Source organism: Clostridium tetanomorphum (assembly GCF_017873215.1).
Lineage (GTDB): Bacteria > Bacillota > Clostridia > Clostridiales > Clostridiaceae > Clostridium_AO > Clostridium_AO tetanomorphum.
Map to the genome: position 1 here is coordinate 115,343 of NZ_JAGGKA010000007.1, position 57,671 is coordinate 173,013.

At 27.7% G+C, this 57,671-nt stretch carries 50 protein-coding genes, 1 pseudogene and 1 riboswitch (2 of these 52 running past the window's edge); of the genes and pseudogenes, 42 read left to right on the plus strand and 9 right to left on the minus strand.

Annotated features, from left to right (window positions below):
• From J2Z24_RS08845 to J2Z24_RS08870, 6 genes are all read left to right on the plus strand, one after another.
• Positions 1–425, plus strand: partial view of a complex I subunit 5 family protein gene (locus J2Z24_RS08845; RefSeq protein ID WP_035146725.1) — the 3' portion only. The gene continues 1,045 nt to the left of window position 1, outside the view; 425 of the gene's 1,470 nt are visible here — the last part of the coding sequence; its start codon lies beyond the left edge, outside the window; its stop codon occupies positions 423–425.
• A gap of 12 nt (positions 426–437) precedes the next feature.
• A complete protein-coding gene (locus J2Z24_RS08850) occupies positions 438–1,892 on the plus strand; it encodes a complex I subunit 5 family protein (protein WP_085059022.1) in 1,455 nt (484 codons plus the stop codon).
• A 25-nt stretch (positions 1,893–1,917) separates the two neighbouring features.
• Positions 1,918–3,897 carry a complex I subunit 5 family protein gene (locus J2Z24_RS08855; RefSeq protein ID WP_051593200.1) on the plus strand — a complete coding sequence of 660 codons (1,980 nt, stop codon included), beginning with the start codon at positions 1,918–1,920 and terminating at the stop codon, positions 3,895–3,897.
• Positions 3,898–4,141: 244 nt separating this feature from the next.
• Positions 4,142–4,918 (plus strand): hypothetical protein, encoded by a 777-nt coding sequence (locus J2Z24_RS08860; RefSeq protein ID WP_035146728.1) that lies wholly within the window; start codon positions 4,142–4,144, stop codon positions 4,916–4,918.
• Positions 4,919–4,930: 12 nt separating this feature from the next.
• Complete coding sequence (locus J2Z24_RS08865) at positions 4,931–6,067, plus strand: AAA family ATPase (RefSeq protein ID WP_035146730.1); 1,137 nt, start codon at positions 4,931–4,933, stop codon at positions 6,065–6,067.
• Between the two features lie 11 nt (positions 6,068–6,078).
• Entirely contained in the window at positions 6,079–7,476 is a 1,398-nt protein-coding gene (locus J2Z24_RS08870) for a vWA domain-containing protein (protein ID WP_035146733.1), read from the plus strand.
• A 50-nt stretch (positions 7,477–7,526) separates the two neighbouring features.
• Here J2Z24_RS08870 and J2Z24_RS08875 read toward each other — a convergent pair whose 3' ends face one another.
• The gene (locus tag J2Z24_RS08875) at positions 7,527–8,126 is read right to left on the minus strand and encodes a DUF4397 domain-containing protein (RefSeq protein ID WP_242990643.1); all 600 of its coding nucleotides are present in this window, start codon (positions 8,124–8,126) and stop codon (positions 7,527–7,529) included.
• 269 nt (positions 8,127–8,395) lie between these two features.
• Here J2Z24_RS08875 and J2Z24_RS08880 point away from each other — a divergent pair, with 269 nt between their 5' ends.
• The 4 genes from J2Z24_RS08880 (at position 8,396) to J2Z24_RS08895 (ending at position 14,653) form a co-directional block, all read left to right on the plus strand.
• Positions 8,396–9,262 carry a YitT family protein gene (locus J2Z24_RS08880; RefSeq protein ID WP_035146736.1) on the plus strand — a complete coding sequence of 289 codons (867 nt, stop codon included), beginning with the start codon at positions 8,396–8,398 and terminating at the stop codon, positions 9,260–9,262.
• Between the two features lie 39 nt (positions 9,263–9,301).
• A complete protein-coding gene (gene tkt, locus J2Z24_RS08885; protein WP_035146738.1) occupies positions 9,302–11,287 on the plus strand; it encodes a transketolase in 1,986 nt (661 codons plus the stop codon).
• A 130-nt stretch (positions 11,288–11,417) separates the two neighbouring features.
• On the plus strand, positions 11,418–12,974 hold the full coding sequence (locus J2Z24_RS08890; RefSeq protein ID WP_035146740.1) for an ABC-F family ATP-binding cassette domain-containing protein: 1,557 nt from the start codon (positions 11,418–11,420) through the stop codon (positions 12,972–12,974).
• Positions 12,975–13,282: 308 nt separating this feature from the next.
• Positions 13,283–14,653: an MATE family efflux transporter gene (locus J2Z24_RS08895; RefSeq protein ID WP_035146742.1), complete on the plus strand. Its 1,371-nt coding sequence runs from the start codon at positions 13,283–13,285 to the stop codon at positions 14,651–14,653.
• 74 nt (positions 14,654–14,727) lie between these two features.
• On the opposite strand, the gene J2Z24_RS08900 is transcribed toward J2Z24_RS08895, so the two are convergent.
• Together J2Z24_RS08900 and J2Z24_RS08905 are read right to left on the minus strand one after the other, a co-directional pair.
• Positions 14,728–15,471, minus strand: coding sequence for a polysaccharide deacetylase family protein (locus J2Z24_RS08900; RefSeq protein WP_035146745.1), 744 nt, complete (start codon positions 15,469–15,471; stop codon positions 14,728–14,730).
• Positions 15,472–15,569: 98 nt separating this feature from the next.
• A complete protein-coding gene (locus tag J2Z24_RS08905) occupies positions 15,570–16,751 on the minus strand; it encodes an amidase domain-containing protein (protein WP_035146746.1) in 1,182 nt (393 codons plus the stop codon).
• Between the two features lie 189 nt (positions 16,752–16,940).
• Between J2Z24_RS08905 and J2Z24_RS08910 the strand changes: the two genes are divergently transcribed.
• The 10 genes from J2Z24_RS08910 to J2Z24_RS08955 all read left to right on the plus strand — a co-directional run bounded on the left by J2Z24_RS08910 (position 16,941) and on the right by J2Z24_RS08955 (position 26,672).
• Positions 16,941–18,281: an MATE family efflux transporter gene (locus J2Z24_RS08910; RefSeq protein ID WP_035146747.1), complete on the plus strand. Its 1,341-nt coding sequence runs from the start codon at positions 16,941–16,943 to the stop codon at positions 18,279–18,281.
• Between the two features lie 74 nt (positions 18,282–18,355).
• The gene (locus J2Z24_RS08915; protein ID WP_035146749.1) at positions 18,356–18,775 is read left to right on the plus strand and encodes a HutP family protein; all 420 of its coding nucleotides are present in this window, start codon (positions 18,356–18,358) and stop codon (positions 18,773–18,775) included.
• 259 nt (positions 18,776–19,034) lie between these two features.
• Positions 19,035–20,045: an ABC transporter substrate-binding protein gene (locus J2Z24_RS08920; protein WP_035146752.1), complete on the plus strand. Its 1,011-nt coding sequence runs from the start codon at positions 19,035–19,037 to the stop codon at positions 20,043–20,045.
• Positions 20,045–20,947, plus strand: a complete 903-nt coding sequence (locus tag J2Z24_RS08925) for an ABC transporter permease (RefSeq protein WP_035146755.1) — start codon at positions 20,045–20,047, stop codon at positions 20,945–20,947. Before J2Z24_RS08920 ends, J2Z24_RS08925 begins: the two co-directional genes overlap by 1 nt.
• Positions 20,913–21,707 (plus strand): ABC transporter ATP-binding protein, encoded by a 795-nt coding sequence (locus J2Z24_RS08930; RefSeq protein ID WP_035146757.1) that lies wholly within the window; start codon positions 20,913–20,915, stop codon positions 21,705–21,707. The genes J2Z24_RS08925 and J2Z24_RS08930 overlap by 35 nt, the downstream gene beginning before the upstream one ends.
• 380 nt (positions 21,708–22,087) lie before the next feature.
• Positions 22,088–22,333, plus strand: coding sequence for a TM1266 family iron-only hydrogenase system putative regulator (locus J2Z24_RS08935; protein WP_035146758.1), 246 nt, complete (start codon positions 22,088–22,090; stop codon positions 22,331–22,333).
• 100 nt (positions 22,334–22,433) lie between these two features.
• Complete coding sequence (gene hydE / locus J2Z24_RS08940; RefSeq protein WP_035146760.1) at positions 22,434–23,474, plus strand: [FeFe] hydrogenase H-cluster radical SAM maturase HydE; 1,041 nt, start codon at positions 22,434–22,436, stop codon at positions 23,472–23,474.
• Between the two features lie 17 nt (positions 23,475–23,491).
• Positions 23,492–24,910 carry a [FeFe] hydrogenase H-cluster radical SAM maturase HydG gene (gene hydG, locus J2Z24_RS08945; protein ID WP_035146857.1) on the plus strand — a complete coding sequence of 473 codons (1,419 nt, stop codon included), beginning with the start codon at positions 23,492–23,494 and terminating at the stop codon, positions 24,908–24,910.
• Between the two features lie 16 nt (positions 24,911–24,926).
• Positions 24,927–26,117 (plus strand): [FeFe] hydrogenase H-cluster maturation GTPase HydF, encoded by a 1,191-nt coding sequence (gene hydF / locus J2Z24_RS08950; RefSeq protein WP_035146762.1) that lies wholly within the window; start codon positions 24,927–24,929, stop codon positions 26,115–26,117.
• Positions 26,118–26,144: 27 nt separating this feature from the next.
• The gene (locus J2Z24_RS08955) at positions 26,145–26,672 is read left to right on the plus strand and encodes an ECF transporter S component (protein WP_085059023.1); all 528 of its coding nucleotides are present in this window, start codon (positions 26,145–26,147) and stop codon (positions 26,670–26,672) included.
• Between the two features lie 611 nt (positions 26,673–27,283).
• Here J2Z24_RS08955 and J2Z24_RS08960 read toward each other — a convergent pair.
• Positions 27,284–28,561, minus strand: a complete 1,278-nt coding sequence (locus tag J2Z24_RS08960; RefSeq protein WP_241392964.1) for an IS4 family transposase — start codon at positions 28,559–28,561, stop codon at positions 27,284–27,286.
• 134 nt (positions 28,562–28,695) lie between these two features.
• On the opposite strand from J2Z24_RS08960, the pseudogene J2Z24_RS21355 reads away from it, so the two are divergent.
• Positions 28,696–28,968: pseudogene (locus tag J2Z24_RS21355) on the plus strand (group II intron maturase-specific domain-containing protein); the annotation flags it as partial.
• A gap of 308 nt (positions 28,969–29,276) precedes the next feature.
• The gene (locus J2Z24_RS08965; RefSeq protein ID WP_111947508.1) at positions 29,277–30,839 is read left to right on the plus strand and encodes an AbgT family transporter; all 1,563 of its coding nucleotides are present in this window, start codon (positions 29,277–29,279) and stop codon (positions 30,837–30,839) included.
• Between the two features lie 43 nt (positions 30,840–30,882).
• Here J2Z24_RS08965 and yyaC read toward each other — a convergent pair whose 3' ends face one another.
• Both yyaC and J2Z24_RS08975 read right to left on the minus strand, forming a co-directional pair.
• A complete protein-coding gene (yyaC, locus tag J2Z24_RS08970; protein WP_051593201.1) occupies positions 30,883–31,473 on the minus strand; it encodes a spore protease YyaC in 591 nt (196 codons plus the stop codon).
• A 203-nt stretch (positions 31,474–31,676) separates the two neighbouring features.
• A complete protein-coding gene (locus J2Z24_RS08975; protein ID WP_156950204.1) occupies positions 31,677–31,847 on the minus strand; it encodes a hypothetical protein in 171 nt (56 codons plus the stop codon).
• 282 nt (positions 31,848–32,129) lie between these two features.
• Between J2Z24_RS08975 and J2Z24_RS08980 the strand changes: the two genes are divergently transcribed.
• From J2Z24_RS08980 to J2Z24_RS09040, 13 genes are all read left to right on the plus strand, one after another.
• Positions 32,130–32,699 carry a nitroreductase family protein gene (locus J2Z24_RS08980; RefSeq protein WP_051593202.1) on the plus strand — a complete coding sequence of 190 codons (570 nt, stop codon included), beginning with the start codon at positions 32,130–32,132 and terminating at the stop codon, positions 32,697–32,699.
• Positions 32,700–32,932: 233 nt separating this feature from the next.
• On the plus strand, positions 32,933–34,333 hold the full coding sequence (locus J2Z24_RS08985; protein WP_035146774.1) for a glycosyltransferase family 2 protein: 1,401 nt from the start codon (positions 32,933–32,935) through the stop codon (positions 34,331–34,333).
• A gap of 88 nt (positions 34,334–34,421) precedes the next feature.
• Positions 34,422–34,521: riboswitch (purine riboswitch) on the plus strand.
• Positions 34,522–34,618: 97 nt separating this feature from the next.
• Positions 34,619–36,043: an NCS2 family permease gene (locus J2Z24_RS08990; RefSeq protein ID WP_035146777.1), complete on the plus strand. Its 1,425-nt coding sequence runs from the start codon at positions 34,619–34,621 to the stop codon at positions 36,041–36,043.
• A gap of 236 nt (positions 36,044–36,279) precedes the next feature.
• Entirely contained in the window at positions 36,280–37,044 is a 765-nt protein-coding gene (locus J2Z24_RS08995) for a ZIP family metal transporter (protein ID WP_035146780.1), read from the plus strand.
• Positions 37,045–37,087: 43 nt separating this feature from the next.
• Entirely contained in the window at positions 37,088–37,798 is a 711-nt protein-coding gene (locus J2Z24_RS09000) for a pseudouridine synthase (RefSeq protein WP_035146784.1), read from the plus strand.
• Positions 37,799–37,924: 126 nt separating this feature from the next.
• Positions 37,925–38,089: a DUF4264 family protein gene (locus tag J2Z24_RS09005; protein WP_085059024.1), complete on the plus strand. Its 165-nt coding sequence runs from the start codon at positions 37,925–37,927 to the stop codon at positions 38,087–38,089.
• A 98-nt stretch (positions 38,090–38,187) separates the two neighbouring features.
• Positions 38,188–39,066 carry a MurR/RpiR family transcriptional regulator gene (locus J2Z24_RS09010; protein ID WP_035146787.1) on the plus strand — a complete coding sequence of 293 codons (879 nt, stop codon included), beginning with the start codon at positions 38,188–38,190 and terminating at the stop codon, positions 39,064–39,066.
• Positions 39,067–39,123: 57 nt separating this feature from the next.
• Complete coding sequence (locus tag J2Z24_RS09015; RefSeq protein WP_035146790.1) at positions 39,124–40,350, plus strand: BaiN/RdsA family NAD(P)/FAD-dependent oxidoreductase; 1,227 nt, start codon at positions 39,124–39,126, stop codon at positions 40,348–40,350.
• 80 nt (positions 40,351–40,430) lie between these two features.
• Positions 40,431–41,084, plus strand: coding sequence for a (d)CMP kinase (cmk, locus tag J2Z24_RS09020; RefSeq protein WP_035146791.1), 654 nt, complete (start codon positions 40,431–40,433; stop codon positions 41,082–41,084).
• An 18-nt stretch (positions 41,085–41,102) separates the two neighbouring features.
• The gene (locus J2Z24_RS09025) at positions 41,103–43,022 is read left to right on the plus strand and encodes a bifunctional 4-hydroxy-3-methylbut-2-enyl diphosphate reductase/30S ribosomal protein S1 (protein WP_035146793.1); all 1,920 of its coding nucleotides are present in this window, start codon (positions 41,103–41,105) and stop codon (positions 43,020–43,022) included.
• A gap of 228 nt (positions 43,023–43,250) precedes the next feature.
• On the plus strand, positions 43,251–43,631 hold the full coding sequence (gene speD, locus J2Z24_RS09030; RefSeq protein WP_035146795.1) for an adenosylmethionine decarboxylase: 381 nt from the start codon (positions 43,251–43,253) through the stop codon (positions 43,629–43,631).
• Positions 43,632–43,726: 95 nt separating this feature from the next.
• The gene (locus tag J2Z24_RS09035) at positions 43,727–44,785 is read left to right on the plus strand and encodes a CotS family spore coat protein (RefSeq protein WP_035146798.1); all 1,059 of its coding nucleotides are present in this window, start codon (positions 43,727–43,729) and stop codon (positions 44,783–44,785) included.
• Positions 44,786–44,851: 66 nt separating this feature from the next.
• Positions 44,852–45,718, plus strand: coding sequence for a GNAT family N-acetyltransferase (locus J2Z24_RS09040; protein ID WP_035146801.1), 867 nt, complete (start codon positions 44,852–44,854; stop codon positions 45,716–45,718).
• Between the two features lie 55 nt (positions 45,719–45,773).
• Here J2Z24_RS09040 and J2Z24_RS09045 read toward each other — a convergent pair whose 3' ends face one another.
• A complete protein-coding gene (locus J2Z24_RS09045) occupies positions 45,774–46,970 on the minus strand; it encodes a pyridoxal phosphate-dependent aminotransferase (RefSeq protein ID WP_035146804.1) in 1,197 nt (398 codons plus the stop codon).
• Positions 46,971–47,270: 300 nt separating this feature from the next.
• Here J2Z24_RS09045 and miaB point away from each other — a divergent pair, with 300 nt between their 5' ends.
• The 6 genes from miaB to J2Z24_RS09075 all read left to right on the plus strand — a co-directional run bounded on the left by miaB (position 47,271) and on the right by J2Z24_RS09075 (position 55,941).
• On the plus strand, positions 47,271–48,599 hold the full coding sequence (miaB, locus tag J2Z24_RS09050) for a tRNA (N6-isopentenyl adenosine(37)-C2)-methylthiotransferase MiaB (protein WP_111947507.1): 1,329 nt from the start codon (positions 47,271–47,273) through the stop codon (positions 48,597–48,599).
• 94 nt (positions 48,600–48,693) lie between these two features.
• Complete coding sequence (gene mutS, locus J2Z24_RS09055; protein WP_035146807.1) at positions 48,694–51,381, plus strand: DNA mismatch repair protein MutS; 2,688 nt, start codon at positions 48,694–48,696, stop codon at positions 51,379–51,381.
• Positions 51,350–53,278 carry a DNA mismatch repair endonuclease MutL gene (gene mutL, locus J2Z24_RS09060; protein ID WP_173680261.1) on the plus strand — a complete coding sequence of 643 codons (1,929 nt, stop codon included), beginning with the start codon at positions 51,350–51,352 and terminating at the stop codon, positions 53,276–53,278. Before mutS ends, mutL begins: the two co-directional genes overlap by 32 nt.
• 18 nt (positions 53,279–53,296) lie before the next feature.
• Positions 53,297–54,250 carry a tRNA (adenosine(37)-N6)-dimethylallyltransferase MiaA gene (gene miaA / locus J2Z24_RS09065; RefSeq protein ID WP_035146811.1) on the plus strand — a complete coding sequence of 318 codons (954 nt, stop codon included), beginning with the start codon at positions 53,297–53,299 and terminating at the stop codon, positions 54,248–54,250.
• Positions 54,251–54,328: 78 nt separating this feature from the next.
• Positions 54,329–54,574 (plus strand): RNA chaperone Hfq, encoded by a 246-nt coding sequence (gene hfq / locus J2Z24_RS09070; RefSeq protein WP_035146814.1) that lies wholly within the window; start codon positions 54,329–54,331, stop codon positions 54,572–54,574.
• An 83-nt stretch (positions 54,575–54,657) separates the two neighbouring features.
• The gene (locus tag J2Z24_RS09075; RefSeq protein ID WP_035146819.1) at positions 54,658–55,941 is read left to right on the plus strand and encodes a methionine gamma-lyase family protein; all 1,284 of its coding nucleotides are present in this window, start codon (positions 54,658–54,660) and stop codon (positions 55,939–55,941) included.
• Between the two features lie 37 nt (positions 55,942–55,978).
• On the opposite strand, the gene lexA is transcribed toward J2Z24_RS09075, so the two are convergent.
• Complete coding sequence (gene lexA / locus J2Z24_RS09080; protein WP_035146823.1) at positions 55,979–56,581, minus strand: transcriptional repressor LexA; 603 nt, start codon at positions 56,579–56,581, stop codon at positions 55,979–55,981.
• A 162-nt stretch (positions 56,582–56,743) separates the two neighbouring features.
• On the opposite strand from lexA, the gene J2Z24_RS09085 reads away from it, so the two are divergent.
• Positions 56,744–57,130 carry a hypothetical protein gene (locus J2Z24_RS09085; protein ID WP_035146826.1) on the plus strand — a complete coding sequence of 129 codons (387 nt, stop codon included), beginning with the start codon at positions 56,744–56,746 and terminating at the stop codon, positions 57,128–57,130.
• A gap of 44 nt (positions 57,131–57,174) precedes the next feature.
• Here J2Z24_RS09085 and J2Z24_RS09090 read toward each other — a convergent pair whose 3' ends face one another.
• Positions 57,175–57,671, minus strand: the final stretch of a protein-coding gene (locus tag J2Z24_RS09090; protein ID WP_111947506.1) for a tyrosine recombinase XerC. Its footprint extends 508 nt past the window's final position; only the last 497 of its 1,005 coding nucleotides appear in the window; the start codon falls outside the window, past its right edge; its stop codon occupies positions 57,175–57,177.

Genomic DNA, 57,671 nt, shown 5'->3' on the forward strand with positions numbered 1-57,671 from the left:
TATTTTTATGTGCAGGAACTATTATTCAGCGTACAGGACATAAATATTTAAAGGATTTAAGAGGAGTAGGAAAGGAAATGCCTTATACTTTGGCTTTGTTTTTTATAGCTTCTCTATCTATGGTAGGTATACCGCTATTGCCAGGATTTGTTAGTAAATGGTATTTAGCCTTAGGTACAATACAGGCTAACAAGATTATATTAATAGGTGTGATTCTTGCAAGTAGTTTACTAAATGCAATCTACTATTTTCCAATTTCAATATATGGATTTTTTGGAGAAGAGAATTTACAAGGAAAGATTTATAAAAGTAAAAGTATAAATATAAAACAATTGTTGCCTATAGTTGTATTAGTTATTGCCATGTTTTATGTAGGAATTGCATCTAAGGAAATAATAAGTTTAATTAAGACAGGATTAGCATAGGAGGATTTGATTTTGAACAATGTACTAATTTTACTACCAATAGTTTTTCCTTTTTTAGCAGCTGCTATTATTGGAATGGCGAGATTTAATGAGAAAAAAAGAAATATATTTACAGGAGCAACAGTAAGCTTAAATTTATTATTTGTAGTTATAGTATTTTATTTCTTGCCAGAAGGAAAATATCATATCTTCAAAATAAATGAGTTTTTAGATGTATATTTTAAAATAGATAAATTAAGTATATTCTTTTCAAGTCTTGTATCCATTTTATGGATGTTTACTACATTATATTCAATGGAATACATGAAACATGAGGGGAAAGAGGACAGATTTTTTGCTTATTTTTTAGCTACATTAGGAATTACTTTAGGGATTGGGTTTTCAGGAAACTTAATAACACTATATTTTTTCTATGAATTTTTAACTTTGGCTACTTTTCCTTTAGTAATTCATTCAGGAACTAAAGCAGCGTTAGATAGTGGTAAAAAATATTTAATTTATTCCTTTGGTGGAGCTACTTTAGTTTTATTTGGTATGATAGTACTATTTAGTTTGACTAATAAGTTAACTTTTATACCTGGTGGACTGTTAAGAAATATGGATAACAATAATATGATGTTAATTTCAATAAGTTATTTAACAATGTTTGTTGGATTTGGAGTCAAAGCAGCATTGGTTCCTTTTCATTCTTGGTTACCTCAAGCTATGGTGGCTCCAACACCTGTTAGTTCGCTTTTACATGCGGTAGCAGTAGTTAAATCTGGAGTTTTTGCTTTAACTAGAACTACGTACTATATATTTGGAGCAGAAATGGTAAGAAGAACTAATACTACTAAATATTTAACTGTATTTATAGTTATATCTATACTTATGGGGTCATTTTTAGCAATACACCAAGAGAATTTAAAGAAAAGATTAGCTTATTCAACTATAAGTCAGTTAGGATATATTTTGTTAGGTATAATTCTTTTAAATAAGAACTCTTTTGTAGGAGGTATGCTTCATCTAATAAATCATGCTGTAATAAAAATCACACTTTTCTTTTGTGCAGGAGCTATAATGTACACTACAGGAAAAACAGAAATAGGACAAATTAAGGGTATAGGACGAGAAATGCCTATTACTATGTGGTGTTTTACTATATCATCTATATCATTAATAGGAATACCTCCTACTAATGGATTTGTTAGTAAATGGTATTTAGCTTTAGGTGGACTTTCAGCAGGCAAAATTGCTTTTCCAGCAATACTTTTATTGAGTGCTTTACTTACTGCTATATATCTGTTGCCAGTGGTTACTGCAGCATTTTTTAAAAAAGGAGATAATGTTATACTTTTAAGAAAAGAAGCACCTAAAAAAATGTTAATTCCTATTGTTATAATAACAGTTATAACCGTATTATTAGGATTATTTCCTAATCCAGTTTTAGTTTTTGTAAAAGAAATAGCTGATGAATTGATAATGTAGTATTTAAAGAAGGGAGGGAATTTTTATGAATGCAAAATTTATTTTAATGTTAATAATAGTAATTCCTTTATTAGGATCTTTTATTGGATTCGTTATTGGAAAAGTAAGTGAAAAAGTTAGAGATATATTTAATATAATAATGACAGGAACAGTGTTTATTCTTACTACATTAATGTTTCCTTCTGTAGAAATGGGAAGAATAGATTTGGAGATACCTAATATTATGGGTATTGGTCTTCAGTTAAAAATGGATATGTTTAGATATATATTTGTATGGTTAACAACTTTTATATGGTTTTTAGTTACTATATATTCTACTCAATATTTAATTAGCTATAAAAATAGGAATAGATACTATTTGTTTTTTATGCTTACTTATTGGAGCACTATAGGAATATTTATTTCAGAGAATTTTTTAAATTTATTTACTTTCTTTGAAATTATGTCCTTAGCTTCCTATCCTCTTATAATTCATGATGAAGATAAATATTGTCATGAAGCAGGAGAAACTTATATTATTATGGCAGTTACAGGAGGACTTGTTCTCCTTATGGGATTATTTCTTTTATATGATTATGCTCAAACATTGGAAATTACTCAGCTTAAAATAGCTGTTAAAAATATTGGACAAATTAAATATTTAATAACCGCTTTAATTGTATTTGGATTTGGAGTAAAGGCAGGAATGGTACCTCTTCATATTTGGTTACCTAAGGCTCATCCAGCAGCACCTGCACCAGCAAGTGCTATACTTTCAGGAATACTTTTAAAGACAGGAATATTTGGAATAATGGTAACATCGCAAATAATGGTTCCTGGGGACCATAAAGTTTCAAATACTATTTTAGTTTTAGGTTTTATAACTATGTTTGTAGGCGGTTTCTTGGCCATGTTCCAGAGAAATATAAAAAGAATACTTGCTTATAGTAGCATGAGTCAGATGGGATATATTTTAGTTGGAATTGGACTTACAGGTATACTAGGGAATTATAAAGCTGTAGCTTTATATGGAACACTATATCATATAATAAATCATGTTATATTTAAAGTATTGTTATTTATGGCAGCTGGAGTAATATATATGGCATTACACGAATTAAGTATAAATTCCATTGGAGGTTTTGGTATAAATAAAAAGCTGTTAAAAGTATTATTCTTTATAGGACTTTGCGGAATAATAGGTATGCCTGGATTCAATGGATTTATAAGTAAAAATTTACTTCATCATGCTTTAGCTGAAGCTACACATATATATGGTGGAGTGTGGTTTACTATTGGGGAAATAATTTTTGTAATAAGTAGTGGATTTACTACAGCCTATCTTCTAAAAATATTTATAGCAGTTTTTGTAGAAAAAAGTGATCATCAAGTAAATAAAGAAAAAACTAAAATTAATTATAAGGCTCTATTTCCAATGACAGTATTAGCTACTTTAACAATCTATATAGGAATAAATCCTAAGTTTATAGTAGGAATTTTAGATAAAGCAGTGAGTCCTTTTAATGTATATAGTAGCATTGAGGCACATTTTTATACATTTGAAAATTTAAAATCCTCATTTATTTCAATAGGATTAGGAGCATTTTTCTATATAGTCTTCATAAGAAAAGTTTTAAAGAAGGGATCAGGAGAAAATTGGTGGTATGAGAATATAGCATTAAATTGGTTTAGCATTGAAAAAAATATTTATAAACCTACACTCTCTTTTATATTTAAAAGCAGTAGTTTTATACTGAAAGTTTTTGATGAAGGATTAATAAGATCCATTAACTATATAAATGATTTTTTCCAAGCACTAGGTAAAAAGCAAATTGTTTTAAATAAAAATGTTAAAATTAACATAAATATTAAAGATAGGATAGTTCCAATTAATAAAAAAATAGCTGTAGGAAAAAGTTTGAATGAAGAAATAAGTAAAGCAGGATACAGAATGAATAGTATTACTTATTCTATATATATTTTTGGAGTAGTACTACTTGTTTTACTTATAGCTTTAGTTTATTAGGGAAAAAGCATGCATTAAAATTGCATGCTTTTTATCTATGTCGTATTTTAAATTTTTATAAATACATATATACACAGATAAAAAGTGAAAATTCTAAAAATATGTTTTTAGTTCATTTTGTGATAAAATTAAGTAATAAAGGTAAATATAAACACAAAACGAGTAAAAATAAATAATATTATTTAATAATAGTTGTTCAATAAAATGTTTCTTTGTGATAATATTATAATAGGTGGTGGATAATGTGAATGAAAAAGATATATTAGAGTATGTTAGAAAAGACCCTTATTATATAAAGTCATTACCTAATATTACAGAGGAAGTGGCTTTAATAGCTGTAGAAGAAAATGGTTCTTTATTAAAGTATATAAAAAATCCTTCTGATAAAGTTATATGGAAAGCATTGAAATCAAGTCCATGGGCTGTGGAATATGTAAAAGATCCTTCTGAAGAAATGTGTTTATTTTGTGTTAAAGACAGTTGGAATACTTTAAAACTTATAAAAAATCCTTCTTATGAAGTTATAAAAGAGGCAGTAAAAGCTAAAGGATGGGCTATACAATATGTAAATAATCCAGATTTCCAAATACAAAAGATTGCTATAGAAAAAGATTTTGATTCTATAAAATTCATAGAAAGTCCTATAAATGAAATTCAACTATTAGCAGTAAAAAAAGATTGGAGTGCTATTAAATATATAGATATGCCTTGCATAGAAGCAGAAATTGAGGCTGTAAAGAAAAATGAGGAAGCTATGAGATATATGAATAATTTAAGCAAAGAAAAAATTATAGAATTTGTAAAGGTAAACGTTAAAATAGTGAAATATTTGGATAAGAATGCTGTAGAGTTATTAGAAGATATTATAAAACAACAAATAGGCAAAGCAGATGTAGAAGATCAATATATTTTAGATTTTATTCAATGTGAGGTGTTTTCATTTGATAAGGTACGCTTTATTTATAAGAATGGCAGTATGAAAGCAAAAAGAATTTTATTAGATTATAAATTGAGTATATAAGGAGTGTTATAAATGAATTTTAATGATGCACTATTAACAGTAAGTTTAGTAATAAAAAGTGGAGCGGTTCCCTTACTTATAGGAGAAAGTGGTATAGGAAAGACTTCTTTGGTAAGAGAGTTAGGGAAAAGACAAGGATATTATGTAGTAAATATTGATGGTAACTTATTAAAAGAAGGAGAAATAGGTGGACTTCCTACTGTAGAAGATTATACTACTAATATAGATGGAATATTTAAAAATAGAAAAAAAACTGTATATGCAGTACATACAAAGCTTTTAGAGATAGACAAAGCTTTGGAAGAAAGCATAAACAGCAAAGTATTACTATTTATTGATGAAATAAATAGATGTGAACATAGTGTTCAGCAAGAATTGATGAATTTAATACTTAATAGAGAAATAAATGGATATAAACTCTCAGATAATGTCCATGTAATAGCTGCCATGAATCCATCTAATAAATATGATGAATTTCAGCAAAGTGACTATCAAGTAGTGGATATGGATCCAGCTCAAGAAGATAGATTTGTGTGGATTGAATTAGATGTAGATGTAAAAACATGGATACAATGGGCAATGAATGATAAAGTTAATATACATGAACATATATTAGAATTTATAGGAACTTTTCCAGAATATCTTCATACTCCATATTCACAAGAGTCCATTAAAGCTACTCCGAGAAGCTGGGAAAGAGTATCTAATAGCTATAAAGTTTATTTAAAAGAAAAAGACAGATTTCCTTCAAGAATTTTTTATAATGTGGTAAAAGGTAATGTGGGAGGAAGCATAGCACAAGACTTTTTTAACTTTTTAGAAGAAAATAAAAATCCTTTAATATCACCAAAAGATATATTTAATAATGATGAAATAGAAGAAAATTTAATTAGAAGAGTAAAAGAAGAAAGTCATTCTAGGCTATATTTAGCCTCTAAAAATGCTCTTGCTTATCTAAAGGATAAAGAAGAAAGGAAAAGAGAAATAGATTTATTCTCTAGGTACTTGCAATTATATCCATCAGATTTAAAAATGGGAATAATGCAGGAGATTAAATTAAATTATGAAGATAGTCTTTATAAGGAGTTTATGATGAATGAAAATTTTGTAGAAGGATATTTTGCAATGTATGATCAAATTCAAGATTAGAGGGGATGAATATGGCATTTAATAATAAGTTTGAAACTCTAAGAAAAAATCTTTTAAAAGAAGTTTATCAATGGGGAGATGAAGGGAATTTAACAGATAAATTTATTGAGAATTTTAATAAATTATTAGAAATATGTACTTTTTCTTTAATGAAAAGTAAAGAAAATTTCTTTGCTCTTTTTACAATACAAATGAAAAGAAAAATAGATGTAAAAATGGCTAGTGCAGTAGGTACAACAGTATCTTTATCTTATTTTGTTCTTCATTTTAACCCCGTGATTTTTTTAGAATGTAGTTTAGAGGAAATGAAGACACTTATTAAACATGAAATATATCATATTATGTTTGGGCATATAATAAGAGGAGAAGAACTCAGAAAGAAGTATAGTGACTTTATAGTTAATACTGCTTTGGATATATCTATAAATCAATATTTAGAAAACCTACCCCCTTGGTCCTCTACAATTGAGAACGTTGAACTATCTTTTAATGTAAAGTTAGATTATGAAAAAAATGCTGAATATTACGCTGAAGAATTAAATAAAGCTATGAAAAAGCTAAAAGGAGATAAAGGGCTTGAACTTTTAGAGCAATCTAATGATGATTCTTCCTGTAAATATGAAAAGAAATATGAAATATGGAAAACTCATGATATATGGAGACAATGCAAGAAAGACTATAATTTTGAAGAATTAAAACAGCTTACAAAAAAGGTAGCTAATAACTCTAATAGAGGAAAAATTCCTACATCTTTAGAAAAAGCCATAAAGAATTTAAATGAAAAGCCTGAAATATCTTGGAGTGAATATCTAAAAAAAATTGTAGGAACTCTTCCTATGGGATATAAAAAAACTATAACAAGAAAAGATAGAAGACAGCCTGATAGATTAGAATTAAGGGGAAAACTTCCAAATCATGTTGCTGAAATATTAGTAGCTATAGATATAAGTGGAAGTATAATAGATAAAGAAATAGAAAAAATTATGATAGAGATATTTTCCATAGTTAAAAATCATTCTTGTAAAATTACTATAGTTGAATGTGATGATGAAATTAGAAGGGTTTACACAGCAAAAAGTATAAAAGATATTAAACCCAAAACACATAGAAAGGGTGGAACAGCTTTTTCTCCAGTATTTCAATATATATATGATAAAAAATTAAGAAATCATCTATTAGTTTATTTTACTGATGGCATGGGAGAAGAGGAACTTACAATAAAGCCTATAAATTATAAAACATTGTGGGTTTTAACAGGTAATGATGCAGAACTTTCCTTAAAAGTACCTTATGGAGAAGTTAAAAAGCTTTCTAATAAGAAGATAGAAAAAAATGATGTAAGAATAGCCATTGAAGATATGGGGGAAATAATAAAAGATTGGGCATGTGCTGCAAATCAGTATATATAAATATTATAAAAAAACCTGATTAGTTAAACTAAACAGGTTTTTTCAGGTTTTTAAAACTTTATATATGAGTTTCCATCCAAAGGAAGTAAAATTTGTAAAGGAGGATTGTCGCCAGCTAATCCAATAGCATATATACTATAGATTTTATTTGGACCTAATCTCATATTGGGAGCTGTTAAAACTACATTTCCTGTGCCAGAAACCCTCAATTCAACTGTATATGTCCCTGGAGGTATTTCTTTATAGTTTGTAACTTGACCAAAAGATACATTATTAAACGATAAACTGCTATTAGGTAAAGATACATTTACGCTAGGAGCATTTGGAGATAAATGTATAAATCTAATCATTGTTTTACCAGCAGGTAAATCCATAGGAGTATCTTCGATTAGTTTTAAATACATGTTTTCTACAGTACCTATAGCTGCTGCTGTAATAATTTTATTATTTTCAAGAGAGAAATTAGTGTTTATAACAGGAGTAGAAGTATTACCAGCAGGATATATTTTTACATTATAGTATCCAGGTATTAATGGTAAATATTCAGTGAACTGTTTATAAGCTAAATCTGGAGCAATTAATTTATCATTTAAATAAACATCAACATTAGGAGCTTTAGGTACAGCATGAAGAATTCTTACATACGACACAGGAGGGTTAACTCTATATAAGTTTGGTACAAAATATGGACAAAAAAACATATAGCCGCCTTTCTTATAAAAATATTTAGTGCTTACAATATTATTATATGTAAAGTTCCAACTAATGCTACGAAAATTAGCTTTAATTTTACTAAAATATGAAAAGTTTTAAATTATATTTTACTTACCAATTAAAATATAATATGATTAATATATATTTATCTACTTTTGGATAAATATATGCAATTTTGAAATTATTATAAAGGGGGAAGAAATAATTGCAACTTAATGATTATATCAATAAGAGAAGTAGTAAAAATATAATTTTTATAATACTAGGTTCTTTAATATCATCTTTAGGTATTAATATGTTTATTGTAAATGCAAAGCTATTAAGTGGAGGAGTATCAGGTATCTCATTAATATTACAATACTTATTTAAAATATCTGCGGGGTATACGGTGTTCGCAATAAATATTCCTCTTCTATTTCTTAGCTATAAAAAAATGGATAAAAGATTCACTATATATACAATAATAGGAAGTATATCTTTTTCTTTAATGCTAATACTAACTAGATCGCTTAGGCAATTTATTTCCATTGATGACCCATTATTATTGTGTTTATATGGTGGTATACTAAATGGTGCTGGTGTAGGAATGGGATTTAGTAATCATGGTTCTACAGGGGGATTAGACATAGTAGCTTCTGTTATAAAGAAAAAACATGAAAACTTAGATATAGGTAAAATATCTTTTGGAGTAAATTGTATAATAGTAACTATAGGTGCTTTTGTTTTTGATATAAAAAGTGCATTGTATACATTAGTTTCAATGTATATAACTTCTTTTGTTATAGATAAGGTTGTTAAAGGATTTAATAGAGATAAATTGATTTTAATTATAACAGATAAAGAAGAAGAAGTAAGTAGAAGTATTATGGAAGATTTAAAAAGAGGAGTAACCTTTTTATATGGAGAGGGAGCTTATACTAATAAAAGCAGAAAAGTACTTTATTGTGTAGTACCTTTAGCACAATTACCAGCATTAAAACTATTAGTTAAAGAAATAGACGAAAATTCATTTATTTCAATACTGGATGTATCAGAAGTTGAGGGAAGGGGATATAGAAAAACTTTAGCGTAGATTAAATATAAATTATATATAAGAAAAGGAGATAAACATATGAAAAACATTTCTGATTTAACTGTAAATACTTTAAGATTATTATCAGTAGAAGCTATTCAAAAAGCTAATTCAGGACATCCAGGACTTCCCATGGGTGCAGCTCCTATGGCCTATGCATTATGGGCAAATAATATGAAGCACAGTCCTAATAATCCTAAATGGATTAATAGAGACAGATTTATTCTTTCAGCAGGTCATGGTTCTATGTTATTATATTCTTTATTGCACTTATTTGGTTATGGATTAGAATTAAATGATTTAAAAGAATTTAGACAATGGGGAAGCAAAACACCGGGACATCCTGAATATGGTCATACTGTTGGAGTTGAGATTACAACAGGTCCTTTAGGACAGGGAGTTGCTAATGCAGTAGGTATAGCTATAGCAGAAAGCTATTTAGAAGAAAAATTTAATAGACCAGAATTTAATATTATAGATCATTATACTTATGCTTTAGTTGGAGATGGTTGTTTAATGGAAGGTATATCTTCAGAAGCAGCGTCTTTAGCTGGAACTCTGGGACTTGGAAAATTAATATTATTATATGATTCTAATAATATTTCTATAGAAGGAAATACAGATATAGCATTTAGAGAAAATGTAGGGGAAAGATTCAAGGCTTATAATTGGCAGGTAATTGAAGTAGAAGAGGGAAATAATATTAGTATCATAGATGATGCTATAAAAGAAGCTAAATCTGAAACAGAAAAACCAAGTATAATAATTATTAAAACTCAAATAGGATATGGCTGTCCTGAAAAGCAAGGAAAGGCATCTGCTCATGGAGAGCCTTTAGGAGAAGAAAACATCAAAAAAACTAAAGAATTTTTATCATGGAATTTTAATGAAGAATTCTATGTTCCTGATGAAGTAAAATCTCACATAAATGAAATTAAAAAAAGGCTTTCTTTAGAAGAAGAAAATTGGAATAAGTTAAAACAGGAATACAAAGCTAAGTATCCAGAATTAGAAAAGGAATTTAAATTATGGTTTAGTGGAGAAATTGAAGCTAATTTACTAGAAAACAAAGACTTTTGGAACTTCGACAAAAAAATGGCTACAAGAGCTTCTTCAGGAGAAATAATTAATAGATTAACTAAGTTAATTCCAAATATTATAGGTGGTTCAGCGGACTTAGCTCCTTCAAATAAAACTTATATGAAAGAAAAAGGAGATTTTTCTAAAGAATATAGATTAGGTGCAAATTTACATTTTGGAGTAAGGGAGCATGCTATGGCTGCTATTGCTAATGGAATTTATGTTCATGGAGGCTTAAAGGTGTTTGTAGCAACTTTCTTTGTATTTTCTGACTATATGAAAGCATCTATGAGATTGTCATCTTTGATGAAGATACCAGTAGTTTATGTTTTAACTCATGATAGCATTGGAGTAGGAGAAGATGGACCTACTCATGAGCCAATAGAACAGTTAGCTTCTTTAAGAAGTATACCTAATATGACAGTATTTAGACCAGCAGATTCAAAAGAAACTGCTGCAGCTTGGTATTATGCTATTACTAAAAAAGATGGGCCTACTTCAATTGTATTGTCTAGACAAAGTCTTCCATTATATGATGAAACCGGAAAAGATACTTTAAAAGGAGCATATATATTAATGGATTCAGAAAAAGAAACACCAGATATTATACTTATGGCTACGGGATCTGAGGTAGAATTAATTTATGAAGGAGCAAAAGTATTAAGAGAAAAAGGAATAGATGCAAGAGTAATTAGTATGCCTTCCTTAGAAATATTTGAAGCACAGGATCAAGCTTATAAGGAAAAGATTCTACCAAAGAATGTTCGAAAGAGATTAGCAGTAGAAGCAGCAGCATCTTTTGGTTGGCATAAATATGTTGGGTTAGATGGAGACATTATATCTATAGATCATTTTGGAGCTTCTGCACCAGGCGAAGTACTATTTAAAGAATTTGGATTTACTATTGATAATGTAGTAAAAAGAGCAGAGGAATTATTAAAATAAAAATTAATGTATAAATAAAAAAGACGATTAGTCGTCTTTTTTTATTTTCTATCTTTACAGTGTATAAATATTTCTATAAAATGAGAAAGTGTAATTTTATTTTATTATATAGTTTAAGGGGAGATAAATATTGAGTATTTTGACAGTTAAAAATATTAGTCACGGCTTTGGCGATAGAGCTATATTTGAAGAAGTGTCTTTTAGATTATTAAAAGGAGAACATGTAGGACTTATAGGAGCAAATGGAGAAGGTAAATCTACCTTTATGAATATTATCACAGGGAAGTTGATGCCTGATGAAGGTAAAATAGAATGGTCTAATAATGTAAGAGTAGGCTATATGGATCAACATACAGAACTTGAAAAAGGTAAGTCTATAAGGGATGTGTTAAGAGAAGCTTTTCAATATCTTTTTAAGTTAGAAGAAGAAATGTTAGTTATTACTGAAAAAATGGGTGAAGCTTCTCCAGAAGAATTAGAAAAATTATTAGAAGATATGGGTAATATTCAAGATATGCTTGATAATAATGGATTTTATATTATAGATGCAAAAATAGAAGAGGTGGCAACAGGTCTTGGACTTAAGGATATTGGATTGGATAAGGATGTAGCAGATTTGAGTGGTGGGCAAAGAACAAAAGTTTTATTAACTAAGCTATTATTAGAGAATCCAGATATTCTATTATTGGATGAGCCTACAAACTATTTAGATGAACAACATATAGAATGGTTAAAAAGATTCCTTCAAAATTATGAAAATGCTTTCATATTAATTTCACATGATATACCATTCTTAAATAGTGTAATTAATTTAATATATCATGTAGAAAATAGAAAACTTACCAGATACGTAGGTGATTATGATAACTTTCAAAGATTATATGAAGCAAATAAAAAACAGTTAGAAGCAGCTTATGAGAGACAGCAACAAGAAATAGAACAGCTTGAAGACTTTATTGCTAGAAATAAAGCTAGAATTTCTACAACTGGAAGAGCAAAATCTAGACAAAAAAAGTTAGATAAAATGGAAAGAATAGAACTTCCAAAAGAAAAGGTAAAACCTGAATTTTGTTTTAAAACAGCAAGAACTTCTGGAAAAGTTATTTTTGAAACCTCTGATTTAGTAATAGGCTATGATGAGCCTTTAACTAAATCATTGAATTTAAGAATGGAAAGAGGAGATAAAATTGCTTTAGTAGGAGCAAATGGACTTGGTAAAACAACTTTGCTTAAAAGTTTAATTGGTGATTTGAAACCTTTATCAGGAAAAGTAGAATTAGGGGATTATCAGTATATAGGATATTTTCAACAAGAAATAAAAGAAGCTAATTATAATACTTGTATAGAAGAATTATGGCAGGACTTCCCTTCATATACTCAGTATGAAATAAGAGTTGCTCTTGCAAAATGTGGATTAACTACTAAACATATAGAAAGCAAGATATTAGTATTAAGTGGTGGAGAACAGGCAAAGGTGCGACTATGCAAAATTATAAATAAAGAAACAAATATACTTATTTTAGACGAGCCTACTAACCATTTAGATGTAGATGCTAAGGAAGAGTTAAAAAGAGCATTAAAAGAATATAAAGGAAGTATTTTGTTGGTATGCCATGAACCAGAATTTTATAAAGATGTAGCTAATAAAATATGGAATTGCGAAGATTGGACACTAAAAATAATATAGTAGTTTCAAAATATACGGAAGTAGTTTAAATTTAATACATCCAAGGTTGCCCAGATGATAAAGAAATAGGCTTATATCACATAAGCTTGCACAATATCTTGACTAATTTTTAGTTTATTTGTATAATTATATTGTTCATCGGAGGGTATATTAATTTTTAGAATTATATGCTGGATAAGATGGTAAGCAATGGCTTACTAGCTTATCCAGCTTTTGTTTTTTAGCAGAAATTAAAATTGTTACTTCAATTAAAATTATTAATCAAATGAACATATGGTATAAGCAATTTTATAGGAGGATTGTGTATTATGAGTAATTTGACGAAAGGGAAAATTAGTACAACATTATTAAAATTTGCTTTTCCGTTTTTATGTACAAGTTTTTTGCAAGCATTTTATGGTGCAGCTGATTTATTTGTTGTAGGTCAATTTACAGATTCTGCTGCCGTTTCAGCAGTTGCAATTGGAAGTCAGGTCATGCAGACTATAACAGGCATTATTTTAGGTATATCAATGGGTGGTACAGTATTGATTGGCAGACGTATAGGAGAAAAGAATGATGAAGGTATAGCAAATGCTATTGGTTCATTAAGCATCTTGTTTGCTATAGTTGCTATTATATTAACTCCATTAATGATTTTAGAAGCTGATTTAGCTATTTCATTAATGCATACACCAGCAGAAGCTGTAGGGTATACAAAGCAATATATTTTAATTTGTGCATTAGGAATACCTTTTATCATTGGATATAATGCAATAAGTGGTATATTTAGAGGTATGGGAAATTCAAAGACACCAGTATATTTTGTACTAATTGCATGTATAATAAACGTTGTTGTTGACATAGTATTAGTTGGTGTATTTAAGCTTGGAGCAGCAGGAGCAGCTATTGCCACAATTTCATCACAATCGATAAGCTTTATTATAGCTTTATTTTATATAATATATAAAGGATTAAAATTTAAAATAAACAAGAATTATTTTAAACTTCATAAAGAATCTGCTAAATATATTTTAATGGTTGGCTTACCACTAGCATTACAGGATGCCTTAGTCAATGTATCATTCTTAATTATTACAGCCGTTATAAATAAAATGGGTGTAACCGCATCAGCTGCTGTTGGAGTAGTTGAAAAGATTATTGTATTTGCAATGTTACCACCTTCAGCTTTTGGTTCAGCTGTTTCTGCAATGACAGCACAAAATATTGGTGCTGGAAAACTACAAAGAGCAAACAAGATTCTTAGTTATGGTATAATATATTCATTAGTTTTTGGTATTTTAGCAACAACATACTGTCAAATATGTCCAGAAACTTTAACTATTATTTTCTCAAATGACCCAGAAGTTATTAAAGTGGCAGGACAATATTTAATGGCATTTTCTATTGATTGCATCATGGTAAGTTTTGTATTTTGTATGAATGGATATTTCAGTGGATGTGGTAAGTCAGTAGTATCTCTTGTTCATAGCTTAATTGCTACCTTTGGATTTAGAATACCAATGACTTATTTAATTAGCAAAATGGCTGGAGTAACTCTTTATAAGCTTGGGCTTGCAGCTCCTATTTCTTCATTGGTTTCGATTGTAATATGCTTTGGATACTTATTCTGGCAAAAGAGAAATAACAATAAAAAATTAATATCAGAAACTAGTTATAAAGAAGCGGAAATTTCATAACTATCTTTTATGTGAATGAGACTAAATAATTAAGATTATACAAAAAATAAGCAGGCAGAAAAATTTCTGTCTGCTTATTTTTTAAACCTATAGTAAAATTCTTTTGTATCGTTAGTAATGGCTTTAAATTCATAACCTAAATTTTTATAATATTTAATTATTTCAGGCAAAGCTTTTACTGTATTTTTATTGTTAGAATTGCAATGCATAAGAACTATAAGTCTAGAATAATTATTCTTATATCTTTTAGCGTTATTTACTAATTTGTTAACAGGTAAGTTGGCATTTATTCCATCACATAAATTTACATTCCAATCAAATACTTTTAAATTATTCTTATGAAGTTTTTCTAAAAATCCTTTATTAAGTTGCTTTGCGCTACCACCAGGAAATCTTATTATATTTGATGTATATCCAGTAATAGCTTTTACTTTTTCTTTAGTTTTAATCATTTCATCTATAAATATATCTTGGCTAGAATACACTTTTTTATAATTATGACTATAAGTATGAAGACCTATTCCATGTCCCTCTTTATACATTCTAAGTAAAATATCTTCTGTGCCTTCTATTTCTTTTCCGACTACGAAAAAAGTAGCCTTTACATCATGTTGTTTTAATACATCTAGTAGCTTAGGAGTAATTATTTTAGTAGGACCATCATCAAAGGTTAAATAAACTATTCTTTTATTGTGATTAACATTTAATGTATTTTTAGAGATATTATTAATGTTCTTATAGCATAAAAAGTACATTAGTATTAGAGAAATTATAATAAAAGCTTTAGTTTTTCTTCTAGTAAAAAAATTTCTTTTCAATTTAACTCATCTACTTTCTAAATTTTAATTACACTATTTTACCTCATAAAAGCTGCTAATCTTACGAATAAATTCTATAAGATTAATGAAATTAAAAATTAATTAATATGAATAATATGGAAAAATATATTTTTATCTCCCCACCCTAAATCCCATGGAACATGATATCTATCTGTAGTGTGTGAATTAATCAAAGGATAACCATGAGAATCCCAAGCGGTAACTATTGAAAAATGATCCATATTATTTCCTTTGGCATAACATATTAAATCGCCAAGTTCTAACTTTTCTAATATACTGCAAGGATAATTTTCTTTAGGTTCTGATAATTGTTTAAAAGTTCCTTTTTTTATTACAGTACCTTTACCACTATATATTAAATAATTTTTAAATGCATCTGCATTAACAAAGGCTTTGCTACCTTCTGCAGGAGAAAATTTATGATAAGTGCAATACCAGGTACTATCAAAGTTTAATCCTCCAGCTTCTGTATCTCCTAATACCTGTGATGCAAAATTAGTACAATCACCACCAGCTCCATTGAAATTTTTATATTTTTTATTATAAGTATAATCAGTGCCTTCTTCTAATGAGGCACCAGAATATTTATCAGCGTAATCTGCTGCTTTTAATCTATTGTATTTACTAACGCTATTATAATTAATAGCTTTTGGACAATTTGGAATATTAAATATATCACTTTCTGAAAAATCTATGTTTTTTATTTCACCAGAGTATGCTTTAAGAGCATCTTCAAAACAATCTGTATATTGGTCATTAAATATAATCCAATTATTATCTTTTTTTATTAAATCAACAGAGTGTCTTATTCCAACTCCAAAAGAATTAGTAGTGGGTTCCTTGTCATCATTATATACATAATTAAATTTATAAATTTCTTTTAATGTCAATTTAACTTTCTCATTGTTTGAGGGATGTACTTTATATAGTAATACAGAAGAAGTCACATCGGTAAAATTTATTCTCCGCTGATAGGACCAATGTTTTAGATATTTTACTCTTCTAACTTCGTGTTCTAATGCCCATTTACCATATTTTTGTGAAGTATCAAAGTATTGAGGTAAAGAATTTAAATCACCAGTAATAAATACCTTAGAGCAGTTATTGTATATTCTTTCTATATCATCTTTTAATTCTTCTTTATTAAAAGATGATATAGGAAACCATGTTAGACTAGTTCTAATTTTTATATTTAAAGTATAGGTTAGAATATATAAAAACGCTAATGAAATTGAGGCTAATTTAGTGAGTTTTTTCATAAGTAAATAGGCACCTCCTGAATAGAGTTAAATTTATACTTATATATTCTATAAATATTGTTACCAAAAATAATTATTTTAAAGGAATATTATTATGGTAATTTATATAAATGCAATATTAAAAAAGTTAACTGCTTAATATATTTTAATAATGGAATAAATTGATTTAAAAATGAAAGGTAAATAAAAATGAAAAAAAATAGCATAATAAAAGAAGTTATAGACATATCTTTACCTGTAATTGCAGAGATGGTAGTTTATAACTTCATGAAAATATTTGACATAATGATGCTAGGAAGATATGGAGGTAACAAAGTTGTTAGTGCAGTAACTTTAAGTAATGAAATTATAAATACTTTCTATAATATATTTATATCATCAGGGCTTAGTATAGCAATAACCTCATATATAGCTAGAAGCGTGGGAAGAAATGATATGGAAACTGCAAAAGAGTATTCAATAATAGGAATGAAAATTGGTATTTTATTTTCTATTTTTATATCCTCAATGTTTTTTATTTTTAGTAATGAGTTTTTATATATTTTCAAAGCTTATGATAGAGTAAAAACATATGGAAATTTGTATATGAAAATTATATCAATATCACTTTTGCCAAATATATTTATAAATATTATAAATTCTATATTGAGGGGAGTAGGAAATACAAAAACTCCTTTTATGGTTTCTTTAATTGTTTCTTTAAGTAAAGTTATGTTTGATTTTATTTTAATTTTTGGATTATTTTCAAGAGCTTTAGGAATAGCTGGAGCAGCAATAGCTACATTGGTTTCTCAATTATTGGGAAGCTTATATTTATTTTTATATATGAAAAAAGTTTTTAGAATAAAGATTACATTTAAAAGAAAATGCAGTTTTAAAAGAGTAAAGGATATTATTTCATTAACAATTCCATGTGTTTTTGGAGAAGCAGCCTATAGTCTAAGTAGATTAATATGTACAGGTATGATTATGGTGCTAGGTCCTTCAGCTTTTGCTGCTAATGGAATAGCCAATACTATAGAAGGTATGTCTGTTATGCCAAGTGTTGGTATAGGAATTGCAACTACAACTCTAGTAGGTATAAAGGTAGGAGAAAGGGATTTAAAAGGAGCTAAAAAATATGCCAGTAAATGTAGTATATTTGCATTAGGAATGGTTATGTTTTTTTCTATTATGTTCTTAACTATACCTAATTTCTTATCAAAACTTTTTATAAGTGGTAGAGAAATAGAAGTTATAACTATTACAGCAGCATGCCTACATATAGGGTCTATAGAACAACCTTTTATTGCTATATCAAATATCTTTTCTGGAGGACTTAAAGGCATGGGTGATGCTAAAACTCCTTTTATTATTTCAACTATTACAGGTTGGTGTATAAGATTGCCTTTAATTTTTTATTTTATATATATTTTAAAGAAGCCTGTAACACTTGTATGGTGGATAACAAATTTACAATGGATTATTGAAGGAATTCTTATGTATATTTATTTTAGAAAAAAATTCGTAAATTTTAGAAGTTATTATTAAATACTATAGTTATATGATAAAATATAAATGAAACATAAGGATATTTTTTTATATAAACAAGGAGGAAAATGTTCATGAAAATTGATAGTATAGATGTAGCTAAAGCTTCTATTCAAATGGCTATATCATCCAGAGAAGATGAAAAAAAATTAGAAGAGGTATATAAAAAAAGTGGAATAATAACTGTTGCTGTGGATATAGGTGGAAATATAAATCAATCTATACCTAAAATAGTAGAAAGAGCATTAGTTGCTTCAAAAAGATGTGGACTTATTAAAGATTGTCATGTGCATGATGGAGCTGTAGCTGGAGCTACTAGAGAGGCTATAATACAGGTTTCAAAAAAAGCAAATGGGTTAAATGTAGGAGGGAAAATAGGAATTGCTAGATGTAAGGAGCATCTAAGTGTATGCATATTTATGAGTATAGGACTGCTTCATTTAAATGAAGTAGTTATAGGATTAGGACACCGTTCTATAGCTGACATTTGTTAAATATATTTAAAATTATATTGACAAAACCTCTCAAATGTTATAGAATTTATAAAAAATAAATAGCAATAGTAGTATGGTAGTTTTGAAGTAGGGTAGTATGGTAGTATGGTATTTTTTTATTTTAATCTTAATATGTTTATTAAGGTTTAATTAGTTTACGAACTCTCCCTAGGGAGAGTTTTTTATATTTGTTCTAAATATGAGCAAGCCTATAAAAAACATTTAAATTTATAATTTAATATTTTAGGAGGATGGTAGTATGGTAGCAAAAAGACAAATCAAATTATTACTTGCATTATTTTTAGGCATTTCAATTTTTACAGGATGTTCAAAAAATGGTGAAAAAGTATCTTCTCTCAAGGATAAAAAAATAATAAAAATTGGTATAACACAGATTGTGGAACATCCCGCATTGGATTCCACAAGAAAAGGATTTTTAGAAGGTTTAAAAGCTAAAGGATATGAAGAGGGTAAAAATATAAAAATAGATTACCAAAATGCCCAAGGTGATATGCAAACTAATCAAAGTATAGCTCAAAATTTTGTATCTAATAAAGAAGATATGATATTTGCAATAGGAACACCTTCAGCTCAAGCAGCATTTAATGCTACAAAGAATATACCAATAGTTATTACAGCTGTAACAGATCCAGTAAAATCAGGCCTAGTAAAATCTATGGAAAAGCCAGAAACAAATGTAACAGGAACCTCTGATAGAATACCTATGGAAGAGCAATTTAAACTTTTAAAGAAATTAATACCTAATGCTAAAAGCATAGGTATTATATATAATACTAGTGAAAGTAACTCCGAGATTCAAATAGATGAAGCTAAAGAAATAGGAACTAAATTTGGATTAGAAGTGACTACAGTAGGGATAACAAATGTTAATGAGATTCCTCAAGGATTAAATTCTATTTTAAATAAAATAGATGTGTTATATTTAATAACTGATAATACAGTAGCATCAGCGATTCCATTATTAGTAAATGATTGTTATAGTAAAAATGTTCCTATAATTGGAGCAGAAAAAGCTCATGTAGTTTCAGGAGCGGTAGCTACTATAGGAATAGATTACTATAAACTTGGATTACAAACTGCTGAGGAAGCAATTAAGATAATAAATGGAAATAACATTGAAGAAAATCCTATTAGCACTTTAAAAAATTTACAGCTGGTTATAAATGAAGATGCTGTTAGTAAATTAAAAGTAAAAGTACCAAAGGATATTTTGGATAAAAGTGAAAAAGTAAAAGGGGGAGTTAAATAATGGACATTTTAATAAATGTATTAGAAGGTGGAATGATATTTTCCATCACCTCCTTAGGAGTATATATTTCTTATAAAATATTAGATTTTCCGGATCTTTCTGTAGATGGTACTTTTCCCTTAGGAGCAGCAATTACCGCATTATGTCTAATTAATGGAATGAATCCATTTTTAGCTTGTATACTTTCGTTTATTGCAGGGGCTTTAGCAGGAGGAATAACTGGTTTATTAAATGTAAAATTAAAAATTACAAATCTTTTATCAGGAATTTTAGTTATGTTAGGTCTTTATTCTATAAATTTAAGAATAATGGGAAAGTCTAATATACCATTGTTCCACAAAAGTACTATATTTAATTCTAGTTTTATTCCCTTAGTTACTATAGTTGTATTTGCATTATTATCAAAAATATTACTAGATTTATTTTTAAATACAAAATTAGGTTTTTTATTAAAAGCAGTAGGGGATAATGAAGAACTAGTTACTTCTTTAGCAGTAGATAAGGATTTAATAAAAATTTTAGGATTAATGATTTCCAATGGATTAGTAGGATTATCAGGATCCATTATGGCACAATATCAAGGATTTGCTGATGTAGGTATGGGAACAGGTGTAGTAGTAATGGCTTTAGCAGCAGTAATAATAGGAAATTCTATTTTTAAAAAGATAACTTTATTTAAAGCAACAAGTTTAACTATATTAGGGGCCATAATATATAAAGCTTCTATAGCAATTGCGTTAAAGTTAGGGCTTCCTCCAACAGACTTAAAATTAATAACATCATTTATAGTGGTAATTACACTTTGTATTAACAATAACAAATTGAGTATTAAGATTAAAAAAAGATCTTCTATGGGAGGTAAGGCATATGTTAACAATAGAAAATCTATGGAAAGTCTTTAATAAACATACAGTAAATGAAACAACTATTTTTAAAGGAGTTAATTTAACTATAGAAGATGGAGATTTTATTACCATAATAGGAAGTAATGGAGCTGGAAAATCAACATTACTTAACATAATATCTCAAGCCATTAAAGAGGATTATGGCTCTATAGTATTAGATGGAATAGAAATAAGTAATATACCTCAATATAAGGCTTCAAAGTATATAGGAAGAGTATTTCAAAATCCATCTCTAGGAGTGGCACCTAATATGACTATATTGGAGAATTTATCTATGGCTAATAATAAGGGGAATAAATTTAATCTCACTTGGGGAATTAATAAAAAAGATATAAATTTCTTTTGTCAATTGTTAAAAGAGTTGGATTTAGGATTAGAAGATAAATTAAATACAAAAGTAGGATTATTATCAGGCGGACAAAGGCAGGCTGTATCACTTATAATGGCAGTTATGAAAAAGCCTAAGTTGCTTTTACTTGATGAACATACAGCTGCATTAGATCCTAAAACTTCAGAAAGCATTATAAAAATAACAGAAAGAATAGTAAAAGAAAATAATATGACTACTATAATGATAACTCATAATTTAAATCATGCAGTAAAATTAGGAAATAGATTAATAATGATGCATAGAGGAGAAATTATTTTAGATTTAAAAGGAGAAGAAAAGAAAGCTTTAACTACAGAAAAGCTACTTAATTATTTTGAAACTATGAAGTTTAAAGAAGAATTAAGCGATAGGGTAATGTTTTCATAAACTGGCTATATAGCCAGTTTATTTATTAAAATAAATATTAAATTTTGTTTTAAAATAGTTTATGATTATTAATTTAATACTAAAAACATCTATATATGGTATAATTGTAGTTGACACATTATATATATAAAAATATAATAAAAATGTATCCCTTTTATTGGTGATTTCCGATAGAAGAGATTTTAAAAAAGTTTTACCTAATTGTAAGGAATATCTGAGCAAAAGGGAAGGAACTAAATATATTTTAAAGCTATATTTTCATAAAACTATGTTACATATAAGTTTATGGAGTATACATTTTTAAAGTAGTTTAAATTACCTTCCAGTATTTCTCTGGAAGGTTTTTGTGTTTATATAATTTATTGTTTTGGAGGAGTAATATGGATAAAAGAGTTGGAGTTGTAGGTATAGTTATTGAGGAGTTTGAGAGCTCAAGTAAAGTAAATGATATACTACATCAATTTGCTGACATAATAGTGGGCAGAATGGGGGTTCCTTATAGGGAAAAAGAAATAAGTGTTATATCTATTATTGTAGATGGTACATCAGATGAAATTAGTGCTATGACAGGAAAACTAGGTAAAATATCAGGAGTAAATGTAAAATCAGCTATAACTAAAAAATAAAAATAAATTTAATATTAGAGGTGTAGAAGATTTTATTTTCCCCTTATATAAGATAAAAGTGTTAAATAGCTAGTCATGAGATAGAACAAGGAGTGTGCTTATGAGTGTCAAGGATTTAATAGATAAGGCAGCATTAGAAAATGAACTAACTAAAGAGGAAATGATAAATATTTTAAATGTAAAAGATAAGGATAATTTGGACTATTTATTTATTAAAGCAGAAGATATCACTTCTAGATATTGCGGAGAGGAAATACAAATAAGAGGTATAATAGAATTTTCTAATTATTGTAGATGTAAATGTGCATATTGTGGCCTAAATAGAAGTAATAATCACATTAATAGATACAGAATGGATTTAGATGAAATTATAGAAACTGCTAAAAAGGCTTATGATGCAGGATATAAAACTATAGTTCTTCAATCTGGTGAAGATTTATGGTATACAAAAGATAAAATATGTAATGTTATAAAAAATATAAAAAAAATAGGTGATTTAAGTATAACTTTAAGTATAGGAGAAAGAAAATTTGAAGAGTATAAAGCTTTTAAAGAAGCAGGGGGAGATAGATTTTTAATAAAACATGAAACTGCAGATAAACACATATACAATAAATTGCATCCACATTCTTCTTTTGATAATAGAATAAGATGTTTAAAAGAATTAAAGGAATTAGGATATCAGATAGGGAGTGGTTTTATGGTAGGACTTCCTGGACAAACATATGAAACTTTAGTAAAAGATATAATGTTATTAAAAGAATTAAATGTAGATATGGCTGGAATAGGTCCTTTTATACCACATCCTGAAACGAATCTTAAAAATAGCGAAGAAGGAAGTACTTTTTTAACTTTAAAAGTAGTAGCTTTATCAAGGCTTATTTTAAGAGACACTCATTTGCCTGCAACTACATCTTTAGGAGTTTTAAATGAAAATCATAAGAGTATGGCATTTAGTTGCGGTGCTAATGTTATTATGCAAAAAGTAGAGCCTTATAAATATAGAAGATTGTATGAAATATATCCAACAAAATCTAAAGAAGAAAAGTCTATATTAGAAGAAAGGAAAGTAATAGAAAATTATATATTAAAAAATGGTAAAAAAATTTCCTGTACAAAAGGAGATAGTTTTAAAAAATAGTTTAAAGGGAGATGTTAATTTTGAAGGAATTTAGAGCAGAAGATTTTATTGTTGAATCAGAAATATTAGATTCTATAAAGATGGGGGAAGCTAAGTCAAAAGATTTAAATTATGTAAGAGAACTGCTGAAAAAAGCTAAGGAATGCAAAGGACTCAGTTATAGAGAGGCAGCGGTACTCTTAACTATTGAAGATAATGAATTATTAGGAGAAATGTTTAAGGCAGCTAGGTATATCAAAGAACAAATATATGGTAAAAGGATAGTTTTATTTGCTCCTTTATATGTAAGCAATTATTGTGTAAATAACTGCGTATATTGTGGATATAAGCATACAAATAAGGAGTTTGTAAGAAAAAAACTTAATATGGAAGAATTAGAGGAAGAGGTTAGAATACTAGAGTCTTTAGGACATAAAAGACTTGCATTAGAAGCAGGAGAAGATGATGTAAACTGTTCATTGGAATATATTCTACAGTGCATAGATAAAATATATTCATTAAAATTTGATAATGGAAGTATTAGAAGAATAAATGTAAACATAGCAGCTACAACTATTGAAAATTATAAAAGGTTAAAGGAAGCGCAAATAGGAACCTATATATTATTTCAAGAAACATATCATAAAGAAACCTATGAAAAAATGCATCCACAAGGACCAAAACATAGTTATAATTATCATACTACTGCTATGGATAGAGCAAGAGCAGCTGGCATTGATGATGTAGGCATAGGAGTACTTTATGGACTTTATGATTACAAATATGAAACATTAGCTATGCTTATGCATGCTGAGCATTTAGAAAAAGCTACAGGAGTTGGACCACATACCATATCTGTACCAAGGATTAGAGAAGCGGAAGGAGTGTCTTTAAGCAATTATCCTTATATGGTAACAGATGATCAGTTTAAAAAGATAGTAGCGGTATTAAGATTAGCAGTTCCTTATACTGGAATGATTTTATCTACTAGAGAAGAAACTAAATTTAGAGATGAAGTTTTATCTATTGGTATATCACAATTAAGTGCAGGATCTTGTACGGGAGTTGGAGGATATGCTAAGGAAAATTCAAAAGTCTGTACAGAGGAAAAACCTCAATTTGAAGTTGGAGACCGTAGATCACCTTTAGAGGTAATAAAAAGCTTATGTGAAGGAGGATATATTCCAAGTTACTGCACTGCTTGTTATAGAGAGGGAAGAACAGGAGAAAGGTTTATGGGCCTTGCAAAATCAGGGCAAATACACAATGTATGTCAACCTAATGCTTTACTAACTTTTAAAGAATTTTTACTTGATTATGGAAATGAAGAAGTGAAAAAAATTGGAGAAAAAACTATAAAGGAAGCGTTAAAAGAAATTCCAAATGATAGAGCTAGGGAAGCAACAATGGAAAAACTTAATAGAATAGAAAATGGAGAAAGAGATTTAAGATTTTAATTTAGGAGGAATTTTTATGATAGATACTCCAAAGGGAAATAGATTACACATAGCTATATTTGGTAGAAGAAATGCTGGAAAATCAAGCATAATAAATGCATTAACTAATCAGGAAATATCAATAGTATCAAACACAGCTGGAACTACTACAGATCCAGTTTATAAGGCAATGGAACTATTGCCTATAGGTCCTGTCATGATTATAGATACAGCTGGACTTGATGATTTAGGAGAAGTAGGGGAACTTAGAATAAAAAAAACAAAAGAGGTAATGGATAAAACAGATTTAGCATTATTAATATTTTCAGGCAATAATAAAGATCTTTCTTATGAAAAGCATTGGTATGAGGACTTAAAAAAAAGAAATATACCTGTTATAGGTGTAGTAAATAAAATTGATGAAATTGATGTGAATATTGATGAATATAAAGATAAATTTAGCATTCCTTTTATAAAAGTAAGTGCATTAAAGAAAATAAATATAGAAAAGTTAAAAGATAAAATTATTGAAAATTCTCCAATAGATTTTGAAATGCCAACATTAATTGGAGATATAGTTAATAAAAATCATATAGTTTTACTTGTGGCACCACAAGATATACAAGCTCCAAAAGGAAGGTTAATTCTTCCTCAAGTTCAAACTATAAGAGATCTTTTAGATAATGATACTGTGGTTATTACAGTTAAGTGTTCAGAACTAGAATATATGATAAATAATATTAATATTAAGCCTAATTTAGTAATAACAGATTCACAAGTTTTTAAAAAAGTAAATGATATAATACCTAAGGATATACCACTTACATCCTTTTCTATACTTATGGCTAGATTTAAAGGAGAGTTAAAAACATTTATACAAGGAGCAAAAGCAATAGATGAATTAAAACCTGGAGATAAGGTGCTTATTGCAGAAGCTTGTACTCATCATGCTTTAAAAGGAGATATAGGAAGAGAGAAAATACCTAATTGGTTGAAAGAAAGAGCAGGCGGAGAAATTAATATTACTGTAAATGCAGGAATAGATTTTCCTGAAGATATAAGTAAATATAAGTTAATAATTCACTGTGGAGCTTGTATGTTTAATAGAAAGCAAATGATGAGTAGAATACTTAAAGCTAAAAATTATAATGTACCTATAACAAATTATGGTATAGCTATAGCTCATATCAATGGAATATTAGACAGGGTTACAAATATATTTAATTAGCATATAGGATAAAATGGAGGACAGATAATGAATAGTTCACAAAGATTAGTAAGATCATCTTTACTTTTAGCCATAGCTATAATAGTACAAGGAATTGGAAGAAGTTTCCCTCAAATAAGCCAATTACTTGTAGGTTCTATAGTTAATGCAGTACTTATAATATCTACTTTAACCTGCGGAGTTTTATGGGGAATTTTAGTAGGAGGTTTAACTCCTTTACTTGCATGGATTATAGGACAATTACCAGCTCCTATGGGACCTTTTATACCTTTTATCATGCTTGGCAATATAATTTTTATATTGATGTTTTCATTAGGTCATAAAAGGGAAAATTGGATTCCATATATATTTTTGGTAATAGCCGCAATTTTTAAATTTGGATTTTTATATATGTCAGCTAACAAATTTATTAATTTATTTAATTTAGGTATACCACCAAAAGTTGCATCTAAATTAGTCATTATGATGGGAACACCTCAATTAATTACTGCTCTTATTGGAGGATTTGGAGGTATAATTTTAACAAATATGCTTACAAAAAGAAAGGTTATATAAAAATTGCCAAGGATAATAAATTTATAAATGGATATTATAAATAATGTAAGAGGGTTTAAAGTGGTTAAGCCAAGAATGTATCAACACTGATGATGGTTTTAATATATTCGCTCAAAGGTATTTGTTAGATTCTTAAAAAGAGTTTAATAAGTGCCAAATGGAAGACTATTATATGTGTTTAAAGATTACATATTTATATGGATTCCAAGATATATATAATAGTCGAGCTAAGATTATATAGGTTCATAAATGCTTAAATTTTTAGGTATTTAATGGATGTATATGAGTTTATAGCTACAATCATTTTAAGCTCTCTTTTAAAAGATAGTAGAAATTCACTCTACTATCTTTTTTACTGTGCGCCCAGCATAGGCGCAATCTATAGGGTGAGAGTCCCGAGCGCCGAAGGTGATATAGGCGTTAGCTCAATGTCATCAAGTCAATATTCAATAATATGGAACATATGTTGCGATTTTTATTTTATTGAGTTAATTTATAAAATAAGGCTTGTTTTAGATTTATTTTTTTGCAACACAAATAAATCCTAATATTTGTCACAATTTTCGTGTAAACATAAAATAGGATTCGTGCTACGGTTTATTTGTTTAAAGCTACAGACTGCGTTTTTTATTTTTCTTATACTTTCCTCTGGCAATTCTTTTAATACGAGGATTTTGTCTATTAGGTCTTATAGGAATACTACTTCTTGAAACTTTTTGCATGATTTCTTTATAAATCTTATTTCTTTTTCTTGGACTTTCTTCAAGATACATCATTATAAGCTTATCTTTTAAACTGCCTATTAAGATATTTAAGTTTGTCTTATATTCATACTTTGTTTCTTTATTTTCTCTTTCAACTCTTGCTATTTCATCACTATCTTTACGTGCCAATTCAATCATATTTGACAGATAAATAGAAGCATAGAAATCCTGCTCTATTGCTATTTTAGTTGTGCCTGTAAAGTTTTCTATTTCAAGTCGATTTTTTAATTCATCATACTTTATCTCTATGCCCCATCTTTTGAAATATAATTCTTTGAATTCTTCAATTTTCATAGATTCATCAAATAAATTAGTTACTAAAACTTCCTCAGTTTCTGAGTCAAGATAGAATTTTATAACTCTGACTTTATATGTTTTTTTATCATGTGTAATTTCTATTATTTGATCCTGATTTTCTACATTAATTTTTTTCTTGAATACATTATTTTTTAGTCTCATAACAAAATAAATATTGCTTTCAATCAACGTAGACATCAGCTCACTACTTGGGTATCCCCTATCAAATAATATCAAGTCTTTTATGGAAGAAACTTTTTTCATTTCATAAATTAATTCTAGTGCGATTTTTCTTTCAGAAGTTTCAAAACGATATATTTTACTTTTTATAACAATTTTATTTAACACATCAAAGAGACATGAAGCACTTGCACGAGCAATGGCTACACTAGTGTGCTGATTCTTTGCATATCCAAACTCATTTCTCAAGGTTTCTGTATTAGGTAACTCTATTGTAGTACCATCAATGGCAGTTAATCTGTATCCATTCCAAAGCTTGTATTCATCACATTCTTTATAAATAACATCTACTATTTTATCATTTAGCTCAATAAATGCATTAGGGTTAATTTTTTGCCTATTTTCTGAAAAAGCTTGTTTTGAAATTGTATCCTTTCTTTTCAAAATCACTTCAAAAAAATTGTTTAATTCTACTTGTAAAGACTTGTTTATCATATTAAGCATAAATAATATTGTTTCTTTAAATCCCATTTTTCCTGCCCTCGTAAAGTATGATGGACTTGTTCTATTCGAACATTTAAATATATAGTCCTCAATCATTATTTTACTTTCTAACATGGCTTTTTTAAAGCTTTTTTTAAATTTCATTTTAATCACCTTTAATCATTAGAAATACACAAAATCTATGTGCTCTTTTTGATTATTTGTGATAATTTTAAAGTGTAAAGTGTTTTTAGAAGGAGTTTTTTACTTTTTATTACATTTTAAACTGATGACATTGGGCTAACGCCAGAATAAAACAGTTAGACGAATGGATAAGAAGAAGAGTGAGAGCTTGTATTTGGAAGCAATGGAAAAAGGTAAAGACTAGAGGACGGAATTTAATAAAACTCGGTCTGCCGACCTATAAAGGTTGGAAATATGCGAATACAAGAAAAGGCTATTGGAGAATATCCAATAGTCCAATTCTTAATACAACTCTAAATAATGAATATCTTGAAAATCTAGGGTATAAAAGTATATCTAAAAGATATCAACTAGTACATAATTCTTAATGAACCGCCGTATACCGAACGGTACGTACGGTGGTGGGAGAGGACGGAAAATAAAATAATTATTTTCCTCCTACTCGATTTAATTATGAATAAATTAATTATAATTTAAATAATATATGAATTAAAAACTATTATTATATGCATAATTCTAAAAAATATTGAAATATTTTCATTCATATGTTAAAATATTATTAAATTTGTATATGAATTACAAATTTAATGAACTATTTTTAAATAAATAATAATATACATAGCAATAATAGTTCATTAAAAGAAAAAAATCAATATTATAGGAAAGGAGTTATAAAATGGGGGAAACTAGCAAGAATCTGAAAAACGAGAAAAAAGGAGGATTTCTCGACTGGGTTGAAAGAGTAGGAAATAAACTTCCTCATCCAGCCGCAATATTTGTTATACTAAGTGTTATTATAATTATTATTTCTGATTTATGCGCTAGAGCAGGCGTAAATGTACAATTTAATATGGTAGATAAAGTAAATGGAGGGACTAAACTTACTGATGTAAAAGCAGTTAGTTTACTCACTGCTGATGGAGTGAGATATATGTTTACCAGTGCAGTTAACAACTTTACAAGTTTCGCACCATTAGGTACAGTTTTAGTTGCTATGCTTGGTGTGGGCTTAGCAGAAGAAACAGGACTTATTCAGGCGTTGCTTAGAAAAGCAGTAATGAGTACGCCTAAAAGACTTGTTACTGTAATCGTTGTTTTACTTGGTGTTATGTCTAATATAGCTTCAGATGCAGGATATGTAGTTTTGATACCATTAGGTGCTATGATATTTTTAAGTTTCGGAAGACATCCACTTGCAGGACTTGCTGCAGCATTTGCTGGTGTATCTGGTGGTTTTAGTGCAAACCTTCTAATAGGGACTACAGATCCACTTCTTGGTGGAATAACTACAGAGGCAGCAAAGCTTATGGATGGTACTTATAGAGTAGAGCCTACTGCAAATTATTATTTTATGGTAGCTTCTACATTTTTAATAGCTATAATAGGTACTTTTGTTACAGAAAGAATTGTTGAGCCTAGATTAGGAACTTATAGTAAGGCATCAGATGAAAACGTTGCAGATTTATCTCCGGAAGAAAAAAAGGGATTAAAGTCAGCAAGAATAGCTTTTTTAATATTTATGATAATATTACTTGCATTGGTTGTTCCATATAATGGTATACTAAGAGATCCTAAGACACACAAAATTATAGGACATACACCATTTATGGATGGAATAGTACCAATAATAGCATTGTTTTTCTTTATACCAGGTGTAGCTTATGGTATTTCTTCAAAGAAAATAAAGAATAATAAAGATGTTGCAAACTCTGTTGGAAAATCTATGAGCAAAATGGGGGGATATCTTGTATTAGTATTTGTTGCTTCACAATTCGTTGCATATTTTGGACATACTAATTTAGGAACAATTTTAGCAGTTAAAGGTGCAGGATTTTTAGAATCAACAGGTTTAACGGGAATTCCACTTATAATATTGTTTGTTATATTAGCAGCTTTTATAAATTTATTTATGGGATCAGCTTCAGCAAAATGGGCTATAATGGCACCGGTATTTGTACCAATGTTTATGCATATAGGATTTTCACCAGAATTTACACAGGCAGCATATAGGGTAGGAGACTCCTGTACAAATATAATTACACCATTGATGTCATATTTTGCTTTAATAGTAAGTTTTGCAGAAAAATATGATGAAGATACAGGAATAGGAACATTAATATCGACAATGCTACCTTATTCATTATTATTCTTGGTTGGTTGGTCAGTTTTACTCATATTATGGTATTCTATGTCATTGCCATTAGGACCAGGTGCACCAATTCATATACCAATTCTTTAAAATTATATTCAATATAAAAAGAATGGTTTTTTAACCATTCTTTTTATATTGAATATAATAATTTAGAACCTATATCTATATCATTACTCTTACAAATATGTAAGTTTGTATTTATAGCATTTATTAATGATTTTGATAAAACATCAGCCATAGTATATACATGAAAGAGTCTTGTTTGTTGTAGTATATATTCATTAGCATATTTCATTGAAGCATATCTATTTACTACTCCTTTTATTGAGATATTTCCGATAGATATATCTTTTGCCCTTAATGCAGCAGCTGGAAATAAGGAGGATTCTTCTATAAATATCTTACCAACATTAGTCTTTTGACCTAAACATGCATCTATAGCTATAATATAGTGATCGTTATAATAAGTTTTGATGTAATTTATTTTTTCTTTTATATTAGTATAGTCTATTATATTTTCTAAATCTCCCATTATAACACATGGACAATTATCTTTTTTTAATAATGTACCTGTTAATGGTCCTAATGAATCCCCAGTGCAATTATCCGTTCCTATACACAATAAAAGTAATTTATTTTTGCCTTTTATTGCATTTAATATATATTCTGATAATTTATCAACGTTTTTTTCTTTTAATGCATGAAAATAAAAGGAATTCATTTTATTTTCCTCCTTTATAATATAGATATATAAGTATTATAACAGGTTTATAGTAAAAAATGTAAATTCATATTTCCGTAAATTCTGTATTTTTAGATAAATAAAGCTTATTATACTCTATTATAAGCATATATCTTATTTTAGCCTTATATTTTAATGAAAGAATAAGGGATAGAAATTATTCCTATCCCTTGATATATATACTAGCATTTATTAGCGATTAAAGCTAACACTATAAGTGGTAGAATAATGTTTCCACAACCGCCATAATTACCATAATTATTACATCCACAGTCACAGCCGCAGCCACATTTACAATTACATTTCTTTTTATAGTATTCATATTCACAACAATGTTTATGCTTGTGTCCCATATATATCCCTCCTTTTTATAATATGTTAAGGAATATAATAGAAGGGTGGTTAATTACAATATATTCAGAAAAAATAATTATGTGAAAAATATACTAAATTAACATATTTAAAATTATGTTAATTAAATAAAATGTAAATAAACCTACCTATAAAATTAGTATACATAATATAAATTATGTATACTAATAAAAATTGTCAACTAAAATAAATTTAAACATTAAATAAAAAAATATAGTATAATAATGTTATAATCAAAATAAATCAAAAGGATGTGTATTTACATGAAACGAAATTTTAAATATGATATAATGAAAGAAATTCAAAATAGATGGTCTCCAAGAGCATTTAAAAATGAAACTATATCAAAAGATGATTTGCTTCCATTAATAGAAGCTGCTAGATATGCTCCTTCTTGTTTTAATGAACAACCATGGAAATTTATAATAGCTTATAAAGAAGAACAACTTAATACTATGAGAAGTGTTTTATTAGACTCTAATAGGTTATGGGCTGATAGAGCACCATCATTTATAATGATTATTTCAAAAAAAATTTTTTCATTAGATGGTAAAGAAAATTATTGGAGCAAATTCGATGCTGGCACAGCTTGGGGCTATTTATCATTAGAAGCTGAAAAAATGGGTTTTATTACTCACGCTATGGGGGGATTTAAAAAAGATCTTGCTAGAGAAAAATTTAATATACCTGATGATTATGATATTCTAACAATAATTGCAGTTGGAAAACTTGGTGAAAAAGATACTTTACCTACAGATGATTTAAGGGATAGAGAGAAACCTGGACTAAGAAAACCATTAGAAGATATTTTTATTGAAGATAGATTTAAATGATAACTATTATTTTAATAGTTATATAGCAAAATATTAATAATAAATTTAAATATGGGTAAACTTAGTTTAAGGGGGACTGGACTTAATTTTAGTGAAGTTCCCTTATTTCATTTTAAATTGGCTTTAGTATTTTAAGAATTATCAGAAGATTGTAACTGAAGCTCTTATTTGAAAAAAATATGGTATTATAAAAATCGACATTAAAAACAATGAAATGAAATGGAAGTGATAATATGGAAGATTTTATTTACTATTCAACGGCAATATTTCAAATTGCAGTATTCTTTATAACTATGTATTATTTAATACTATCACTATTTGGATTATTTAAAAAGAAAGATAAAGACATAAATAAATATAAACCTACTCAAAAATTTGCATTGCTTGTGGCTGCTCATAATGAGGAAGCCGTTATAAGTAATATTATTGATAGTTTAAAATCATTAGACTATCCAAAGGATTTGTTTGATATTTATGTTATAGCTGATAATTGTACAGATAAAACAGCTAGAATTGCAAGGGAATTGAATGTAGAAGTATTTGAAAGAAATGTTCCCAATAAAAGAGGAAAAGGTTATGCATTAGAGTGGATGTTTAATAAAATTTTTTCAATGGAAAAAAATTATGATGCTATAGCTATATTTGATGCAGATAACTTAGTATCAAAAAATTTTTTAAGAGCTATGAACGATAAACTATGTGCTGGCTATAAAGTAGTACAAGGATATATAGATAGTAAAAATCCAAATGATTCTTGGATTACTCAATCTTACTCTATATCATTTTGGACTGCCAATAGATTATTCCAATTAGCTAGAGCTAATTTAGGATTATCAAATCAAATTGGTGGCACAGGCTTTTGTGTAAATACTGATATTTTGAAAAAATTAGGTTGGGGGGCAACTTGCCTTACGGAAGATTTAGAATTTACTTGTAAACTAGTATTAAATGGACATAAGGTTGGTTGGGCACATAATGCTATAGTTTATGATGAAAAACCTTTAACATTAAAACAATCTTGGAATCAAAGAAAAAGGTGGATGCAAGGTTTTGCGGATGTAGCTTCAAGGTTTTTTTCTAAACTATTATTAAAAGCTATAAAAGATAAAAATTTTACAGCTTTAGATTGTGCTTTATATACAATTCAACCATTTGTTACTCTATTATTAGGGTTATCTGCAATATTAACTTTAGCTCAAAATAATGTGGAAAAGGGGCTTAATATATTTGTAATAAATTATCTTTTCACCCCTATAATCTGGAAAATTTTTAGTATTTTACAATTTTTATTTACTCCATTTATTATGCTTATAGAAAAAAAACTTTCAAAAGCTATGTTTATATTATTTTCCCTTTATTCTTTAAACATAGTTATATTTACTTATGTTTTTGGAAATCATCCAAAGTCCTATGAAATTATATTAGGCAACTTAATTTACATAGGTACATTTATTTTATTACTATTAATTATTGATAGAAAACATTCATTAAAAATATTTGTTTGGTATCTTTTATATGGTATATATACTCTTACATGGATTCCAATTACTATTCAAGGAATACTGGATAAAAACAATAAAGAATGGAGTCATACAAAACACACAAGAACTATAAGCATACAAGAAGTAGAATAGATTTTAAGTCAATATTTAATTTTTTTACTTTAAAAGATTTAAATATTGACTTTTTTCATTCATGATGTTAATATGTAAATCGTATAATTTAATATTTAAATTTCTCATCCATATATTTCTGATAATAAGGTTCAGAAGTTTCTACGAGAAGCCTTAAATTTCTCACTATGGGTAATCTGATTCAATATAGTACAATTGTCTATTTAAAATTCTGTTAACGGATTTACTCTTTACGTATCCTTAACAGTTTTTTTTTATAAAAAATTAATTACTAAGGAGGAAAAAATGAATAATTTTCATTCATCAGAAAAAAGACAATCATTTTTAAATTCATTTTTCAAACTCTCTGAAAATCGTACCAATACTAAAAGAGAGATTTTAGCCGGTTTTACTACTTTTATTACTATGGCCTATGCACTACTTGTAATTCCTAATATTTTAAAATTTTCTGGTATGAATTTACAAGGATTAAAAGGTGATGCTGCTTCTAATTTGTCTAGTTTAAATGACCCAATCGTAGCATCTGCTTTTGTTGGAATGTGTTTAACATCAGCTATTGGAACAATTATTATGGGATTATATGCAAACTTACCTTTTGCAGTAGCTCCTGGTATTGGGCTAACAGCATTTTTTACTTATAGTGTTTGTTTAACTCTAGGCTATACATGGCAGCAAGGCTTAGCTGCAGTATTTATATCTGGATTATTATTTATTCTTATTACTGTAACATCAATAAGAGAAAAAATAGTTGATGCTCTTCCTCACAATCTAAAAGTTGCTATAACAGGTGGTATTGGCTTATTTGTTTCTTTAATAGGTCTAAAAAGTGGAAGTATTATTGTTGCCAATCCTTCCACATTAATAAGTTTTGGAAGTTTTACAAATCCACATACTGTTTTAACGTTAATAGGAATAGTTACTATGGCTATTTTTATGGCTAGGAATGTTAGAGGAGCTATGCTTTTATCTATAATAATAACTACACTGATAGGTATTCCAATGGGTATAACTAATATAAATGGATTAAAATTTATAAGTATTCCTTCAAGTTTTTCACCAACATTTTTAGCTTTTGATTTTAAAGGTCTTTTATCTCATAACGGGACAGGCCTTATAGGAGCTTTAACAAGTATATTCATGGTAGTACTTACATTTAGCCTTGTAGATCTTTTTGATACTATTGGAACACTTGTTGGTACTGCTCAAAAAGCTGACATGATATTACCTAATGGAAAAATTAAAAATATGAAAAAAGCTCTTTTATCTGATGCTTTAGCTACAACAATAAGTTCATTATTTGGCACTACAACTACAGCTACATATATTGAATCTACTGCTGGAATAGCAGAAGGGGGAAGAACTGGTCTTACATCTGTAGTAGTTGGTATATTGTTTGTTTTGGCTTTATTTTTAGGTGACTTAGTTGGAATAGTTCCAGCTGAAGCAACAGCTCCAGCTCTTATTATAATAGGAGCACTTATGATGAGTTCCGTTAAAGAAATTAACTTTGATGATTTTACAGAAGCTGTTCCTGCATTTTTCACTATAACCATTATGCCTTTTAGTTACAGTATTGCTAATGGTATAGCTTCAGGGATAATATTCTATCCTATTATGAAACTAGCTACTGGTAAACATAAAGAAGTTCATCCAATAATATATATTCTTGCAATATTATTTGTATTAAGATTTATACTCTTACCTCAATAAGTATAAAAGCATATAGTGGTTATTCCCATTATATGCTCTTTTTATTTAAATTTTTCACTATTTCACTATGATGTACAAGAAACCTATATTATAATTAGATTATACAAAGGAGTATTAATAATTATATTAAATAATGAAATTGGAGACAGGATACTAAATAACTTAATTGTAAATAATAAAATTAAATTAGGGATTATATATGGGGAAAACTAAAAACTAGATAAGGGGGGTTATCTATGAGTACAATTTTAGTTGGTGTTTTAGGTAGTTTAATAGCAGGATTAGCTACAGCAATAGGAGCTATCCCAATATTTTTTACCAAAAATGTTTCTCATAAATATTTAGATGCTATGTTAGGCTTTGCTGCTGGAGTAATGCTTGCCGCTACATGCTTTAGCTTAATTATTCCATCTATTGAATATGGGGGTGGAGGAATTAAAGGAGTTTTAATTACTTCATTAGGTATTATTAGTGGTGGTATAATGTTAGATTTAATTGATAAATATGCACCACATGAACATTTAATATTAGGAGATAGAAAAGAAGGGCCCTCATCTTCTTTGACTAAAGTATGGCTTTTTATAATAGCTATAACTATTCATAACTTTCCTGAAGGTTTAGCTGTAGGTGTAGGATTTGGTAGTGGAAATCTATCTGATGGTATATCTTTAGCACTAGGAATAGGACTCCAAAATATGCCAGAAGGCTTAGCTGTTGCACTTGCTTTAATTAGAGAAAATTATACCTCAAAAAAATCCTTTCTTATTGCATTATTTACTGGCCTTGTAGAACCTATTGGTGGTATAATTGGTGCATCCTTAGTACAAATAGCTAAACCTATATTGCCTTTTGTTCTAGCTTTAGCCGGCGGAGCTATGTTATTTGTTATAAGTGACGAAATTATACCTGAAACTCATGAACATGGTTTTGAAAGAATAGCCACCTATGGATTACTAATTGGTTTTATAATAATGATGATAATGGACGTAACTTTAGGATAAAGTTATATTTAACTATAGGTTATAAAAGGAGTGCTTAATTTATATGGAAGAAAGATTACAAAAATATATGGCAAAGTGTGGTGTAGCTTCTAGAAGGAAATGTGAAGAAATAATACTTGCTGGTAATGTAAAAGTTAATGATAAGTTGATAGAAGAACTTGGCTTTAAAATAGATCCAAAGAAAGATATTGTAAAAGTATATGATAAAATAATAAAAGAAGAAAGTAATAAAGTATATATAGCTTTAAATAAGCCTGAAGGATATGTATCAACAGTTAAAGATGAACATGGGAGGAAGACTTTACTCCATCTTGTGAAAGTAAAAGAAAGAATTTATCCTATAGGAAGATTAGATTATGATAGTTCTGGTTTAATATTATTAACAAATGATGGAGATATTTATAATAAAATAATTCATCCTAGAGAAGAAAAGGATAAAATATATATGGCAATAATAAAAGGAATTCCTTCAAAAGATGAAATAGAAATGTTCAAAAAAGGCATTGATATTGGAGGATATATAACATCACCAGCTAAAATACAAATATTATCAATAGAAAACGGTAATTCTAAAGTTTCAATTACAATACATGAAGGTAAAAATAGGCAGATAAGAAAAATGTGTGATAAAATAAATCATCCTGTTATCAGTTTAAAAAGAATATCAATTGGAAAAATTAAATTAAATGATCTTAAAAAAGGAGAATGGAGATATTTGAACAAAGAGGAAATAGAATATTTAAAATCTCTATAGTAGTATGTATTCAAAATAAAAATGAATTATTTTATTTATTTCATTCATTTTATACTTTTTAGTATAATATATACCTTTTCTATTTTATACCTAAAAAAATATTATTTATCCGGAGGAGATTAATCTATGAAAAATGATTTAGAACTAATTGCAACTAAAGAATTTGACTATTATAATGATATGTATAAAGTTGTAGATTTTTTAAATAAGAATTTAAGTAATCTAGACATAGTATTTGGTCTAACAGAAAAAAATGGCAAGCACATATTAGCTATATATAAAGAATCATAGTAAAAATTGAAAGAAATATTGATAATGTGTTCAATAGATGGTAAAATGAAATAAATATTGCAATACATAAGGGGATATGGAGAAAGGATTGGATCTAAATGGAAGATAGAAAACAGGATTTAATGCGCACTATTCAGACAAAATTTCCTAGACTTAGTAAAGGCCAAAAATTAATTGCAGAATATATATTAAAACATTATGATAAAGCTGCATTTATGACAGCTGCAAAATTAGGAACTAGTGTTGGAGTAAGCGAATCTACTGTAGTTAGATTTGCAAGCGAATTGGGATTTAGTGGCTATCCAAAACTACAAAAAGCTTTACAAGAATTAATAAAGAATAAACTAACTACAGTTCAAAGAATAGAATTATCAAATGATTTTATAAGCCAAGAAAGTGCATTAAAAAGTGTATTAAAAAGTGATATGGAAAATATCAGAGCAACTTTAGAAAAAATTAATCATAAGACTTTTGATGATGTAGTAAATAGCATATTTGCAGCAAAAAGAATTTATATAGTTGGCCTTAGAAGTTCAACAGCTATTGCTGAGTTTCTAGGTTTTTATTTAAACCTAATACTGGATAATGTAAAGGTTATAGGATATGGTGTAAGTGATATATTTGAACAAATGCTTAATGTATCTGATGAAGATTTAGTAATAGGAATTGGATTTCCAAGATATGCAGCAAGAACCATCGAAGCATTAGATTATGCTCAAAGTAAAGGTGCAAATGTAGTAGCTATTACAGATAGCCTATTATCACCTTTAGCAGCAAGAGCTGATCATACTTTAATTGCCCAAAGCAATATGGCTTCTTTTGTTGATTCACTTGTTGCACCTCTTAGTGTAATAAATGCATTAATAATTGCAGTAGGTCTTAGAGAAAAAGAAAAAATATCTTCTACGTTTTCTAAGCTAGAGAAAATATGGGAAGATTATGAAGTTTACTCTTATAAAGAAAAAAGAGTGGATTAAAAATAAACACAACGAACCTTTATAAGGTTCGTTTTCTTATTTAGGAGGTATAAAAATATGTCTAAAGTTATAGTAATAGGTGGTGGTCCTGCTGGTATGATGGCAGCTATATCCGCTTCTACAAAACATGATGTAACACTAATTGAAAAAAATGATAAATTAGGGAAAAAGTTATTTATTACAGGAAAAGGAAGATGCAACGTAACTAATAAAAAGGATATAAGCGAATTTTTTGAGTATATTCCTGGCAATTCTCAGTTCCTATATAGTTCTTTATACACTTTTACAAATGAAAATGTAATAGAGTTCTTTGAAAAATTAGGAATTAAACTTAAAGTTGAGAGAGGGGATAGAGTTTTCCCAAACTCAGATAAATCTTCAGACATAATAAAAGCTTTAGAAAAGGAACTGCATAATAGAGGAGTAAAAATTATATTAAATAATAAAGTAGCAGAAGTAATGGTGAATAATAATATTATTACTTCTGTAAAACTAAAAAATAATGATACAATAAAAGGAGATTATTTCATAATAGCTACTGGTGGAGCTTCTTATCCTCAAACTGGTTCTACAGGAGATGGATATAAATTCGCACAAAATCTTGGCCATTCTATAGTTGATTTGAAACCAGCGTTGGTTCCTTTAGAAATACAGGAAGAATGGGTAAAACAATTGCAAGGACTATCTTTGAAAAATATAGAATTAAGTATAAAAAATTCTAAGAACAAAGTTGTGTTTAGTGAATTTGGAGAAATGATTTTCACTCATTTTGGGATTTCAGGACCTATTGTATTAAGCGCTAGTAGATTCATAAAAAATAATGAAAACTTTAAAGCAGTAATTAACTTAAAACCTGCATTAACTTCAGAAGAATTAAATAAAAGAATTCAAAAAGATTTTGCAAAATATATAAATAAAGATTTTAAAAACTCTCTAGAAGATTTATTACCTAAAAAACTAATAGATATTATTATAAATCTATCAAATATATGTGAAAACAAAAAAGTTAATTCCATTACCAAAGAAGAAAGAAAAAGATTAGTATATCTACTTCAAAACTTGGAACTAAAAGTTAAAGGATTAAGACCTATTGATGAAGCAATTATAACTGCTGGTGGAGTAAATGTAAAAGAAATAGATCCTTCTACTATGAAATCTAAAATTATTGACAACTTATACTTTGCTGGTGAAGTATTAGATGTGGATGCTTATACTGGTGGATATAATATTCAAATAGCATTTTCTACCGGACATTTAGCTGGAGTTATGATAGATAAAAAATAAACTATTATATAAATAAAGGATTTTATTATTTCTTATAGAATATATAAAATATTATATATAAAAAGAAAGGAAGTTTGACATTGAGAATAGCTGTAGCAATTGATGGTCCTGCTGGTGCAGGTAAAAGTACTATCGCAAAAATTTTAGGAAAAAAATTTAATTTAATGTACATAGATACTGGTGCAATGTATAGGGGAGTAACTTTATTCGCAAGGCGAGAAAATATTTCTCCTGAAAATGAGGATAAACTATGTAGTTTGATAACTTCTTTGGAAATGCATTTTTCAAATGATAAATTAATAGTTAATGGAGAAGATGTTAGTGAAGAAATTCGCAAACCTGAAATAAGTAATACTGTATCATTATATGCTGCAATACCAAAAGTTAGAGAGGTACTAGTTCATCTTCAAAAAAAAATGTCAAAAAAATATGATGTTATTATGGATGGACGAGATATAGGAACAATTGTTTTGCCAGGAGCACCTTTTAAGTTTTACTTAAATGCATCTCCGGAGGTAAGAGCCAAAAGAAGATATGCGGAACTAATAAGAAAAGGTATAAATACTGAATATAATACTGTATTGCAAGATATAATAAAAAGAGATTTTATTGATACTACAAGGAAAGCAAATCCTTTAAAAAAAGCAAAAGATGCTGTGGAAATTGACACTTCAAATTTATCAATTTATGAAGTTGTGGATAAAATTGCTAATTATATAGAAAAAACTAGATAATTAATTGAAGGTGATTATATGAGCATAATTCTCTCTAAAAACTCTGGATTCTGTTATGGAGTAAAAAGAGCTGTAGATATAGCTGTAAAGGCTAAAGAAAAATATAATAAAAAAATATATACTCTTGGTCCTTTAATACATAATAACGATGTAGTTCAATTTCTTAAACAAAAATCTATATTTTCTATTTCTTTAGAAAATATAGATCAATTAAAAGAGAATGATATTTTAATTATAAGATCTCATGGAGTATCTTTAGATATATTAAATAAATTAAATGAAAAAAAAATAAATGTTATTGATGCTACCTGCACTTATGTTTCAAATATTCAAAAAAAAGTGCATAAATACTTCCTTGATAATTATTCAATACTTATAGTAGGTGATAAAAATCATCCTGAAGTTATTGGAATTAATGGATGGTGTAATAACTCTGCTATAATCTCTAAAGATGGTGAAGATTTAGATAAACTCGCCCCAAAAATTTGTGTAGTATCTCAAACTACTGAAAAAGAAGAAAATTGGCAGAAAGTTTTAAATAAAGTAGTAAGTCAATGTAATGAAATTGTAGCCTTTAACACTATTTGTAACGCTACTCAAGTTAGACAAAAATCTGCAGAAGAACTGTCACATAAAGCTGATATTATGATAATTCTTGGAGGTAAAAACAGTTCCAATACAACTAAGTTATATGAAATATGTAAAAATAATTGTAAAAATACTATTCATGTTGAAAATGCAAATGAAATTCCTGATAACATTAAAAATAAAAATGATTATATTATAGGTGTTACAGCTGGAGCTTCAACACCAGATTGGATTATAAAGGAGGCTATTATTAAAATGAATGAAGATAAAAATTTAGAATTAAATGAACAATTAGAGTATATGGATAAAAATGATATGAACATATCTATAGGACAAATAGTAGAAGGTGAAGTTACATCTATTAGTAGTAATAATAGAGAATGTTTTGTTAATATAGGTTATAAATCAGACGCTTTACTTCCTATAACAGAAGTTACTAAAGAGGAAGATATAGACTTATCAAGTTTAATAAAAAAAGGTGAAAGAATTAAGGCTAAAATAATTAGCCTTGGCTCTGAAATGAATCCTCCAGTAATTTCTCTTATAGAATTAAATAGAGAAAATGCTTATAAAGAAATAAAAGATTGCTTCATAAATAATAAAAGAATCTATGTAAAAATAAAAGATGTAGTAAATGGAGGATTAATATCCTTATATAAAAATATCATCAGAGTATTCATTCCCGCTTCACATATAGAATTAAATCATGTTGAAGACTTACATCAATATTTAGGTAATGAATTAGAAGTTAACATAATAGAATTTGATGATTCTAAAAACACTACAAGAATAGTTGCTTCAAGGCGAGAAATATTACAGGAAAAGAAAACATTACAGGAAAATGAAACTTGGGGTAAATTAGAAAAAGATATGATAGTAGAAGGTGAAGTAAAAAGATTAACTAATTTTGGAGCCTTTGTAGAAATAGATGGCGTAGATGGACTTTTACATATATCAGAAATGTCTTGGGGAAGAATTACAAATCCTTCTGATCTATTAAAAATAGGTGATATATTAAAGGTTTATATTATGGATATAAATAAAGAAAATAAAAAATTGTCTTTATCTATAAAGAAACTACAAGAAGACCCTTGGAATGGCGTAAATATAAAATATCCAATAGGTAATATAGTACTAGGTAAAGTAGTTAGATTTGCTTCCTTTGGTGCTTTTATAGAACTAGAACCAGGAATAGATGGTCTAGCTCATATTTCTCAACTAAGTCATAAAAGAGTTGAAAAAGCAGATGAGGTTTTGAAAATTGGCGAAATGATCAAGGCCAAAATAATACAAGTAGATAAAGAAAATAAAAAAATAGGTTTAAGTATAAAAGAAGTAAATGATATTTAATAAATATGTTTTAGAATAAGTATATTTTAATTAAAATGCGTGTATTATAAAATAGAGTGCACGCATTTTTTATAAACTTCATTAATTAATACAGTATTTAAGAGTAAAACGAAAAAAATAAAAGTTTACGTAAAATATCTTAAAAAACAAGTTACTATATTGACTTTTTGCGTATATTTGATAAAATTTACTTGTTAATTATTTGATGGAGGAGGTAAATAATATAGAATGAAAACTTTAGGACGTCACATTTTAGCGGAAATATATGGTTGCGACAATGAAATATTAGATGATAAGGATTATATAGAAAGAACAATGGTGGATTCTGCTTTAAAATCTGGTGCAGAAGTTAGAGAAGTTGCCTTCCACAAATTTAGTCCTCAAGGAGTAAGCGGAGTAGTAATAATATCTGAATCTCATCTAACTATTCACACATGGCCAGAACTTGGCTATGCTGCTGTAGATGTATTTACTTGTGGAGATACAGTAAATCCGTGGGACGCTTGTAATTACTTAACTGAAAAATTTAAAGCAAAAAATATGACAGCTACAGAAGTTAAACGAGGAATTTTTGAACAGCCTGTATCTGTTAAGGTTTCAAATATATAAAAGGCCATCAATACGAGATGACCTTTTTTATTTTTTTAGGTAATATTTTCTCCTATATATAATATAATTTATTAGATACTAATAGGAGGGAAATTATGGGGGATAGAAAATTAGTTCAATATATAGATGAACTTACAAACAAAGAAAGAAATACAATCATGAAACTTCTTCGTAATTATAATTTCAATGTACAAAGTATAACTAAAATACGAAGTGCTTATAGAATAGATACAAGCGAAGGTCCCATATGCCTAAAAAAAATACGTCGTTCTAAAACTAAAGCTATTAATGGAAATAATCTAGTAGAAGAATTAGAAAAACATGGTTTTTACTATACTGCTAAATTTTTCAAAACTAAAGATGCATACCTTTTTGTAAAGCATAAAAAGGTATTCTTTTATGTAACTGAATGGATAGATGGTGAGGAATGTGACTTAAATGATATTGATGAAGCTTGCAATTGTGTTAGGCTTCTAGCTAATTTCCACATAGCTACAAGTAAAATAAATACTCACCGATTAAAAGTAAAAAATAATCTTAAGAATTGGCCTAAAATATTTAATAATAATTTATCAGATTTAGAAAGATATAAAAAAATAATAGAAAAAAAGAAAATTAAAAATGAATTTGATGTGCAATACGAAAACTATATAGAAAGCTTTTACAATAGAGGTATGGCTGCCTTACAAATGTTAAATGCCTCTGATTACTATCAACTTTCTAAAGAAGCTAATGAAAATAAAACTATATGTCACGATAGTTTTTATTATCAAAATATAATAAAAAAAGGTAATGAATACTATATAATTGATTTAGATAGTATAATTATCGATCTTCATATTAATGACTTAGGAAAATTAATAAGAAGACTAATGTTTAAAAAAGCTTATCAATGGGATTTTGATAAAGCAAAATTACTCATAGAAGCTTATAGTGAAGTAAATAAAATTAGTAAAAGCGAATTGGAAGCAATGCTTGCTATAATAGCATTTCCCCATAAATTTTGGAAATTGGGAAAAAAAAGATATCTGAAACATAAAAGCTGGAGCGAGTTAAAATATATGCATAAACTAACTAAACTTGTAAAATATGATTCAGTTGAACAAAAATTTTTAGAAAATTATATAGAATATGTAAATAGCTATGAAGATTAGCTAGTTGACTGAAAAAGTCAAAAGTTCTATACTAATAAATATAAAAATATACTTACGAGGATAATTATGTGTAAATGTGTAAAATTAGATAAAGGAAATATGCATCAATTAAAAGCTTTAAATGATTTTCGTTTAAATTTTAATCTGTTAAATGAAGATTTTTTTTCTACTTACTATAGCAGCAATTTTTTTCAAAGAATTTTTCTTAAAAAAACCGTAGCATTGCTTATGTATCATGACAAATATATTGGTTATCTATGGGTAAACTTGTATGATAAAAATTTTTATACTATAAATTCTTTAAGTATTAATAATACAAAACATATTAATAAACATATTTCTATTCTTTTAAGCACTCTAAAGAAAGGTTTTACAGCATCATACATGTGTGAAAATAACGGATATAATATAAATATTTTAGAATCAGTGGGATTTAAAAAAAATCATGGAACAATTAAAATGACTTTAGATGTTAAAGAGAATTTCCGCTATTCAATGAATAATAATCTTAATTTCAAAATCCTAGAAATAGGTAAAGAAGAAGCTATACGCTGCAAAATCCAAAATGAAGTATTTAAAAATGATAATAGAGTTCCTCTTACTGTAACTGATATATACTTTGATCAATGTCAAGATTACTATTTTAAACCGGGAGCTATTTTAGTTATTAAAGACAATAAATATATAGGTTATGGTCAAATAATAATAGAAAATAATTTACCTACTATAGTAAATGTAGGGATACTAAAAGAATATAGAGGTAAAGGATATGGAAAAGATTTGATAAAATATCTTATAAATATAGTAAAAAATAACTCATTTGATAAAGTAAATATAAAAGTAGACTGGCAAAATAAAGTTGCACTAGCACTTTATGAAGGATGTGGTTTTAAAATAGTAAAAGAACGTTATGAAATGAAACTGAAAATATAGGATAGACTTATTTTATTAGAAGTCTATCCTAATTATATTTTATATAATTTTAAAATTAATTACTTTTGTTTTTATAACTTTGTAAAGCTTTAGTTAGAATAATTATGGCTTCTTTTAAGTCTTCGCTATTAATACAATAAGATAGTCTAACTTCATCTTTTCCTCGCTCTTTTGTTGCATAAAATCCAGATGCTGGAGTAATCATTACAGTTTTATTTTCATAATTAAAATCTGTAAGAAGCCATTTTGCAAAATCATTAGCATCCTCTACTGGTAGCTTAGCAATAATGTAAAATGCCCCTGAAGGTTTTTCACATTCTATTCCTTCTATAGAGCTTAATCCATTATAAAGAATATTTCTTCTATTTTCATATTCTTCATTAACTTCCTTAAAATATTCTCTAGATACATTAATTAAATTAGCTGCTCCTACTTGATCTAAACTAGAAACACTTAATCTAGATTGACAAAGTTTTAAAAATTCTTTTGAAACATTTTTATTTTTACTAGCTATCATTCCAACTCTTGCTCCGCAAGCACTATACCTCTTGGATATACTATCAATCAGTATTATTCTATCTAATATATCCTCCATATACATAAAAGAAGTATGCTTAAGTCCATCATATACAAATTCTCTATATACTTCATCTGCTAGAATATATAAATTGTGTTCTTTAGCTATATCTGAAAGCAATCTAACTTCCTCTTTTGTATAAACAACTCCTGTTGGATTGCCTGGATTAGATACAAGTATAGCTTTTGTATTTTCACTAATATTATTTACTATTTCCTCTTTACTTCTTAAATGGAATCCATCCTGTCTAAAAGTTTTAAAAGATCTTATATTTACTCCTGCTAACTTTGCAATGTTATTATAATTTGTATAGTAAGGTTCTGGTACTATTATTTCATCTCCAAAATCACATATAGTCATTAATGCGTATAAAATTCCTTCACTAGCTCCATTAGTTATATAAACTTCATCTTCATCTAAAGTTATGTTTAGACCTTTATAATATTTAATAAAACTTTGAATTAACTCCACCATTCCTTGAGAATTTTCATATTTTATTGTAGTTCCTTTGTAATTATTAACTGCATCGAAAAATTCTTTAGGTGTTTTTACATCTGGTTGCCCAATATTTAAATGATAAACTTTTATTCCCTTTTTTTTAGCTTCATTAGCAAAAGGAATAAGTTTACGTATTTCTGAAAAACTCATATCTTTAATTCTTTTAGAAATATCCATCAATTATCCCCCACCTTCTAAATATTTACAATAATTATTTTTATTTATTATACTACAGTTTATTTATATGTAAATAATAAAAATATATTAACTTTTTAATTAATTTTAATATGCGATACAAAATATTAAAAGAACCACCTTTTATGAAAAACATGCTAGAAGTGGTTTAAAAATATTTTATATATTATTATTAGATTAAATTTTTGTAATATAAAATTCCATAAAAAATAGATAAAGAAGATAAAATATAGTATAATGTAGAATGTTAAATTAATAAAATATTTTTATGAGGTGAACTACATGAATATGAATCAAAGTTTGTTTTATATAGAAACTTGGGGCTGCCAGATGAATGAAGAGGATTCAGAAAAATTATCTGGTATGCTAAAAAATTTAGGATATAAAAGAACAGAAGAAAGAGAAAAATCTGATATAATTATATTTAATACTTGTTGCGTTAGGGAAAATGCTGAACTTAAAGTATATGGAAATTTAGGTGCATTAAAAAAGCTTAAAGAAAAAAATCCAAATCTCATAATAGCAGTATGTGGATGTATGATGCAACAAGAAGGAATGGCTGAAGCCATAGTTAAAAAGTATCCTTTTGTTGATATATTATTTGGTACTCATAACGCTCATAAGTTTCCAGAATACTTAAATAGAGTAAAACAAGAAGGTAAATCTATTATAGAAATATGGAATAAAGAAGAGGGAATAGTAGAAGGATTACCAATTGATAGAAAAAGTGATGTTAAAGGATTTGTTACTATAATGTATGGATGTAATAATTTCTGTACTTATTGTATAGTTCCATTTGTTAGAGGAAGAGAACGAAGCAGAAAACCTGAAGATATAGAAAAAGAAATTATAAATTTAGTTCAAAATGGATATAAAGAAGTCACATTACTAGGTCAAAATGTTAACTCTTATGGTAAAGATTTAACTCCATCATTAAGGTTTGCAGAACTTTTGAGAAGAATAAATAAGATAGATGGGCTAGAAAGAGTTAGATTTATGACTTCTCATCCTAAAGATTTAACTGAAGATTTAATTCTTGCTGTTAAAGAGTGTGATAAACTATGTGAACAAATTCATTTACCAGTTCAATCCGGTTCTGGTAATGTTTTAAAGAAAATGAATAGACATTATGATAGAGAGCAGTATTTAAATCTTGTAAAAAAAATAAAAGAAGCTATTCCTAATGTAGCATTAAGCACAGATATAATTGTTGGCTTCCCTGGTGAAACGGAACAGGATTTCTTAGAAACTCTATCCTTAGTAGAAGAAGTAGAATATGATTCAGCCTTTACTTTTATTTATTCCAACAGAAAAGGTACTCCAGCAGATAAAATGGATGAACAAGTGGATGATAATGTTAAACATGATAGATTTAATAGACTAGTTGAAGTAGTAAACAAAATCTCTGCTAAGAAAAACAAAGAGTATGATGGCAAAGTAGTAGAAGTATTAGTAGAAGGCGAAAGTAAAAATGATGCTGAAAAACTAACAGGAAGAACAAGAACAGGAAAGCTTGTAAATTTTGTTGGAGATAAAAACAATATAGGTAAATTAGTAATGGTTAAAATAACAAAAGCTCAAGGATTCTCTTTAATAGGAGAAGAAGCATAAAAAAAGCTCTTTTATTAGAGCTTTTTTTATCAATTTAAACTTATATGGATATATTTTTTAATAACTAATAGAATATAGAAGGAGGATGAATAAATTGGCACTTACTCCAATGATGCAACAATATTTAGAGGTTAAAGAAAAGTGTAAAGATTGTATACTTTTCTTTAGACTTGGTGACTTTTATGAAATGTTCTTTAATGATGCTGAAGTTGCTTCAAAAGAATTAGAATTAGTTTTAACAGGAAGAGATTGTGGCTTAGAAAATAGAGCTCCTATGTGCGGTGTTCCATATCATTCCGCTAATACATATATAAGCAGACTAATAAGTAAAGGCTATAAAATAGCTATTTGTGAACAACTAGAAGATCCTGCTTTAGCAAAAGGAATTGTAAAAAGAGATATTATAAAAATAATTACTCCAGGAACTTATACAGATTCTTCTTTTCTTGAAGAAAATAAAAACAATTATATAATGAATTTATATATAGATACACAATGTACTGTAGGATTATGTTTTTGTGACTTATCTACTGGAGAGTTTTTTGCTACAGATAGTGATTATAATGAAGCTATTATTTTAGATGAAATTTCTAAATTTAGCCCAAGTGAAATATTAATATCAGAAACTACAAATGAAGATATATTAAATATCATAAAAAGTAGATTCAATCCTGTATTTACAAAACTAAATGAAAAATATTATTCTTGTAATGATGTTTTAGAAAAGCAGTTCTCTGATTTTAACAAAGATACTTATTCAAGTTCTTTAATTAAAAGCGGAAATGCTTTATTGAAATATATATTTGAAACACAAAAAACTTCCCTATCCCATATAGATAAATTTCAGTATTATAACATAATAGATTTTTTATCCATTGATATAAATTCAAGACGTAATTTAGAACTTACAGAAACTTTAAGAGATAAAAGTAAAAAAGGTTCTTTACTTTGGATTATGGATAAAACAAATACTTCTATGGGGGGAAGACAACTTAGAAAATGGATTGAACAGCCTTTAATTAATAAAAATATCATAGAAGATAGATTAAATTCAGTAGAAGAATTCTTAAAAAACCTTTCTTTACATGAAGATTTAAAGGAAAGTTTAAAAGATATATACGATATAGAGAGAATTGTAGGAAAAGTATCCTCTAAAAGTGTAAATGCTAAAGAATTACTTTCACTTAAAAATTCTATAGAAAAAATACCTAATGTAAAATCCATATTAAAAAACTTTGAAAGCAATTTACTACATAATATGTATAAAAATCTTGATGAACTTAAAGATATTTATAAATTGCTTGATGATGCTATAATGGATAATCCATCTTTATCTGTAAAAGAAGGTAATATTATAAAAAAAGACTACAATAAAGCTATTGATGAACTAAGAGAAGCAAAATCTCATGGTAAAGAATGGATAGCAAATCTAGAAAGTACCGAACGAGAAATAACTGGAATTAAATCTTTAAAGGTAGGTTACAATAAAGTATTTGGATATTATATAGAAGTGACAAAATCAAATTTATCCTCTATACCAGAAGGAAGATACATAAGAAAACAAACTCTAGCTAATGCAGAAAGATATATAACTCCTGAACTTAAAGAAATGGAGGATAAAATTCTTGGTGCTGAAGAAAAACTTATAAACTTAGAATATGAAGTATTTGTAAGTATTAGAGATAATATTGAAAATCATATTGATAGAATGAAAAGTTCCGCTACTATAATAGCAAATTTAGATTGTTTAAGTTCTTTAGCAACTATAGCATTAGAAAATAATTATTGTAAACCTGAAATAACAGAAGATGATGAAATATATATTGAAGAAGGACGACACCCTGTAGTAGAAAAAATGATACCAACAGGAAATTTTGTTGCCAATGATACTCTTATAAACACAGGAGAAGATGAATTACTACTTATTACAGGACCTAATATGGCAGGTAAGTCTACCTATATGAGACAAGTAGCCCTTATTGTAATTATGGCTCAAATAGGAAGCTTCATTCCTGCTAATAAAGGTAAAATATCTATATGTGACAAAATCTTTACAAGAATAGGTGCCTCTGACGATTTAGCTGCTGGAAAAAGTACCTTTATGGTAGAGATGTGGGAAGTATCGAACATACTTAAAAATGCTACAAATAAAAGCTTAATACTATTAGACGAAGTAGGGAGAGGAACTAGTACCTTCGATGGATTAAGTATAGCTTGGGCAGTTATTGAATACATATGCACAAATAAAAATCTAAGATGTAAAACACTATTTGCAACCCATTACCATGAACTAACTCATTTAGAATCTGAGATTTTAGGAGTTAAAAATTATTCCGTATCTGTAAAAGAGATAGATAAAGATATAGTATTTTTAAGAAAAATAATCAGAGGTGGTGCTGACCAATCTTATGGAATAGAGGTAGCAAAACTTGCTGGGCTTCCAAAGGAAGTAATAAAAAGAGCTAAAGAAATATTAAGTAAAATTGAAGGAGATAACGATAAATCTATAGATGTAAATAATATAGTAAAAAACTGTGCTAATGATAGAAATGAAAGTAATAATTGTGTAGCTTTAACTAGAGAGTGCATTGAAGAGAAAGAAAATAATTTAAATAAAAAAGACTATAGTAAAATTAAAGAAGAAAGTTTGCAACTAGGATTTACTGATATTGAAAAAGATAACTTAATTAAAGAAATATCTGCTATAGATATAATGAACATAACTCCATTTGAAGGGTTTAATAAATTAAATGAGATTATACGAAAAGCAAGATCCATATAATAAAGGTGGGGATATTTTGAGTAGAATCAACTTATTAGATAAAGATACTTTTAATAAAATTGCTGCTGGAGAGGTGGTTGAAAGACCTTTTTCTGTAGTTAAAGAATTAGTTGAAAATAGTATAGATGCTGGAAGTAAAAATATAGTAATAGAAATAGAAGATGGGGGACAAAAGATAATAAAGATTACTGATGATGGATGTGGAATATATCCAGATGATATAGAAAAAGCTTTTTTACCTCACTCTACTAGTAAAATCAAAAAAATTGAGGATGTGTTTACTTTAAGCACCATGGGATTTAGAGGAGAAGCTTTAGCTAGTATATCATCAGTATCAAAAACTATTTTGAAAAGTAGAGTTGAAAATTTTAGTTTTGGTAGGGAAATATACATAGAAGGTGGTACTGTTACTCATATAAGTGATGTAGGTGCTAATGTTGGTACTACTATAGAAGTAAGAGATCTTTTTTATAATGTTCCTGCAAGATTAAAATTTTTAAAATCCTCTTCAAGGGAAGCTTCTTTAATCTCTGATATAATTTATAGGCTTGCTTTATCTAATCCTAATATTTCTTTCAAACTTATAAATAATAATAAAACTGTTGTAAACACTTACGGTACAGGTAATATAAAAGATGTAATAAGAACTATATATAATAAAAATACGTTAGATAATATTATAGAATTTGAACAACATAGTGATATTTTATCTGTCTATGGTTTTATAGGAAACGCCGAAATAAGTAGAGGAAGCAGGAATCATCAAAGCATATTTGTAAATAAAAGATATATAAAAAATAGACTTATTACTACTGCTGTAGAAAATGCTTTTAAATCTTTTTTAACGGTTAATAAATTTCCATTCTTCATAGTATTTATTCAAATATTCCCTGAATATGTAGATGTTAATGTGCATCCTACAAAAACAGAAATTAAATTTAAAGAAGATAGACTTATTTTCACCTCTGTCTTTAATGCTGTTCATAAAGCTTTAAGAGATAGTTTAGTAAATTCTTTTAATATAGATGTAGAAAATAATGTTACTAATGAAAATGTATCTTTACAAGAGAAAAATATTAATTCATTTTTAGAAAAAGTTGAAAAAGTTCAGATTCCTATAGACCTAGAAAGCAATATCTCATTTAAAACCGATAAGATAGAAACTTATAATAATGAATATAATATAAGAAATAATAATGTTAATGCAGATTACAGTGAAGATGTCATAAAAGAAACTTCTTGTGATTCATTAGAAAAAAATTATATTTCTAATGAAATTTCCAAGGATAATATCCCTGGAGATACTAAAGTAGCTAAGTTTAGTTCTCTAAGAATAATAGGCCAATTTAATAGCACTTATATATTAGCTGAAGGGCTAGAGGAATTATATATAATAGATCAACATGCAGCTCATGAAAAAATACTTTTTGAAAAATATAGAAATAATATTAAAAAATCTAAAGTTAAGTCTCAAGTGCTTTTGACTCCTTTAGTAATTGAGCTATTACCGGATGACTTTATATATTATGTAGAAAATAAAGATATATTTACAAGAACAGGTTTTAATATAGAAGTTTTTGGAGAGAATACAATAAGTATAAGAGAAGTTCCTTATCTTTTAGGAAAACCTGAATTGAATAATCTATTTATGGAAATAATTGATAATATAAAGAATTTAGGAACTGGAAGCACAGTAGAAGTTAAATATAATACTATAGCAAAACTAGCTTGCAAATCCGCTATTAAAGCCCATGATAAATTATCACCAGAAGAAATGAAAACTTTATTAGAAGATTTAAGATATATAGAAGACCCTTTTACATGTCCTCATGGAAGACCTACTATAATAAAAATAACTTTAAATGAATTAGAAAAAAGATTTAAAAGAATCCAGTAAAAGGAGAGATAACTAAATATGAACGACTTATTTATACTTGCTGGGCCTACTGCTGTTGGAAAAACTGATATTTCTATTGCTTTAGCTAATAAATTAAATGGAGAAATAATTTCTGCAGATTCTATGCAAATATATAAACATATGGATATAGGGTCTGCTAAAATAAAAGAAGAAGATATGCTTAAAATAAAACACTATCTTATAGATATAGTAGAACCTTGGGATAATTTTAGTGCTGCTGAATTTAAGGAAAAAGCAGAAAATGCTATAGAAGAAATTTATAAAAAAAACAAACTACCAATGATAGTAGGAGGTACTGGACTATACATTAATTCTTTAATATATAATTATAATTTTACCGAAGCAGATAAAGATGAGGAGTACAGAAATTATCTAGAAACTTTAGCTTTTGAAAAAGGAAAAGAGTATGTACATAATCTGCTAAAAGAAGTTGATATAGAGTCCTATAATAAGATACATTATAATAACCTAAAAAGGGTAATAAGAGCATTAGAAGTTTATAAATTAACAGGCAAAACTATGGCTGAATATTCAGAAGGTGAAAATATATATAATATCCCTTATAATATATATTATTTTATACTTAATATGAATAGAGAAGAATTGTATAGTAGAATTGATATGAGAGTAGATATAATGATTAATAATGGATTAATAGATGAAGTTAAAAAATTAAAGGAAATGGGCTGTAATGAACACATGCAATCTATGCAGGGTATAGGATATAAAGAAATGCTATATTATCTTAACGGAGACATTACTTTGGATAAAGCTATTTATTTAATTAAAAAAGGTAGTAGAAATTATGCTAAAAGACAGCTAACTTGGTTTAGAAGAGATAAAAGAGCTATTTGGATTAATAAAGATAATTATTCTTCAGATGAACAAATAGTAACTACTATAATTGAAAAACTTGGGAAAATAAAAAAAGAAAACTATAATCTTATTTAAAAATTCTGACACATTAAAAAGGATTTTTTTATAATTTATAGAATAATAATATAAAGTACTTTATGGAGGGTGAGTTATATGAGCAAAACAGTTAATAATTTGCAGGATATATTTCTAAACGGAGCTAGGAAAAATAAAACTGATCTTACTATATATTTAACAAATGGTTTTCAAATTAAAGGTACTGTTAAAGGCTTTGATAGTTTTACTGTGGTATTAGACTGTGGAGGAAAACAAATGCTGGTTTATAAGCATGCTATATCTACAATAACACCTAATCGACCAATATTATTTACTCCTAATCAGGAAACTTATGAAGAATAGGCAATTTATTTTGCCTATTCTTTTTTTATATGGTAATATATTATGTTGTGATTATAATTTAAATACTGGAGGGTTCTAAAAAAATGATCCAAAAAACTAAAGATCAATTAAAAAATATTTATAAAATTAAGGATAATGTTATAAGCTTATATGAAAAGGCTCTAAAAGATGTAGAAGATGAATTTATTAAATATGATGAAATAAGAGAATTTAATCAGTTAAAAGTATTAAATGCTCTTCAAGAAGAAAGAATTAGTGATTCTCACTTTACTAACTCTTCTGGATATGGCTATGGTGATATAGGCAGAGATGCATTAGATAGAGTATATGCTAGAGTTTTTAATGCAGAGAGCGCAATAGTTAGACCTCACTTTGTAAATGGCACCCACGCTATAGGAGCTGCATTATTTGGTAATTTAAGACCAAATGATACTATGCTTTCTATTGTAGGTGCTCCCTATGATACTTTACATAGTATAATTGGAATAGCAGGGGAGGAAAACATAGGTTCTTTAAGAGAATATGGAGTTAAATATAAACAAATAGATTTAGAAAATGGAAAAGTGAATATTGAAGCGGTTAAACATGCTTTAAAAGAAGACGCTAGTATTAAGTTGGTTCATATTCAAAGATCTACAGGATACGGATGGAGAAACTCCTTGCTAGTATCAGAAATAAAGGATTTAATTGCATTAGTTAAAGATATAAGAAAAGATGTAATTTGCTTTGTAGATAATTGTTATGGTGAATTTATAGATACAATAGAACCTACAGATGTAGGAGCAGACTTAATAGCTGGTTCTTTAATTAAAAATATTGGGGGAGGAATTGCACCTACTGGTGGATATATAGTAGGTAAAAAGGAATATGTTACTCAAGCTTCTTATAGACTTACCATTCCAGGTATAGGAGGGGAATGTGGTTCTACTTTTGGAGTAATGAGACAACTATTTCAAGGATTATTTCTTGCTCCTCATATATCCATGGAAGCAGTTAAAGGAGCTATTTTATGTTCAAGAATAATGGAACTTGCAGGTTTTGAAGTTTTACCGAAATACAATGAAAAAAGAAGTGATATAATTCAATCCATAAAGTTTAATAACAAAGAAAAGCTTATAAACTTTTGTAAAGGCATTCAAGCTGGTTCTCCTATTGATTCTTTTGTTCAATGTGAGCCATGGGATATGCCAGGATATGAGGATCAGGTTATAATGGCTGCTGGTGCCTTTATTCAGGGCTCATCAATTGAATTATCATCAGATGCACCTATAAGAGAACCTTATATAGCATATCTTCAAGGAGGGCTTACTTTCGACCATGCTAAAATAGGAATACTTATTGCTCTTAATAAAATTTTGAATGAATAAAATATTAAAAAGGGTGACTAAATTAAAGTCACCTTTTTTAATATTTTCTATATAAACCAACTAGTTTACCAATTATATTGCAATTCTTAACTATTATAGGCTTCATGGTTTTATTTTCTGGTTGTAGTCTTATATAATCATTTTCTTTGAAAAATCTTTTAATTGTAGCTTCATTCTCTATTAAAGCTACTACTATATCTCCATTCTCAGCAGAATTAGCTTTTTCAATTATAGCTAAATCTTCATCCATTATTCCAGCATCAATCATGCTCTCGCCATGTATTTTCAATATAAAAAGTTCTTTATTACTTTTTACAAAGTTTACAGGCAAAGCAAAGGTATCTTCTATGTTTTCTACAGCTAGAATAGGGCTTCCGGCAGTAACAGTACCTATTATAGGTATGTTAACCATTTCTTTCATATTTAAAGATCCATCAGTTATTTCTATAGCTCTAGGTTTAGTAGGATCTCTTTTTATAAATCCTTTTTTCTCTAGCCTTTGCAAATGTCCATGAACCGTAGAGGTAGATTTAAGCCCAACTGCATCGCAAATCTCACGTACTGAAGGTGGATATCCTTTTTCTTTTATTTTTTCCTTTATATAATCTAGTATTTGCCCTTGCTTATCCTGTCTAGTCATATAAACACCTCTCATAATTAATCTTAATTGAATTATAGCATATAATAGAAGAAATATCAAACTTATGTTCTCATATTGAATATAAGTTTTCCTTTTGATATAATACCTTAATGTAGCAAAATTGCAATACTACAAGATTTTAAAAGAAGAGGGGATATACAAATGTCAAAATATAAATACTGCATATTAAATAATAACAAAAGTTGTAATGATTGTGGTGAATGTGATATATGTGACCTAGATAAAAATAAAAAATGTACTAACTGCGGAAATTGTTTAAACGGAAGTTTTGACATGAGAGGAGTTAAAATAGATGAAATTTTAGAAGAAGAGGATAACGATGTAACAAACTATGAAGAAATTCCAATAAGCAAAGATAGAATGGAATTTGTAGGAGATGAAAGTCTTTCTAAAAACTTTGATGAAGAAAACATTGAACTTATAGATGATATAGAAGGATTAAGAGAGCTTTTAGAGAATCAGGAGAAAAGCGAAAAATTTACTTATGAAGAATTTCCTGGCCTTATAAGAATAAGAAAAGAAAAATAGGAGAGGGATAATAAAAATTTCCTCCCCACATTTTATTTAAATTCTTAATCTATATCCTCAGAAGCAGCAAACTCTTCACTTAAAGGATTGGATTTGACAGCTTCTCTTAATTTTTCATTATCTACGTGAGTATATATTTGAGTAGTAGATACATTTTCATGACCTAATATTTGTTGTAAGCTTCTTATATCTACATTGCCATACTTATACATAAGCGTTGCCGCAGTATGCCTAAGTTTATGCGGAGTATATTTGTTTGAATCTAAATTAGCTTTATTAAGATACTTTTTCACTAACATTTCAATTGTTCTTTTATTTATTCTAGTGTTATTTCTACTTATAAACAAAGCATCTTTATCCTTAATTTTATCAACATTAGCATTTCTAACTTTCAAATATTCTTCAATAGACTTTTCACAAGCTTTATTTAAATATATAGTTCTTTCCTTATTTCCTTTACCAATTACAGTTAAAGTATCTCCCTTAATCTTAGAAATATCAATACTGCATAACTCAGATAGTCTTAGTCCGCAGTTTAAAA

Coding starts and splice junctions, on each gene's coding strand:
- J2Z24_RS08855 (WP_051593200.1), top strand. CDS start 1,918: ATGAATGCAAAATTTATTTTAATGTTAATAATAGTAATTCCTTTATTA.
- J2Z24_RS08865 (WP_035146730.1), top strand. CDS start 4,931: ATGAATTTTAATGATGCACTATTAACAGTAAGTTTAGTAATAAAAAGT.
- J2Z24_RS08870 (WP_035146733.1), top strand. CDS start 6,079: ATGGCATTTAATAATAAGTTTGAAACTCTAAGAAAAAATCTTTTAAAA.
- tkt (WP_035146738.1), top strand. CDS start 9,302: ATGAAAAACATTTCTGATTTAACTGTAAATACTTTAAGATTATTATCA.
- J2Z24_RS08895 (WP_035146742.1), top strand. CDS start 13,283: ATGAGTAATTTGACGAAAGGGAAAATTAGTACAACATTATTAAAATTT.
- J2Z24_RS08905 (WP_035146746.1), bottom strand. CDS start 16,751: ATGAAAAAACTCACTAAATTAGCCTCAATTTCATTAGCGTTTTTATAT.
- J2Z24_RS08910 (WP_035146747.1), top strand. CDS start 16,941: ATGAAAAAAAATAGCATAATAAAAGAAGTTATAGACATATCTTTACCT.
- J2Z24_RS08915 (WP_035146749.1), top strand. CDS start 18,356: ATGAAAATTGATAGTATAGATGTAGCTAAAGCTTCTATTCAAATGGCT.
- J2Z24_RS08920 (WP_035146752.1), top strand. CDS start 19,035: ATGGTAGCAAAAAGACAAATCAAATTATTACTTGCATTATTTTTAGGC.
- J2Z24_RS08925 (WP_035146755.1), top strand. CDS start 20,045: ATGGACATTTTAATAAATGTATTAGAAGGTGGAATGATATTTTCCATC.
- J2Z24_RS08930 (WP_035146757.1), top strand. CDS start 20,913: ATGTTAACAATAGAAAATCTATGGAAAGTCTTTAATAAACATACAGTA.
- J2Z24_RS08935 (WP_035146758.1), top strand. CDS start 22,088: ATGGATAAAAGAGTTGGAGTTGTAGGTATAGTTATTGAGGAGTTTGAG.
- hydE (WP_035146760.1), top strand. CDS start 22,434: ATGAGTGTCAAGGATTTAATAGATAAGGCAGCATTAGAAAATGAACTA.
- hydF (WP_035146762.1), top strand. CDS start 24,927: ATGATAGATACTCCAAAGGGAAATAGATTACACATAGCTATATTTGGT.
- J2Z24_RS08955 (WP_085059023.1), top strand. CDS start 26,145: ATGAATAGTTCACAAAGATTAGTAAGATCATCTTTACTTTTAGCCATA.
- J2Z24_RS08960 (WP_241392964.1), bottom strand. CDS start 28,561: ATGAAATTTAAAAAAAGCTTTAAAAAAGCCATGTTAGAAAGTAAAATA.
- J2Z24_RS08965 (WP_111947508.1), top strand. CDS start 29,277: ATGGGGGAAACTAGCAAGAATCTGAAAAACGAGAAAAAAGGAGGATTT.
- yyaC (WP_051593201.1), bottom strand. CDS start 31,473: ATGAATTCCTTTTATTTTCATGCATTAAAAGAAAAAAACGTTGATAAA.
- J2Z24_RS08975 (WP_156950204.1), bottom strand. CDS start 31,847: ATGGGACACAAGCATAAACATTGTTGTGAATATGAATACTATAAAAAG.
- J2Z24_RS08980 (WP_051593202.1), top strand. CDS start 32,130: ATGAAACGAAATTTTAAATATGATATAATGAAAGAAATTCAAAATAGA.
- J2Z24_RS08985 (WP_035146774.1), top strand. CDS start 32,933: ATGGAAGATTTTATTTACTATTCAACGGCAATATTTCAAATTGCAGTA.
- J2Z24_RS08990 (WP_035146777.1), top strand. CDS start 34,619: ATGAATAATTTTCATTCATCAGAAAAAAGACAATCATTTTTAAATTCA.
- J2Z24_RS08995 (WP_035146780.1), top strand. CDS start 36,280: ATGAGTACAATTTTAGTTGGTGTTTTAGGTAGTTTAATAGCAGGATTA.
- J2Z24_RS09000 (WP_035146784.1), top strand. CDS start 37,088: ATGGAAGAAAGATTACAAAAATATATGGCAAAGTGTGGTGTAGCTTCT.
- J2Z24_RS09005 (WP_085059024.1), top strand. CDS start 37,925: ATGAAAAATGATTTAGAACTAATTGCAACTAAAGAATTTGACTATTAT.
- J2Z24_RS09010 (WP_035146787.1), top strand. CDS start 38,188: ATGGAAGATAGAAAACAGGATTTAATGCGCACTATTCAGACAAAATTT.
- J2Z24_RS09015 (WP_035146790.1), top strand. CDS start 39,124: ATGTCTAAAGTTATAGTAATAGGTGGTGGTCCTGCTGGTATGATGGCA.
- J2Z24_RS09025 (WP_035146793.1), top strand. CDS start 41,103: ATGAGCATAATTCTCTCTAAAAACTCTGGATTCTGTTATGGAGTAAAA.
- speD (WP_035146795.1), top strand. CDS start 43,251: ATGAAAACTTTAGGACGTCACATTTTAGCGGAAATATATGGTTGCGAC.
- J2Z24_RS09035 (WP_035146798.1), top strand. CDS start 43,727: ATGGGGGATAGAAAATTAGTTCAATATATAGATGAACTTACAAACAAA.
- J2Z24_RS09040 (WP_035146801.1), top strand. CDS start 44,852: ATGTGTAAATGTGTAAAATTAGATAAAGGAAATATGCATCAATTAAAA.
- J2Z24_RS09045 (WP_035146804.1), bottom strand. CDS start 46,970: ATGGATATTTCTAAAAGAATTAAAGATATGAGTTTTTCAGAAATACGT.
- miaB (WP_111947507.1), top strand. CDS start 47,271: ATGAATATGAATCAAAGTTTGTTTTATATAGAAACTTGGGGCTGCCAG.
- mutL (WP_173680261.1), top strand. CDS start 51,350: ATGAGATTATACGAAAAGCAAGATCCATATAATAAAGGTGGGGATATT.
- miaA (WP_035146811.1), top strand. CDS start 53,297: ATGAACGACTTATTTATACTTGCTGGGCCTACTGCTGTTGGAAAAACT.
- hfq (WP_035146814.1), top strand. CDS start 54,329: ATGAGCAAAACAGTTAATAATTTGCAGGATATATTTCTAAACGGAGCT.
- J2Z24_RS09075 (WP_035146819.1), top strand. CDS start 54,658: ATGATCCAAAAAACTAAAGATCAATTAAAAAATATTTATAAAATTAAG.
- lexA (WP_035146823.1), bottom strand. CDS start 56,581: ATGACTAGACAGGATAAGCAAGGGCAAATACTAGATTATATAAAGGAA.
- J2Z24_RS09085 (WP_035146826.1), top strand. CDS start 56,744: ATGTCAAAATATAAATACTGCATATTAAATAATAACAAAAGTTGTAAT.